A 57122-nucleotide genomic window follows, 5' to 3' on the forward strand; every position below is an offset into this window, starting at 1 on the left:
ACGTCAAAAGGTACAATCCAAGGCTACAACGGGATAGCGATAAATGACGATAAACATCAAGTTATACTGCAAGCACAGGCATGGAGCTCGGTGGGCGAGCAACAAACCCTTCAGCATTGATGGCTTATTTGGTCATAAAAATTGGGATTATATTGTTATTCCTAAAGGAACGCTTGTTCCAAAGGAGTTAATTATTACCAAAGATCATTATATTGCTAAAAAGAAATCTTGGCATTATTCAATATCTCCTAATTTTGATATGCCTGTATCTGAATTCTTAGCGGCATTAGATACGTTGGCCTTTAATGCAAAAATTAAAATCAAGGTAAAATCTTATGGTTAATATAGATATACGTACTATTTCTATATGTATTCAGTCTTTAGATGATTCTATTCGGTATTATGATTTATTATCTCAATCAGATACTGTTGATAGCGACGATTTTGAAGAGTGTAAATATATGTACGAAGTTGAACTTAGTCGTTTATGCGAATTATATGCGCAAGAAGAAAAGAAAGGTAATGTACCTATTCCATTATCAAAATTACTAAAGTCATAAAAGTAGCACTAATCGGGTAGCCGGAGGTCTCTAACCTCCAGCGCCCACACCACCCATCATGCGCTTTTCATTAACAGGAAGTGCTATGGGCGGTTCACCTCCCGTAATGAATATTGATCCAAATTACACACCTGACTTTTTACTTACCCATACAGACGGCACGCAAAAATTTATTGAAGTAAAACCGCAAAGCAAAATTGCTGACGAAGACTTTCGTGCACGTTTTATTGAAAAGTAAGCTATCGCTAAGCAAGATGGGCGTGACTTATACTGGTGACAGATAGACCTGTGTATGCCTAACATTCTCCCACTTCCTAGGTGATAAAAAGTGGGGGAACGGCCCTTAGAACGTAAACTGTGAACCTACACTAAAGGCGTTATACTCGCCTTGTCCGCCGTTTGTGCCTAGGATGGTGTACTCGGCCAACAGGGTTAGAGCATCTGTTGCAGCGTAACGGGCGAAGATCATGGTCAGATCAGTGTCGTTTGCACTCGAATTGATATCGTCCTCACCCTCACCATAGCTGACACCTAGGGTAGTTTGATTGATCGTGTAAGTGCTCTCAATATACCACTGGCTTGCATCCTCTTCATTGGGATCCAGTCGCGCAGCAAAGACGCTATTACCGGTACCAGACGTTATAGAGTAGTTAGCACGAACATTCAGGTTATCCCAAGATACCGAGCCACCAAAATCGATGCCAGACATCGTGAAGTCGTTAAATGTTCCGGTTTTTGAATCCACAAGCTGGATAAAGGCACTAGCCCACAGAGAGTACATATAACTAGAATAAACAACATTACCTTCAATGCGCGGAGTGGAATACTCTGCATCTGATGCGCCGTCAACCTTCGACGGGCTGAACACACCTACTTTAAACTGAAAACCACTCAGATCGTTGGACGTATACATAACACGAGGCGTGAAGTTTGCATAGAAGTAGCCGTTCCCGATACGGCCAGCCGTAGCTGCGATCTGGTCCGGCCCGCCGATCAGGCCAACACCCAGAGCGCTACCGTTGTCACCGATGGCAGGAACGCCAAAGATACCAAAGCCTTTACCAATATTTACCTGACCAAAATCACCAGCAACTACAATTTCCGATACCCGACTGCGGAAGTTCACATCGGCATCGCCTGGTGCGATGTCTGCGTTCATCTGAAAATGCCCTGATACTTCAAGTCCATTCTGAGTAGGTGCATAGATGTTGGTTTGCAGTGTGGCAGGGTTAAAACCTGTCGTGACAGTGAACGAATCTTCTTCTGTTGGTTCATCATAGCTACCCATTACCGCAAAAATTGGAATGTGACCATTAAACCCTGCTTTCCAGCCACTTTCAGATTCAAATGTCATATCAGCATTAGCCTGAGCAGCAAATGTGCCAGCAATCATTGTAACAGCGACTGCTAAAGCAGGCTGTTTGAAGGGATAAATGTTCCAGCGGTTGTTGTATTTAATCATATAAGCTTCCTGTTTTTGTTCGATATGTCCAAGCCTGTTAGCGACTTTTCTTGTTGGTACTTAGCCGACCATAGCTTGAACAAGCCGATAGTCGATCCTGCGCCGATAGGCACAGTCATCCCGAACCTTGATTACGGCTAAAGACCAACTTTGTTTTCAAGACAACACAATCAATCTAGCCTGAGAGGGGAAAAAAAGAAAGTTTTAGAACATAATTTCTTTGATTTTCTTCACATTTTAGGCCTTAAAAATGTTGCTCTCTGTTGAGATTCACTAATGACACGTAAGGAGTATTCAACTAAAACTGAAAGGATTAATTTAGGTAGCATAGTGTTACTAAGTAAAGCTCGTAAAGCTACATTTGTAAATCTAGATAGTAAGAAAGAGGGCACGGCTTGGGTTATAGGTGACTTGGTTAAATGAATAGCTGAAGATTATCAAAACAAGTTTGAATGGGTTATAAGTGCTCTCTACTACAAGCTGTGATTTTATCGGCCTTGTTTTAATCAGTTTGTTATAAACTCAGCCGTGGTTGTATAAAGTCTAAACATGCTGTTATTGATCACACGGTGATACAACCCCAGCATAACTGAGGTTTTTTAGCATTTAACCGCGATTATGTTCGCGTGAGTAATCAATACAGGGCCCTTTAGGAACGATTTTTGTTGGGTTTATCATGGTATGACTAAAATAGTAGTGCCGTTTAATATGATAAAAATCAACAGTTTCTTTTGCCCCGTCAACTTGATAAAGCTCGCGTAAATACTCACTCAGCGCAGGATAGCATTCGATGGTGCGCAGGTTACATTTAAAATGCCCAACATACACGCTATCAAAACGGATCAAGGTGGTAAACAGTCGCCAATCTGCTTCAGTTAATGTGTCACCCACTAAATAACGCTGCTTGAGTAAAATACTTTCTACTTTATCCAGCGCGCTGAACAAGTCATTAAATGCCTCTTCATAGGCTTTTTGTGTGGTTGCAAACCCTGTACGGTATACACCGTTATTAATGTTGTTATATACCAGCTCATTTATTTCATCAATTTGAGCCTGCAAGTGAGCGGGGTAAAAGTCGAGCTCATTGCCTGTTAAATGATTAAACGCGCTATTAAACATGCGAATGATTTCTGCGGATTCATTGCTCACAATTTTATTTTGCTGCTTATCCCACAAAACGGGTACGGTCACTCGGCCTGAATAATCTGCTTTATTTTGTGTGTAAATTTGATGCATAAATTGTTTATCAAATAACGCATCCCCAGTACTGTGATTGCTTTTATCAAATGTCCACCCGTTATCAAGCATATCTGGGCTTACCACTGATACATCAATATAGTCTTCAAGGCCTTTTAATTTTCTAAAAATCAAAGTGCGATGCGCCCAAGGGCAAGCTAATGAAACATATAAGTGATAACGGCCTTTTTCAGCCTTAAAACCTACTTTTCCTGATGGACCAGCGCTGCCATCTTCGGTTACCCAGTTACGTAATTGTGCAGACTCGCGTTTAAACTCACCGTCGCTTTTGTCGGTGTCGTACCATTTGTCTTGCCATTTACCGTCGACTAGTAATCCCATAATTGACTCCTGTATTTTGTTTTAAAAGGTACCAAATTTACCGCTTTGATAATCACTAATTGCTTCTTTGAGTTGCGCTTGTGTATTCATAACAAATGGTCCCATGTGGGCAATCGATTCATTAAGCGGGTTACCGGCTAAAATAAGTACCCCAGCGCCGCTTTGGGAATTAAATTTAATATCACTGCCAGGCTCTAAAATCAGTAAGCTGCCTACCATTACAGGGCCATCTTGCTCAGTGTTGATTGAGCCGCTGTGAATATAAATCATCACCTTGGTTTGGCTAAGCGGCGGGTGTGTAAACTCAGCCCCTGCAGGCACAGTTACATCCGCTAACATGCTATTTGCTGCCAGCTCTTGCAGGCTTGAAACTTGCTCATGCTGGTCAAATTGCCAGCTGCCAGCTAGCGCTTTTAGTTGAGTACCTTGGCTATTTTTATGTGCTGGCGCTGGGTGCTGGGTAGTATCTTGATATCTCGGTGCTCTGAGCTTTTCAGTGCTTGGCATATTGAGCCAAATTTGGAAACCGTGCATGCCCTCAATTGCATCTGCCAGGGGCATTTCGCTGTGAATAACACCAAAGCCGGTGCTCATCCATTGTACATCACCGGCGCGAATGGCTTTTTTGTTGCCCATTTGATCTTGGTGCTCAAAGCCACCTTTAATAATATAGGTAAACGTTTCTATTCCTCGATGTGGATGCGCCGGAAAGCCGCCCATAAAATCACTGTGGTCGTCGGATTTTAATTCGTCGATCATTAAAAAAGGATCTAAATGGTTGCCATCAAAGCCTGGAATACGGCTGATGTTTACGCCATCACCATCTTGGGTTGCATGGCTATTGAGTTGTTTAATTACTTTCATTATTGTGCTCCGGATCATGTATATGCTCATTTAATCACATTAAAATTAAACAACCATGGGTAAAAATAGCATTATTCATTCGATTTAGAAGAATGCTCGCGTTGTTGTTTAGTTAAGTGATCGGCCACAAAGGCACCACGCTCGCCAGATTCACGGGCAGGGCCAATGGTGCTATCGAGCATAGTTTGTTGTTCCGTGCTGGCATTGATGGCTGCGCCAAAAATAATAATATAGGCGCTGATATACAGCCACATCAGCATGATCACCACGCCACCAAGAGAGCCATATGTTTCATTGTATGAAGCAAATTGTGACACGTAATATGAAAACCCTAATGATGCGATGATCCAAAGCCCTGTTGCCATGATTGAGCCCGTTGTAACCCAGCGCCACTTGGCTGGTTTTCTATGTGGCGCATAACGATAAACAAATGCCAATGCAAAATGAAAGGTTGCAGCCAGTAATGGCCAAGTGAGTAGCTTGATTACGGTATCAATACTGTCTTTGAGGCCAACGATATTGATCACAATAGGTAAAATACCAATGATCAGCAGTGCGACTACAGCAACAAAGATAGCGCCAAGTGAGAATAAAAAGCGTATTAACAGCGCTTTGAAAAACTGCCTTTTGGTATGCTCATGATAAGTAATGTTGCAAGCCGTGATCAACGCCTGACAGCCTTTACTGCTACTCCATACCGTTAGTAAAAGCGTACCAACGGCACTAATACTCAACACTTTCTGTGATTGTTGAGTGACCTCTGATACTTGCTGCATAAGGATTTCATGGCTGCTTGGTGGTAATAAGGTAATGAATTTACTAATGTGTTCACTGATATCCGCAGGAGAAGTGAAATAAGCATACACTGATACGCAGGCAGCCAGAGCAGGGAAAATAGCCAATAACGCATAATACCAATCGACTTAAATATTTAACCATTCTAGCGAGCTAAATAAAGCGCTAACTGCGTTATAATTTTTTCAAGTAGAACAACTACATGTCAAAATTTACGCCTTGTTATCACTCCATTTATCTGTCGCTATAAATGGTCAGTAACTTAACACGATTGGTATAAAAGGCAACGCCTGCGGCAACAAATGATAAGTTATCTTGCGACAGGCTGTGGTAAACCCGTTTACATATGTCCCACCAGCCAAGCAGTGGAATGTCTGTTGGTTTATTAGCCGTAAAGCCTCGTTGTTTCTGTGTCATATTCTTTCCTTGCTTAGATTTTTTAGTCACTATTTATTAGAGGTTATTTATTAAGATCATTAGACATTAGACATTAGTGCAAAGTAGTGCAAAGTGCTTGCCAGCTTAAACTGGCGTTTTATTTGCAATAATTTTTACTATTAGAGTTAATATTTATAGCTGATCAGCAATTAGGTATGTATATGGAAATCATCAATATCATTAAAAATCAATTGTTTATTTTATTACCTTCACTCAAGGTTAATGCAGAACCCGTTGCTATCGATCCTGTATCTTGGCAAGCAATTAATGTACAGATCGCGCATTTTTTACAAAGTACTTGGCAAATGTTACCTGCGCTTACGTTGGGAATTGTAGCGATTATAGTGTGTTATTTGCTTGCGAGGCCGCTGTCTTATTTATTTGTTAAGCCCATCAGTTATGTGAGTGAAAGCCGATTACTGCATGTTGTCACTCGTCGCTTCATCAGCATTGTAATTATTTTGTTTGGTGTTTATTTATTTTTACGATTAGCAGGCTTAAGTGAATTTGCTGTAGCGGTGATGAGTGGCACTGGCTTAGTGGGTCTGATTTTAGGCTTTGCATTTAGAGATATTGCTGAGAATTTTATATCAAGCATGCTGTTGAGCGTACAGCGGCCTTTTCGTATTGATGATGTGATTGAAGTTGATGGTCGTTTAGGCGTAGTTAAAAAAGTAACTGCACGTGCGACTACCTTAGTTGATTTTGATGGCAACCATATTCAAATTCCTAATGCGACAGTGTATAAAAATGTGATTAAAAATCTCACTGCAAACCCGAAAATGCGCGGCCATTTTAAGTTGGGTATAGGCTACGATAACGACATACGTGCGACGCAACAACTTGCCGTAAGTTTAATGAGTCAACAAGAGGCGGTGCTAAACGATCCAGCCCCGCAAGTGTTACTGGGTGAACTGGGTTCATCGACCATCAATTTAACCATTTATTTTTGGGTCAACAGTGAGCAACACAGTCCTGTTAAAGTGGCATCACAGTTAATGCGAGAAATGGTCAATAATTTTACTGAACGCGGTATCAGTATGCCTGATGATGCACGAGAACGTATTATCTTAAATGCTCCAAGTGCCGAGCAACCACAAGAGCAGCAACCTCAGCCAGCCTCTGCTGAGAAAAAAACCAAGCTAGCAGCCACTCACACCGATATTGATGATGTCAGCAGTGATGCTGATGAAATTCGAGGGCAAGCCGATAGCTCACGTGACCCAGAGCAAGGCGATAATATTATTTAGCAGTTGCGTTGAACCGTTTTTTGCAAAAAACGCAGTGCTGTTTTGTGACAGCAGCGCAGATAGCGTATACTGCTGTGCTTGTAATTTAGACTGACCCAGAGTGCTTGCACTGAGCTGTTTACATTACGCCGTCTTCTTACTCCTTTTCTAAAAATGACACTAAATATATGAATGATTTAACAGTAGTAACCCACAATGGTAATTTTCATGCAGATGATGTGTTTAGTATCGCAGCACTTAGGCATGTTCTTCCTGAATTTAAGCTTGTGCGTACTCGTGATGCGCAGTTGATAGCACAAGCTGATATTGTGATTGATGTGGGTGGTGAATATGACCCAGCAGCAGGGCGCTTTGACCACCATCAACGTGGTGGCGCGGGTGAACGTGAAAACGGTATTCCATACTCGTCATTCGGTTTAATTTGGCAAAAATATGGCTTACAACTGTGCCACGACGATGAAAATATCGTTAAAGCTGTTGATTCATCCTTAGTATCTACAATTGATGCCATTGATTGTGGTCATGTTGAAGGTGTGTCGCAAGGGATCAGCCTCAGCCAAACTATTTCTATGTTTAATCCAACCTGGCAAGAAGAAAGTGAGTTTGATCGTTGTTTTGATGAAGCGGTTGAGTTTGCAATGCGTATTTTATCACGCTTTATAGCCTCGGCCAGTGGCAGTATCAGTGCCAAAGCAATTGTTGCAAAAGCGATTGAAAGCGCAGATGATCCCCGCGTTATTGTGCTAGAGCAATATACACCGTGGAAAAAGACAGTGCATGCGTTATCACAACAAGCGCTGTACATGGTTTATCCATCACACTCAGGTAAATGGATTTTACAAACTGTGCCAGTGGAGCCAGGCTCATTTGAAGACAGAAAATCATTGCCAAAAGCATGGGCGGGTTTATCGGATGTTGAATTTCAAACTGAAACGGGTATTGATGATGCAATGTTTTGCCATAATGGTTTGTTTATCGCTGGGGCTGAGTCATTTACCAGTATTATGAAACTGGCATCGATGGCGTTACAAGACGAATAAAACGGTTTTGAAAAAGGGGAAGCATTGGCAGGCTTCCCCGTTTTAGTATTAATGCCTAAAGTTTTCTAGCAGAGTAGGAATGCCTAGCAGCATACCTACCATGGCCATAACACTGGTCAATAACACAAATATGATTAATGGAATGATCCAGCGGCTCATATGAGTGAGCTCTGAGCTGCGCTCTTTACAACCAATCAAACCTAGTGGTGCTGTAAATGTGGCGGCAATTGCACCCACCATTACGACTTTGCCTATAGTGCCTGCGATCGCTGGGATTGTGTCTTCAAATTAGAAACGGTAATCGCGAAAAGGTAAGTTAGGGCGCCAGAGCTTGGGTTGCATAATTTGTAGTTCATGCTCAAGGTCGTCATCTTTTTGCGTTGTTGTCATTACTTCTCCTGCAACATAAAATGCTTACTCAAAATAAAAAAACAGCTTTATACCCAAACCAGCTCAAGATGCGAGTTTGAGGTCGTTTGGGTATATAAGCTATGAATATAGAGTTGGTACAGAAATGCAGGTACGTCACAATTACGATTAGGCAAAGGTCGAGCGTGGTGTTTAGCACGACAGACTAGCAAATCATTATGAGTAAATAGAAATTGTCATTTAAAATTAGTGGTTTATTTGTTTTGTATGCGTGCTGAGTTGGAGTTAATGGGCTTCTGGCGCAGATAAAAGCGAATTAATTGGCTCTAAACCTTTAGTCTAATAAGCGCAATAAAGTGTTAATAATCAATAACCAGCAGGGCGGCTGTCTTGCATTATTAAATCTAACTTGGTTTGTGCTTTTTTGTAGTTTTCTAAATCAATGACTTCGATCATTTCACATTCGTCCCTTACCATTTCGCTGATCAGGCTAGGGTAGTGACGACAATCCTCTGGTCTATCTAAGTAAATACTGCAGGTGTATTTATTTGCTTCATGGGGTGCTGCTTTGGGGGCAAGTTCAAGAAAAGGGCATCGACTTAGTTTTTCACCTGTATTTGGGTCGTGCCATATTTGCTCATTTTTAACAAATGCGAAAATGTCAGGGTTAAAAATTTCCCAAAGATCAATTTCTTCTTGCGTAGCACTGAGATCGCCATCGCCGTATTTAATACAGCACTTACCACACTGATTACATTCTTTCATAATTAACATTTCTACAAGCTTGTGTGCTCACTATACAGCAATTGTTACTCAAGGCAGATAAACCAGCCGATTATTATTGCAAGAGGTCAATTTTGTTCAATACGGCACATCGATGAAAATTATTACTCCCCTGTAAATTAATTACTTACCGATTTGCTGGCTATCGCTTGCCCTTTTTTCAGTGCCTGTTGAGAGCGAGTAAAGTGGGCTCTACTGTGCGTGAATTGCTATCTAGGTGGTTAAATAATTCAATAAAATACTGATGTAATTGACGACGCTTAGCATTAACAGGAGTGTTTGATAGTAGTAACTTGCAGAGACTGACAGACCTTGATATAGCAATGGTATGTTTAGGTGGCTAGACGGCTATCTTACCCGTATGGCTCGACTCTGACTTGGGATTCAAATAATAACTGTTAACCACTGTTTATCGACGTGCACCATATAATACGCCCACGCAGAGTTTTGCTGCGGATTACAAGCATGCACTTTATCAGGATTCATTTCAGCGCAGAGTGTATTATAATAGCGCATTATTGGCCTTAAATAGATTGCTTGTTTCGAATTACGTTAAACAATCTATTGAACTGGCGGTTATTTATAACAAAAGGTAATGAAAGAATGATGAATACAAAACTGTATAAGACAGTGTTGGGGCTCGCAGGTGAGCTAATGAATGCAGCGCAACAGCAAGATCAAACGAGTTTTGATTCACTCTACGAGCGATTAAAAGCACTGTGTATTGAACACGAAAATACTGAGAAAGATCATCCTGTTCAGTGGGAAACACTGGCTGATTTTACCGATGAATTTTCTGGTGCTTTGTTGATCTATGAAAAGGCGTTAGCCAAAGCAACAGTTATTAATGCTAAAGATTATATGTCGTCTATAGGTTACGCTATGGCAACCATGCATGTTGAACTTGGCCAAACTGATGCGGCTCTTGCCTGTTTACAAGCCGCGCAAGTTAGTGCCAATAAAATCCCAGACAAAGCATTAAAAGCTGAAATAGCTGAGTTATTAAACACTTTACAGTATGGTGTGTAACAGATTCTCTGTCAGAGCTCATAACAAAAGGCGATTAAGATACTAATGCGCGATGAATTAAGGGTTAAAATCACGAAAGTGTGTGATAAAAAAATAGCAGCCAAAGGCGACAATGTGGGGTTGTCATTTTATGCTTTTTTTGCAAATAAAAATGATGATCCAGAGTTATTAATGGAAGCCGCAACATGGTGGATACAAACTCATCAATTAGATCACTTTGTTAAAGCACAAACGATTAAAATGATGATTAAAAATAATTTGTAATATCGTGTATGTGTTGTTAAATCCTCCTAGATTGACCTTTCAGTATTAAAATTTGTTCAATCTAGGAGGATTTAATCGCTTCTAGATTGATAACTTTGGGTAGTGATTTTTTTAATTTATTATTATTTATAAAATATTTACGGTAAAACTACACCCTCAAGCGGTGTTACACGTTGTGGCATTTTTTATATTTTTTACCGCTACCGCATGGGCACTCATCGTTACGTTTAATTTTTATATCTGCAATAGGGAAGATCTCGCCATCGAGATAACGCCACTGCCCATCTTCTTTGATGAAGCTTGATTTTTCATGCAGTTGGCAAAACAAGTTTTGATAAAAATAGCTAACACAAAATTCAACACAGCCAGTGTGCTCTTGCTGATCTGCACTGAACACGGTTAACTTTATAAAGCGGCAACTATTAGCAAAATCAGCAATTTCTTTGATTGGGTTTTCTGCTTGTTTTTCTTGCGCATAAGTTTGGTAAATATACTTAGCATTTTTTAAAGCATAAGCAACAAAGCGAGAGCGCATTAGTTGCTCTGGGCTTGTTGCTTGTCTATTGCCTAAGTGCAATTTTTCACAGCAATCGCTATAGCTTTGTTCGCTGCCACATAAGCAAAGACTGTCAGTGAGTGAGGTCATAATTAAAGTACACTTTATTAAAAAACGGCATTTTAACAGTTTATTGTGCTAATGCTATCTCTGTAGCTTGTTGGGTTTTAGTAAAACAGTATAGTTTTGCACTTGCTTGATCTAACTTTAATGATAGATTAGCTATTTGATTGTCTTTCACAATGTCTGTCCAGGTGATCACCGCTGCAAAGTTACCGTTATGTAGTGCTGAATTTAGTACATACTCTAAATTAACCAGATGCTTTTGCCTGATCACTAATAGTTTACTGGTATCAATAGAACATGAATCGAGTAAAGCTTTACTTGGTACGTGATCCGGTGCAATCAGTAATGTCCATGCGTTTTTATTATTGTAATGGTGTAGCACCTTTAGAAGTTCAAAAGTTGCAGAAATTTCATCTTCTATCTGAATCAAATTTACTGAAGCGCTTAAATTATCTTGTTGATAGCTTTTAACTGTTCTGACGGTAATTGGCTGTAACATAAGTTTCACTCACTGGTTGTTTATACAGTATTTATATACAGTAGTTTATACAGTGTTCGTGTGCAAGTTTTTTTTGCTATCTTTTTGAACGATTTTTATCTCTTTTGTCCTTTTGCACGTTGTTCTGGAATTGTTTATCACAGATCTGGAATAGAGAGTCATGTGTGGCAAGGGCTGTAGAGGTGGTGTTTTGATTCCCTATTTGGGTTTTTCTCATAAGGGTTGGAATTCGCTTGTTAAATTACAAGCAGGCTGAAACATGAAATTGCTAAAGTCAGAAGCTCTGAATCGATAATATATCTGTTTTTGTATTTAATACAGCATGAAAAGTCCTCTACATTTATGCGGGATGTTGCGAATGCAGTACTCAGAGTTTTAAAATTTGTAAGGCAAGTTTGAGCGATAACCAGACACTGAAAAAAGTTAAATTTATTCCTACTTCTTTGAGTTGGGGCCTAATTTTGTCCGATAACATTATCAACCGCCGCTTTAGTGCAAAATAACAAGCTTAATTCCTAGCTATTTAAATTACTTGTTTACAAACGTAATTATTGGTGAAATTATCTTAGTATGTAATATATGCCGTTTTGGTCGTTTATAAACCACCAAAACGGTGCTCAATAAGCGTTAGAACTACTCAAATAAATTGCGAGGTAAGGAAACATGGCGAGATGTACTGCACCATCAAGAGGGCATCGTTCGGCTGCGGCAGCAGAAAATTGCCCCGCATGTGGTGGGCGCTACGGTCGATATGGAGGTGGTGGTTATAGCTCATACTCAACCCCATCTTACTCCCCGTCGAGTAGCAGTGGCGGTAGTCGGAGTATCGCCGGAGGATCAAGCCGTAGCGCGAAGCCGCGCTGGTCTAAATCTGGCTCGCTTGTATCGTATACACTTTCTCAAATTCAGTCACTTGAACCAATTCGAGAAACGGTTGAGGCGAGAGCAGCACAGCAGCCTGATCTTCGTGATGTATTTCTATGTCATGCTTGGGGCGATCGCAAAGAAGCAGCTAAAGAACTGCATGATTTACTTGTAGCTGCTGGTGTCAAAGTTTGGTTCAGCGAAAACGACCTTGGGCTTGGGGTGCCGATGATGCGAGCTATTGACAAGGGGTTAGCTAATTCCAGAATTGGACTTGTATTGGTTACCCCAGCAATGTTGGAACGTTTGCCCCAAGAAAGTGTGGCAGACAAAGAACTTTCTACTCTATTAGCAGGTAACCAACTTATCCCTATAGTACATAACACAACATATGAAGCTCTTCGAAATGTCAGTCCTATGCTTGCCTCCAGAACTGGTTTGGATACTTCAGAGGATTCAATGACAGTTGTAGCAGAAAAAATAGCCGAGCTAGTGGAGATCTAGTTCTGTGCCCATAAGTTCTAATAAATCAAGAAGAATAAAGGGGTCAAGAATAAAGGGGTCAGGTTCGTTGCTTCACAACACTACTCATATGCCAATACCTGAACAATCATGACAAAGTATTATGAAGCAAGTGAACTGACCCCTTTTTCGACTTTAATACCTGAACAATCATGACAAAGTATTATGAAGCAAGTGATCTGACCCCTTTTTCTACTTTCAATACGACATATATTTTTGTTCATTCATTTCGACAACCACTCAAGAGCGTTAATCTTCTTTTTTGAAACTCCATAAATATTAAAGATGCACATATGACAAGCAAAACAGCAGCCACACTCGTGGTCACTAACATACCTGTTATCATTCCTTCCTTTGCGGTGGATAAAATAAGCTCAGACCATTGCGGCCAATTTAACGCTGCCTTAAATGCAGCTCCAGCAGACTCTGACAAGCTCAATTGAGCGTCTAACGGCAATACTTCCAGTGGCGGTATTGATGCACGATACATAAACAACATCATTGTTCCTAGTACTGCAATCCCTAATGTTTCTCCTATGGTTCCGGTCGTTTCACTGACACCAGCTACTGATGCCGCCTTATTCTCTGGGGCGCTGGAAAGTAAAAGTTCTGTAGAGGTCGCATAGGTTGCAGCCATTCCTATACCAGCAAAAAAAGTGCCGCACATCATAAAAATAAGATGTTCACCCCTCACAGCCATCGCCACGATCAATAATCCACATGCTGCCACTAACAATCCGCCAAGCACGACTTTTTCAGCTTCAAACCGTTTACGGATCAAATTTAATCCTCCAGAACAAAGCATGGAAGAATAAAGGGGTCAAAGAATAAAGGGGTCAGGTTCGTTGCTTCACAACACTACTCATATGCCAAAGAAGAATAAAGGGGTCAGGTTCGTTGCTTCACAACACTACTCATAAGAAGAATAAAGGAAGAATAAAGGGGTCAGGTTCGTTGCTTCACAACACTACTCATAAGAAGAATAAAGGAAGAATAAAGGGGTCAGGTTCGTTGCTTCACAACACTACTCATATGCCAATACCTGAACAATCATGACAAAGTATTATGAAGCAAGTGATCTGACCCCTTTTTCTCTGACCTATGCCAATACCTGAACAATCATGACAAAGTATTATGAAGCAAGTGAACTGACCCCTTTTTCGACTTTAATACCTGAACAATCATGACAAAGTATTATGAAGCAAGTGATCTGACCCCTTTTTCTACTTTCAATACGACATATATTTTTGTTCATTCATTTCGACAACCACTCAAGAGCGTTAATCTTCTTTTTTGAAACTCCATAAATATTAAAGATGCACATATGACAAGCAAAACAGCAGCCACACTCGTGGTCACTAACATACCTGTTATCATTCCTTCCTTTGCGGTGGATAAAATAAGCTCAGACCATTGCGGCCAATTTAACGCTGCCTTAAATGCAGCTCCAGCAGACTCTGACAAGCTCAATTGAGCGCCTAACGGCAATACTTCCAGTGGCGGTATCGATGCACGATACATAAACAACATCATTGTTCCTAGTACTGCAATCCCTAATGTTTCTCCTATGGTTCCGGTCGTTTCACTGACACCAGCTACTGATGCCGCCTTATTCTCTGGGGCGCTGGAAAGTAAAAGTTCTGTAGAGGTCGCATAGGTTGCAGCCATTCCTATACCAGCAAAAAAAGTGCCGCACATCATAAAAATAAGATGTTCACCCCTCACAGCCATCGCCACGATCAATAATCCACATGCTGCCACTAACAATCCGCCAAGCACGACTTTTTCAGCTTCAAACCGTTTACGGATCAAATTTAATCCTCCAGAACAAAGCATGTATCCAACAACCAAGGGCAATTCACATAGACCAGCGTAAAATGGCTTCAATCCAATGACCCATTGAAAATAAAGTGATAAAAAGAACAGCGATCCCGTTAACGCGAATAACGCCATGCTATGCGCTAGCAGTAATGGACCTCTTTGTTGCCAAGAGAATATGGACAAATCCAACATGGGTTTAGTCAGCCAAGACTGTCGACGATAGAAGTTGGTGATACATGCCAAACCTAAACTTAGACAAATAAGGGATAGCAGAAAATGGTCAGACAGAATAAGTTGTTTGAATCCTAACAAGGTTAATACTAGTCCGAAGAAAATAAGCCCGACACTCTGTCCATCAATACTTGTACTGATACATCCTTTGCTTGAAGGCAACAGAGGTGAAAGTATCACATACATTGGTACTAATAGCAGATTGATCAAAAATATGGTTTGCCAACCAAATAGTTCAATCACCCCTCCGCCTATGATTGGCCCGATTGCTGAGCCTATTGCCGCTGACATACTCCACAAGGCAATAGCCATGCCTAACGTCCGTTTATCATTAAACAATTGATGGATCATGGACAGTGAGGCAGGTGTGAACATAGCAGCAAACATTCCCATTAATATGCGAGCGAAAATAAGTTGTATTCCTGTTGTCGCTAATGCACCTAGAGCCGATGAAATACCAAATCCAACCACACCGACAATTAATGTTTTTTTAGCACCATACCTATCTGCCACCACAGCCATTGGGATCATCAAGCCTGCCATAGCCAATGAATAACTGTCACTTACCCACAGCTGCTCTATCGCCGACAAAGACAATTCTAAACTCAGTGAAGGTAATGCAAGCGCTAGCACTGTTACGTCTATACCAAGTAATAGGGTCGCAAGACTAATTATACCTAGCGCACTCCACTTACCTAACTCTCTAACTTTGTTTATCACCATCATATTCCTAACACTATAAAGTGGGTCATCACTGTTCCATATTGTAGCGTCAAGTTTAAATAAGTACAATAATGTACTTATTAATGATAAAATGAGTCTAATCATTATGGGAATATCAAAAATGAAATCACCAAGAGCAGATGCGCAACGCAAGCGGGATTATATTTTACAATCGTCTATGCATTGGCTCGCGCAACACCCTAATGGTGCTTTAGAAGATCTCAGGAAAGCCATTAATGTTGGTAGAACAACCCTATATCGGCATTTTAATAATAGAGAAACCTTTATCGCTAGCGTCTATGCCTATACCTTTAAACATGCGGTATTGCAACTCCAAGAAGGTAATTTTGTACATTGTAAAATCCCAGAGCTTGCTGAGCATTTAGTCGACAATACAATAAGGTTAGTTCGTAATTTTCCTTTATTAATCAATGGGCCAGGTGTTGATATAACGCAAAATGGCTCCATGGAGGAAGGCTATGAACAGGTTCTATTGACCATAGAACTCGGCATTCAACGTGCCCAAGCGAACCAACTGCTCAATCCCAGATTACCAAGTAAATGGCTAGCAAGTACTTTACTCGACCAATGTGCGGGCGCCGTTTTTTACCAAGATATGCTCACCGAATATGGGCAAGTACCGAATAAACTGATTAAACATAGTTTTTTTAGGGCATGGCAAGCTGAAGATGTATAAAGTATTAAATTAAATTAAAGTGATTAACCTCAGATCTGCTTAAGCGTTTTTGGTTGAAAGTTCGGATCTCGGAACAGGCATTTAGTTCAATTTATTAAACGAGATTCAGGTTGATTAACACTTATTTAGAATAAAAAATAACGAGGCGCTTCAATGAAGACATTAAAAACAGGGTTAGCAATCGCTCTCCTAGTGACAATCATATCTCTGCCCGCATTAGCAGAAACAAGGTTACGGATCTCTTTACAGTTACCCCTTAAACATCATTTAGGACAAAACTTATTACAATTTAAACAGCAAGTTGAAACAGCCAGTCACGGAGATTTAAAAATTGAAATTTACCCTTCTGCGCAATTATACAAAGATAAGGAAGTGCCTAGTGCCGTTGCATCAGGCGCGATAGAAATGGGGGTTACGTCCCTGGCTATATTTGCAGGTACAGTACCCGCTGTTGATTTGTTTTACGTCCCGTTCATGTTGCCATCTGCAGACTTAGTACGAAAAGCAACAGCACCGGGCAGCACTGTACGCCAACCGCTTGATGATGCGATCCTTAAAACAGGTGCTCGAGTACTTTGGTGGCAAGCATATGGGGGAGTTGCATTACTTTCAAAAGGAGATGCTATCGTCAATCCAGAAGACATGAAAGGTAAAAAGATACGCGTATTTGGCAAAACAGTAGGTCAGTTTGCTAAATCCGTCGGGGCTTCTCCCGTCGTCATGTCAGGTTCTGAGCAATTCTTAGCCTATCAACGCGGTACGGTAGATGCCGGTATGACAGGAATATCTACCGTCATGCCCCGAAAACTCTATCAAGTGATGGATAATCTCACTATCACTAAGCATGCCGACATTGAGTTTCTAGTACTTATTAACGATAAAGTGTGGCATAAGTTAAGTGAAAATCAACGTGTCATTATTACCAATGCAAGTCGCAATGTTGAAGCGGAACTGCGTAAAAGCATAGTCAAAATAGAAGCAGATGCTATCGCTGATTCGAAGAAAAAAATGCAAGTATTTGAATTAAGTCAAGAACAAATCGCGGCGTGGAAAGTTGCAACGAGTTCAGTTGTTGACACGTATATTCAAAACTCAGGCGAGCTTGGGAGACAGCTTGTTGATGCGGTTAAGTCATTGTAATAACTAAAATGTAATGCGTTCATTAACTGTGGATAAAAAATGAACTATGGATAAAAAATGATAAGTTGGATTAGTCGATTAAGTGCACTTATTGCCGCCTATTTATTTTTTGCTATAGGCATCATTATTGCCTATGAGGTCATAGCGAGATATGTTTTCAATACGCCAACAATATGGGTCGAAGAAGTCTCACGACTTATGCAGTTATGGGGGTGCTACCTTTCAATGGGATTCATGCTAAAAAATCGTAAAATGATCCGCATAACCCTTTTATTAAAGCTACTATCTGGAAACTATGCCAAATTAGCCGAACTGACCTCGATCACTATTATGGCATTATTTAGTTTAATCACAATCTACTATGCCAGTTTAATTACATTAGACTCCCTAGCATTAGATCGACATACCCCCAGTATGCTAGGGCTTCCTGCTTGGTTATTTGAATCCTCTATCGTATTCGGCTTCATACTCTTGTTTATGCAGTGCTTGGTTGAATTTGCCTGTGTGTGCCAACAAAAGAAAATCGACTTTGAAATGGATCACGACATATGATTATGCTAAGCGTCCTTTTGATAATGTTAGCATTAATGTTAATCGGTGTTCCCATTGCTTTTACGTTAGGTGGAATGGGATTATCCATGCTTATTCTAGCTGATTTTTCACCCCTTATTGGCTCACAAGCCTTAGTAAGTAGTATCGATAGCTTTATTTTATTATCCGTCCCCTTGTTTCTATTAATGTCTAATGTGCTGCTTAAGGGGGGAGTCGGTACCGATTTGTTTAATGCTGTACAAACCTGGGTAGGGCATTTACCCGGCGGCTTAGGCATTGCAACTATACTCTCTTGTGGGTTTTTCGCCGCCATATCTGGCTCTTCTATTGCTACCGCTGCCACTATCGGCACCGTGGCAATTCCGGAGATGATCAAACGGGGTTATCCCCGTCATTTTGTTTTTGGTTTATTAGCCGCAGGGGGCACCTTGGGAATACTCATCCCCCCCTCGATCCCCATGATTATTTATGGCGTTATTACTGAAGAATCGATCGTAGATTTATTTATGGCAGGTATTGGCCCTGGTATTTTCCTAGTCTTGCTATTTACTTGCTATTGCATTTTTTTCTCCATTAGGCACAAAAAGCAACAGCGCCCAGCTAAGGCGAGCATGCAAGTAAGATTGGCAGCCAGCATAAAAGCAAGTCCAATATTTATGTTAGCCGCTGTGATCCTCGGTGGAATTTATGGTGGCGTGTTTACGCCAACTGAAAGTGCCGCGATTGGTTTAATCTGCGCCTTAATTATTGTTTTTTTACGTCAATCGCTCAGCATAGGAGAATTACATAAGGCCATTATAGAGTCACTTCAGACCACAGTTGCCATTTTTATGATTATCGCCGGGGCTAAAATATTTTCCAAAGCGATAACCTTATATCGCATTCCACAGGATATAACCACACTGATCACGACCAATATTGATCAAGTAGGTTTGTTTATTTTACTCGTCTGCTCCGTGTTACTATTACTGGGTTTCTTTTTAGAGTCTATCTCTATGTTACTCATCATGGTTCCCGTGTTATTGCCATCACTTGGTGCATTAGGGATTGATCCCATTTGGTTCGGCATTATCTTTGTGATTATGATTGAATGTGCACTCATCACTCCGCCGGTAGGATTAAACTTATTTGTCATTCAGGCTGTAGGTAAAGCAGATATTACCGAGGTCATAACGGGAGTTTACCCATTTATCTTCTTAATGTTAGCGGCGGTGATCGCGATTTACTTTATACCTAGCATCACCACTTATCTTCCCTATGCACTCTGAATATATTGTTGAGTAAAGCGATTGCCTCAATCATCGTTTAGTGCCAATGTCTGTCCAGTTTTTGGCAGCGCATACGCACTGCGCTATAACAAGTCTGTGGTTTATGCCTACACATATCATGGGCATTTGTTGGGCTGAGATACTTCAAAAAACAGTCCTTTAAACTGCGGCGACGAGATTATTTAGAAGGATTCGCCTACTCCGTACAGGTGGTAGTGAAACTCAATTGGAAAAATATGAATGTGAGCGGTGTAATTGAAATTTAATAATTATTTTTGGTATCCCTTAGGTAAATTAGTTACCTTTCTCAAGGTGAGTTGGGGATCAGGTGAGCAAACTGCTGTTGATGTATTTGTTCATACAGTGTTGCAGCATAACATTGAGCATCTTTAAAACGGCGGGTAGTGAGATGTTTACGTAAATCAGTTAAGGCGGTTGTTGCAGGTTCGTAGCCTTGGCTACTGGCTAGACTTAGCCATACCGCGCCATGAAAAACACTTGCGGGTACACCTTGGCCTTTGATAAAAAATAATCCCAGATAAAATTGGGCTCGCTGATCACCAGACATTGCAGCTAAGCGCATCCATTTAGCTGCTAGAGGAGGTTGATCATTTTTTAAATAATACAGGGCTTTATGAACGGTGTTATCAGGAGTATCTGCTTTAACCGCACTGTGAGTAGCACTGCTTGGTTGGGTGATAAACGATAAAACGTTTTCTAGCTGTTGTTCTAAATCTAAGCCAATTGGCGATGTATCTGTCATAGTGCCACACATATTATTGTTGTCATTTACCTGCTCAGTTTAGTCTAATATCAGGTTAATTGTCCTGTTATTCTTGAAATATATGATAAAATCACTCAATTATTGTCATCTAAAATGAAACTTACTTATGCTCGACGCGTTATTTAAAATTAGCGACCACAACTCGACTGTGCGTCGCGAATGTATTGCTGGCCTCACTACCTTTATTACTATGGTGTATATTGTGTTTGTCAACCCTGCTATGTTGGCTGAAGCTGGTATGGATCAAGGGGCTGCGTTTGTAGCAACTTGTATAGCTGCGGCCATTGGCTGTTTTATAATGGGTTTTTGGGCAAATTACCCGTTAGCTTTAGCACCTGGTATGGGGCTAAATGCCTTTTTTACTTATGGTGTAGTGTTAGGGATGGGATACACTTGGCAAGCAGCATTGGGGGCTGTGTTTATGTCGGGCTGTATCTTCTTGTTCTTAAGTTTGTTTAAAGTAAGGGAGTGGATCATTAATGCTATTCCATTGGTGTTAAAGCAAGCCATTGCAACAGGGATTGGGGCGTTCTTAGCGTTAATCGCGCTTAAAAATGCCGGCATTATTGTGGCCAGTCCTGCAACATTAGTTCAGCTAGGTGATATTACGGCTGCCGGTCCATTGTTGGCTATTTTTAGCTTTTTTGTTATTGCAGCACTACTTTATCGTGATTTTAAAAGCGGTGTTTTGATCAGTATTTTATCAGTCACAGTGATCGCGCTAAGTTTAGGATTGGTAGAATATCAAGGTGTGGTATCTATGCCTCCTTCAATTGCGCCTACCTTTATGCAGCTTGATTTTGCTGCAGCGTTTGAACTTTCGATGTTGAGTGTTATTTTTGCTTTTTTGTTTGTTGATTTGTTTGATACTTCAGGCACCTTAGTTGCGGTAACACAAAAAGCGGGCTTGGCAGATGAAAAGGGCAATATGCCACGTTTAGGACGAGCATTAAGTGCTGACAGCACCGCAACTATTGCTGGTTCAGTACTGGGTACGTCAACTACAACCTCATACATAGAGTCAGTTGCAGGGGTATCTGTAGGAGGTAGAACAGGGCTTACAGCAGTGGTTGTAGGTTTGTGCTTTTTATTGATGATGTTTTTTGCACCTTTGGCGAAAATGGTACCAGCTTATGCAACTGCGGGTGCTATTTTATATGTGGCGGTGCTAATGCTGCAAAATCTCAAGTTTGTAAATTGGGATGATATGACAGATGCCATACCAGTGAGTGTAGTATTACTGATGACGCCGCTAACATTTTCTATTGCACATGGTATTGCACTGGGCTTTATTTCTTATACAGCCGTTAAAGTGTTATGTGGTAAACGTGAACAAGTAAGTATCAGCGTCTGGATATTGACAGTGATGTTTGTGATAAAATTTGTGTTTTTATCTTAGCGAGTTATTAAGTTAATCCAAAGGAAAAGTGGTTTACCACTTTTTCTTTGGTGCAAAAAGTACGTCTAAATCATCTTGTTCTTGTTCTACTTTTTTCTTAAGTGCTGTTGCATTAGATGCTTTAAGCTCAGTACTTATTGTTTCTAAATAACCTTCGAGCTCTTGGCGTTTAGTCGTGATATAGTCATCGCTATAAGCGACGGCAGATACCGTTGCGTACGCTTTTTCAAAGTATTGACGCGCAGAACCGACCATGTTCGCAGAGCGTGCGGATAAACCTCGTTTAATCTGGCTTTCAATATTAATTCGTAATTGAAGTTTCTCTAAACGTTTGTCTTCAGCTGTAAAAATTTGGCTGTCAACTTTTCCTTTACTATGCTCTGAACGAAGTACGGCACGCACTTTCTTAATACCTTGGATAAGTGCTATTAATTGCTTGTCGTTATCGGGTAATACTAAATTCTCTAAATTCGCGGTGTTAATTGAATCCCCTAAACGATCTTTCGCTTCTTTTAAGCGATTCTTTAACTCTTTTGAATTGGGTGATAGCTGCACCATTGCCGCTAACGCATCATAAATACGCCGTTGCAGAATACGCACAATATGTTCTGACATAGGGATGTTGGCGTTATTTACTAGAACGTCTTCTGATTCTTCAATGATTTTTTTTTGTTTGGTGAGGTCTTTGCGTCGTTCTGTTTCTTGTTTCTCTTTATGCTGTTGTACCGCACTGACCCAAAGGGCAATGACAATCAGTGCAACAATCAACATAATAATAATAGAAACGATCATGGTTTAGTTCTCAAATTTCACAAGCTAATAATTTTAATCTTACCTTAAATATATGCTAACAGGATAGTTTTGCGCAGTTTATGTAAAAAAGAATTCACTTTCTCATGATTTATTACTATCTGCGTTATGATATTTTTTCATTTTGAGCCTCAGCTCAAAAGATGGCTACCTCAAAACGAGGGATTATGCTAGCCTAGGCAAATGTCCTTATAAATACGATCCTGACAGCCATTTTCTATTGTTAACCAGAAAAAACTTGGCTTGACGCGATGTAGCATTTATAAATAAGCAGTATAACAACACTAAAAATGCAGCCATGAAATTACAACAACTCAGATACATCGTCGAAGTCCAAAATCATAAACTTAATGTTTCAGCAACGGCTGAAAGTTTATTTACCTCACAACCAGGTATTTCTAAACAAGTGCGTATGTTGGAAGATGAGTTGGGCGTGCAGATTTTTGGACGAAGTGGAAAACACTTAACCCACGTTACCAGCGCGGGCACTGAAATAATTAATATTTCCCGTGAGATCCTTTCTAAAGTAGAGGGGATTAAAGCGGTTGCAAATGAGCATACTTTACCTGATCAAGGTAAGCTGAATATTGCTACTACACATACCCAAGCGCGTTATGCACTGCCAAGTGTGATCCAAGGGTTTATGAAAAAGTACCCAGCGGTGTCATTGCATATGCACCAAGGTACGCCGCAGCAAATTTCTGATGCCGCCGCCCGTGGCGATGCTGACTTTGCAATTGCCACCGAAGCATTGCATTTATACTCAGATTTGGTGATGTTACCTTGCTATCACTGGAATCGCAGTATTGTAGTGGCAAAAGATCATCCTCTAGCTAAAAAAGCAGAGTCGCTGACCGTTGCCGATATTGCTCAGTATCCACTTATTACTTATGTATTTGGTTTTACTGGCCGTTCAGAACTTGATAAAGCATTTAATGCGCAAGGACTTGAACCACATATTGTATTTACAGCAACTGACGCCGATGTTATTAAAACTTATGTACGTTTAGGTTTAGGAGTGGGTGTTGTTGCATCAATGGCGATTGATCAAATTACAGATACAGATTTAGTGTGCATTGATGCCAGCCATTTGTTCGAAGCCAGCACCACTAAAATTGGTTTTAGAAAAGGCAGCTTTTTACGCACTTATATGTATGACTTTATAGAGCGTTTTGCACCACACTTGACCAAGGAACGAGTTGAAAAAGCGAGTTTACTGCGAAATCAAGATGACGTAGATAGATTGTTTGAAGATATAGAGTTACCAGTTAAGTGATGACCTAATGCGCAGAAAATAAAAAAGCCGCTTAATTGCTTGCACAAATGCATTAAGAAATCATCGTGCTTACAGAACCGTTTTTATATGCTACTTGCTATCAGTTGGTGTAATAACATTGGGTCTTGCAAAAGTGTATTACTGGAGTGTGTCACTCTAGCCTGACAGATCATACCTTCTTGTAAAGTCATTAATAATTGTGCTAACTGTTTGCTTTTTTCTAACTGGCCTTTAAGTTGCTCTGTGTGCGAGAGTTTATCGAACAATAACTGTAAAACCGATTCTTTGTGTGCTTTGCAAAGCAAAGCAATAGGGTGATCGCTTTGTGGAAACTCCGCTGCGGCATTAATAAAAAAACAGCCATTAAAAGGTCCAAGCTCTGATACTTCATTGTCTATCCAAGCTGAGAGCGCGCCAAAAAGTGCATTAGCGACTTCGAAGGGGGTATTGCAGTTTTCTAACTGTTCATACAACCACTGATTAAAACGCTGATCTCTGAGCTCTAAACACGCACAGATCAACTCATCTTTACTGACGAAATGATTATAAAGCGTTTTCTTTGCAACACCTGATCCTTTAAGTATTTCATTAATACCTACCGCATGGACCCCTTTTTGATAGAACGCACTGAGTGCGGTATTAATTATCTGGGTACGTTTATCCATGGTTGCTCCTTGTTAAAAAGTAAGCTTGACATAAGTAGACCGATTTGTCTATTATCTAGAGGTAGACAGGTCGGTCTACTTCAGGAGGTAGTAATAGTAATGAATGATATATTTTACAAAGCCGTTATCGCGGGTCTTTTTTCAGCTCTGACACTTTCAGTGTTAGCGTATTTAGAAAGCTTAGGGAATTATGGTGTATGGCTTATGGCTCCATTTGGCGCAACTGCGGTATTGGTGTTTGGTGTGCCAAACAGTCCTTTAGCAAAAGCAAAAAATGTTATAGTAGGGCATTTCATCACCGCCGTGATAGGTTTGGCTTTTATTAGTTTTATAGGCGTAGATCCGCTTAGCATTGCAATTGCGACTGGATTAGCGGTGACCGCAATGATGTTGACTAACACAATACACCCTGCAGCAGGGGCCAACCCTATTTTAATTATGGTCAGTGGTCAAAGTTGGGACTTTTTGATAATGCCAGTTCTTGTTGGTACTGTGTTTATTGTTATCTGTGGGTATCTTTCAGGGTGGTTGAATACAAAACTCAATGTTGTTGGCCATAAAAAAACCGCTTAAAAGCGGTTTTTTTATGCTACGAGTCTAAAGTTATTACACAACACCGCGAGGTAAGCGGCAATCGTGATCTTTTTTAGCTAGGTACACAATCCAAAACTCTTCGGCAGTGTAACCTTTTTCATTAGCTGTTGTTATAGTAAATGGTGCTTTTTTAACAGCTGCTTTAGCTGGCACTGCTGATTTAGTTTTAGTTTTCTTAGCCGGTGCTGTTGCTGCAGGTTGTGCAGACGAATCGCCTGAAGTTAGCTGCTCTGTTAATTCAGCAACTTCTGCTAGGCGCAAGTTTTTGCCGCCGTCGATGCTGTACCAACCAGGTTTGGTGGTGATTTCAGGTTTCTTACCATTGGCTGCTTGGTATGCTGCTTCAAAGGCATTTAATACTTCTGTTTTGTCTAGTTTGCTCATCAGAGACCCTATACGTTGTAAACACAGATTGAGAATATTTATTTATACCTATTTTTGACTTACTTTTCAATTTTTTGCGATTTTCCTTCCATTTTAGCCCTATAAACGCCAAAATTTGCACAAAATTTAACGCTAATCTGGAATAAAAAAATGCAGCGCAGAGAATTTAACCAATTACTAAACACCATTTTAAGACCTGATTCTATTCAAGACTTTTGCCCAAATGGGATACAAGTCGAAGGATGTGAACAGATTAAAAAAATTGTGACAGGTGTCACTGCCTGTCAAGCATTAATCGATGCTGCAATTGCGCATGGCGCAGATACAATATTAGTTCATCATGGTTATTTCTGGAAAGGTGAAGCGCAACCTATTACCGGTATGAAAAAGCGTCGCATAGCTGCGTTACTTAATCATGATATCAATTTATTTGCTTATCATTTACCTCTTGATGTGCATCCAGCAATCGGTAATAACGCGCAACTGGCACAATTGCTTGATTTAGAAATACTCGATGGTTTGGAGCCTGTTGCAAATAGTGTCGCAGTCAAAGGGCGTTTAAAAACCCCAATGAGTGGTGAGCAATTTGCACAAAAAATATCAACAGTGCTCGCTCGTGAACCTTTAGTGAGTCTAGTACGTGATGAGCTAATTGAGACCATCGCTTGGTGTACTGGAGGTGGCCAAGGTTATATTGATTTGGCTGCCAGCCAAGGGATTGATGCCTATTTAACCGGCGAGGCTTCAGAGCAGACCATTCACAGTTCGCGTGAGCAAAAGATCGACTTTTTTGCCGCAGGCCATCACGCCACCGAACGCTATGGCATCAAAGCGCTCGGTGAGTTATTGGCTGAGCAACATGGCTTTGATGTAACCTTTATTGATATAGACAACCCAGTTTGAGTTGCCAGCTAATTCACTTTAAGTGAGTGAGATGTTAAAGCGCTTCTGGAGCAATCCAGCGGCGCCCACTTATCCACGCACTACCGATTACTTCATGCCAGTAACTTGTGACTGCCTTTAATACTTTAGATGAGGCCACGCTGAGAAATCGTAAAAGTCAGTGGCGGCTGGAATAACATCAACGCCTTGGCTATTAAATAAATCTTTTGCACATGCCATGTGACCTGCCAGTGCAACTTTAAAATCAACTAGAGTAGGTGCTAAAAGCTGTGCTTTATCGGCGGTATTCATAGCCGCAGGATTTTGTTTAATACGCTGCGGTTAAACCTATTTTATCGACCGTTATTTAACTTACAGGTATTTAAAAAGTGGCGATACACTGGGTTATCTTTCATATTCTTTTTCATGGCTAAATACATTGGACGGGTTAATCCCAGCGCGCCTAATGGAATCGACTTAATGAGCCCTTGGCTTTCATATGGTGTTACTAACCAATCCGGTAATGCTGCAACCCCCATTCCGGCACTGACAAGCTGAAAAATGAGCAGGCCTTGATCTACGGTTTTCAAGGTGCCATCAAAACGTGCATTTTGAATAAAATGTTTGAAGATATCCTGACGCTCTCGTGGAATAGGGTACGAAATAATCGTCTCGTTTTTCAAATCAAGCGCCGTTACATAGGCTTTTTTCGCTAGTTCATGATCTGGGGCAACAATTAATTTAAGTTTAAAATCAAATAAATGTGCGTATTCAAGTTTATCTGGTTCACGAATGTCTGAAGTGAGTACTAAATCTAATTCATCACTGAGCAGATCAGGAATAGCGTCATAACTAAAGCCGCGCTCATAATCAACTTTGATATCAGGCCAAAAGTTATTGAATTCTTTAATTGTTGGTAATAACCAATGAAAACAAGCATGGCATTCAACACTAAGTCGTAATTGTGAAATTGGTTGATTAAGACTTTCTTTTAAACGGCATTTGGTTGCTTCAACACGCGGGAGTACTTCACTGGCAAGTTCAAGTAATAGCATACCTTGAGGAGTAAAGCGCACCGGTTGAGTTTTACGTTCAAATAGTTGGCAATCAAGCTTGTTTTCTAAGTCTTTGATTTGATGTGATAAAGCGGATTGAGTCAAAAATAATTCGCGCGCAGTATTTACCAAAGAACCGGTTTCTTTCAAGGTTGCTATGGTTTTTAAGTGTTTTACATCAATCATCTTTAATAATTCTCATGGGAAAGGTGAGCTTAACTCAGATTACGGCCATACTACGCTTTTATTTAAGCATCATCAACGTCTAGATGGCTATGGCGTCTATTTTTTTACGGGAAATTTACAAGTTGACGATATGTCTTTATCTGGCAGCGCTGTCATTGTGTTTTTTTATTTTTTATAAATTATTACCATGAATTTACCTCAAGTTTGAACTGAGAAAGCATCAGTTATTTGATATAGGGGATAGGTTTGTGATTTTAGCCATCTAAATAGCTAGAAGTGAATTTAAAAATGGCACAATTACATAACTTAGGCTTTCCTCGTGTAGGTAAAAAGCGTGAACTTAAATTTGCAGTAGAATCGTACTGGGCTGGTAAAATTAACCAAGCGCAGCAAGGGGGGGAATGGGTAAACCCAGACTATGGTTTGAAAACCCGTGGTTGGGAAGAAACGCGACAAACACTTGATAATATGGTTAAAGCAACCAAAGAGTTGCGTGAGGAGCTGCAATAAAGAACATCCCCCTACGATGTAAAGCCCTAACCAAACTTAGTTAGGGCTTTTTTTGTTGATCTGATTTGGGTTCATCTTCAGTGGTTGGTTTTTTAAAATCCATTTTTGCTGAGTGTTTGATCAGCAAAATATTACCGATAATGATTGCTAACACTAAGATGATAATGAGTATATGCCAAATTTGCATGGTGATCTCTAATGAGCCATTTATAAGTATTTAGTGTAGCAAAGATTAACAAGGTTAAAAACGTACCGTAGCAATATGAAATAGAATGATTAAATTTTTTGGTGCTAAATAGGCACTAATAAGGTGCTGGTTAGGGGCTTTTTAATCTCTTATGAACAGCGTAAATTACGCTACAAGATTTACTTAGGACTTATCAACAATGATTTCACTTGGTCGTTATTTATTATTAATCGCGCTAGTTTTTAGTGCTTCCTTGTTTGCGCAAACACAACAGTCACCTAATCAGTTATTAACTCAGGTAGGCGATCAGCTGTTTAGTGAAATTGGCAAAATAAACAGCCAAGGCACAGCGAGCAAAAGTGACATGGCACACATTGTTGATCAGTATTTAATGCCTAATATAGATGTTAAATTTGTTTCCTATAAATTATTAGGTAAGCACATTAAAGGTATCGATCGCCAACAAGCGACTGCATTTATAAGTGCAGTGGAGCATTACTTGACCACTACCTACGCTGCTGCATTAATGAAATATACTGGGCAAGAAATAAAATTCGAAGAAAGTAACGATGCTGCAGAGAGCGAGTTTGCCACGGTTAAGACGCAAATTATTGCAGATAATGCGCCAACGATTGACTTACACTTTAAGCTTCGCCAAGGTAAAGATGGTAGCTGGAAAGTATATGATATTGTCGCTGAAGGTATTTCGTTACTCAGTGCAAAGCAAAAAGAAGTTATTCAACGAATTTCAGAAGTTGGCCTTGACCAAGTGACAGCTGAGCTTAACAGTAAGTAATCATTTCCAAGTAAGTCTCCAACCTAAAGCACCGTGCAGTGTTAACTGCATGGTGCTTTGTTATTTTCTTTTAAAATCACACGGTTTGGCTATAGCGTGTGGTTTTGGGTATGCTAGAATAAGCGCTTACATACCCACTGGTATCACTAATTTACTGGGGTACTTAAAATTATATTAAGCGCAGTGTCAGTTTGTAGTTGTTAAACTCTTTTACTGACCTTTGTACCGAGCAAGATAGACACTGGAGTTGTGTTTTTTTAATGGAAAATGTACTTATTTGGCCTAAAGAATACCCGTTATTAGTCAAAGGACTTATTGAGCAAAACGGTGCATTTATTTTAGACGCTTTAGAAGCATGGCCAGCTTGTCGCTCGACTGAAGAAGACGATGGCGTGTGTACTACTATACTACCGCCTATCTATTATTTAACTTGGTTAACTCCCCTTGAGCCATTCGAAGAGTGTTTTTTCCAACACATTTGCGAATATGATGAAGCCGCTCAACAGTATATTTCGGCAGCTAAAGATTACTATTTTGATAACGAATATAGCCCAGAGAGTTTGGTGTTATTACTTTGTCAACGCCTCGAAAAATATGCAGCTGTTGCATCACAAACGACGATACAAACACCCGTCACGTTATTATCTCAGTTATTCTCAAAACGTTATTTTACCATCATCGAGTTTGCGCTCAATGCAGGCAGTAAAATGAGTGCTGGAGATGCTTTGGCACTGTGGAAAGAAGTTGATTTTCGTGAACGTTTTAGCACCTTTATACCTGACTCAATCGATGACGTTAATGCGTTAAGTGAATTAGCGGCGAAAAAAGTTGCGGGCGGTAAGGATTATTTCACCTTATTGACCCAAGTATCACCAGATGTTGACTCAGTGGTGCTATTAGAACAAGCACTGTTGGCGCATTTGCGTTTTGATACAGCTAAACAAACGATGGCGATGCGTTTTATAGAGCAAGGCGCAACAGGGACGTTGGCGGATGAAAATGGTAAAACGGCCTTTATGTGGGCTGTTGAAAAAGGGTTTGTTAATTTAGTACAAACCTTATTAGATAAACAAGATAAAAAACAACGTGATGCCCTTGGTAACAGTGCTTTACATTATGCGGTACTAGCAAAAAATGAACCTTTGATGGTGCTATTATTGAAGTCTGGCTATGACTTTCGTGTTCGTAACTGTGATGGCTTAAGCTGTTATCGTTTAGCAGTGAGTGTTAAAGCCAGTCAGTTAGTAAAATGCTTAGAGCGTGATTTTGGTATTAAAGAATTATCGCCTGATGGACAATTTTCGCGGATCAAAAAAGTCCATGGCCTACATGCGATAGTGACTTTGTTATTGCCGCTACAATTGTTTTTCTTTTTTGACGATACACTTGTGATTAAAAGCGAGTTGACGCTTTGCTTTACTATGTTGGCTATAGTGTGTTTCTTTTTTGCAATGAGTTTAAAGCGCTGCGCTTTATACCCGCATATTAAACACCCATGGGGGTTATTTGTACTGCGTTGTTGCTCATTGATCAGTTTAGTCGGGCAGCTAGGTTTAGCAAGTATTGTGGCATTGGCGACGTTAAGTGAAGTTGTTTAAGCTTTTTGCATGTATTGTAGACAAAAAACGCGCTAATTAAGCGCGTTTTTTAGTTGTTAACTTTAGTCTTTATTATCAAATTCATGAGCCGCTTTTTCTGTTGCTAGCTCATCTTTTAGCTTTTGAATTTTTAGCCCTAACTCTTGACCACGGCGACGTGCATAATAAGTGCAACCAATAAACATCATACTGGCGAAGAGCAGCTCTAAAACGACCCATATTAGTTGTTCTTGTGCGACCCATAGCAGGGTAAAACCGTGAATGAAATAGAACATAACGATAAAGTTTGCCCATGCATACGTATAAGGTTTATCTTGAATGATACCTTTTAGCGGCAGTAAAAGCGGCAAAATATACACAACAAAAATAAATCCATTGCTATGACCTTCTCTGGGCTCTAATAAAAACAACCAAAGTGGCATCAGCAGTAATAAGCCAATATAGCCAATTATTGCAATACGTTGAAAACGGATAGTGATAGCCTTTTTCGGCGTGAGTTGTGGGTTTAAACCGCTGTGCGATGTCATTGTAATTTTCTCGTGATTTTAACTAAGCGTTGTCCAACGCTTTGGCAAATTTTAATTTCGTCTTTACTTAATTGCGCGCTATTTTGTGCACCAGCAACATGGCTTGCGCCATAGGGAGTGCCGCCGGTTTGCGTTGCCAGTAATTCTGGTACTTCATACGGTACACCCATTAACAGCATACCGTGGTGCAATAACGGCAATGACAAATTAAGCAGCGTTGCTTCATTACCACCATGCATGCTACTTGATGATGAAAATACACAGGCAGGTTTATCTATTAATTGCCCTTTTAACCATAGGTCGCTGGTGGTTTCCCAAAAAGCTTTGGCTTGTGAGGCCATCATACCAAAGCGAGTTGGAGTACCAAATGCTAACCCATCACACAGGATTAAGTCGTCTTTGCTGATCACAATATCGTGAGGTTCTCTAGCTACAAAAGTTCTTAACAGTGCAGTACCACCTTGGCATTCAATCGACTCTGCAATTTCATGAGCCATAGCAGCAACAGAGCCATGACTTGAATGATACAACACAACAAGAGTAACACTCATTAAAGTACGCTTAATACGTTTTCTGGTGGGCGACCCAGAGCGGCTTTATGGTCATTTACGACAATAGGGCGCTCAATTAATTTTGGATTGGTCACCATGGCTGCAATGAGCACGTTTTCATCATGCTCATTTTTAAGGTCTAACTCTTTGTAAATATCTTCGTTAGTACGCATTAGTTCACGTACCGAAGAAAATCCCAGCTGTTTAACTAAGATGCTGATCTGCGCATGATTCAGTGGGGTTTTTAAGTATTCGATTATCTCTGGCTGAATCGATTTTTGCTCAAGTAGGGCTAATGTTTCACGCGATTTTGAACAACGTGGATTATGAAAAATAGTAACAGACATAGTAACAATCCAATTTGATAAAGTAAGGCTATTTTAGGCCAAGCGACACGAGACTTAAAGCCTTGCGAGCTCTTTTTGCATTTGTCGGTATTGCGTTAGCAATGCTTTGAGACGTTGTTGTTTAATTAGCTCCTGCGGCTTGACAAAGTTGAGTGCTTTTTGTACTTCATCAGCGGCTTTTAAGTAGGCACCGTATTGTGCGAGCACGTCGGCATTCGCTTCATGATAAGCGGCTAAGTTATCTTGTTTTTTATAGGCATCTGCAAGGAGTTGCATGCCTAAATTATGTTCAGGTTTTTCTAGTAAAAATAATTTTAATACTTGCACTGCAACATCGTATTGCTCAGCTTCAAGTGCTGCATTGGCATAGTTTAAGGTAATAACTTGATTGTTTGGACGATTTTCATGCAATGCGGCTAAAAACTTGACTGCCTCTGCGGCTTTTTTCTGAGCTATTAATAGATCAGTATGCGTATCAATATAGAATAAATTTTTAGGATCAGACTTTAAAAGTTCGTCTAAAATTGGCGTCGCCTCATCGAGCTTTTTTTGATCCAATAAACTAATACCCAAACCATAATTAAGCGCTGTTTTATTATAAAAGCTGTTTTCACGTATGAGCTTTCTAAAGAAATTCTCAGCTGCTTCTGGTGTTTGGTGGTAGCGAGCAATCACGCGGCTTTTGGCAAGATTAAATTCTAAGCTATCTGGAAGTTGACGTTTTTCAAATTGCTGTGCACGTAAGCGCACGTCAGACACGCGGCTCTCTGGTAATGGGTGAGTCAGTAAAAAAGCTGGCGGCTTGTATTTATAACGAATTTGCGCAGCGAGTTTGGTTAAGAATTCACTGGATGCGTAAGGATCAAACCCTGCATTATTGAGCGTTTGCATACCAATTCGGTCGGCTTCTTGCTCCGCTGAACGACTATGGGTGAGTTGGCTAAATGCACTTTGTGTTTGACTCGCTGAGATAATTGCTATGCCAGCATCAGGAGACACAACGGTTGCTAAAATACCGGCAATCATACCGGCAATAGTCAGTGCACTGTTATCTTGTTGTTGTTGCATGCGACGTGCAAGGTGGCGCTGGGTTACGTGGGCAATTTCATGGCCAAGCACAGAGGCAAACTGACTTTCGTTATCGGATTGCGCAATTAAACCGGTGTGCACCCCAACATGGCCACCATAAAAAGCAAATGCGTTGATTTCAGGGTTGTTTATCCAAAAAAATGAAAATGGAAAGCGTACATCATTGGCATTGGCAACCAGTTTGCGGCCAATTGTCGTTAAGTATTCATCAAGTACGGGATCATTAACAACGGGGGATGAGCCGCGAATTTGCATCATCATTACTTTCCCGATCGCTTGTTCTTTTTCAAGAGGCATAGCTTGCAATGCTGACGTACCAAGATCTGGTAATGTAAAATTAGTTTGTGCCTTTAATGGCTCACTGAGCAGTACACTAAACGTTAAAAGTGTACTGCATAATGTAATAAAGGCTGATTTAAGCTGCATTTTATTCCTTGTTATGGTCTTCACCTAGCATAAGTTTAGCAATGTCAATTTCATCACTGCATGCTCTGCTATCTCGTTCGCACAATTGATACAATTCTTTGATTGTGACACCATCTAGCTTTACAACGTTCAATTCTCGTTGCAAAAAATTAATGATTTTATGAACTACTTTGTGTGCATGAAGAATTATCGCTTTATCTGCTTTGTCACCACGTTCAAAGTAAAAACCAATAAATTTATGTAATTGGTTTATTCGGATCAAACTTTTCATTGATACCGGATCCCATTCATTAAACTCTATAAAGCGGTTATCTTTAACGTATTTATCTATTGTAATGTCTTTTGCATAGGGTAATGCCCATAATTCAAAGCCTCGGTCGGTAAATACTTGGTGTAACGCAATTCTTGGCTTGTTTTCACAGTGGATCTCTCCAAGAGCGTCTTCATGACCTCCTAGTAAATCGAGATTCCAATTGCGCCTATCTATTATTCTTTTAACGGCATTGTCAAAACCGTGTTCTAATATCCCTTCTGACTCACTCACCGAAGAGGCGACAAGGTGATAGAAGGGCGGGAGTTCGCCCCAATTTATTTGTTTTTTATACCAGTTAATTTCTTTGAGAGTTGGATTACTGGGTAGTTGCGCTTTATTATGCGTGCCAGACATTAACTTATCCTTACTACTAACTATGCTATAAGGATAAACTATTGCGATGCGTGTTTTAAGAAAAAGTTACATTTGTTATTAATAGTACTGATAAGGACCGTATTATTATTTATTTTTATAGGGTAGATACTTGGTTATGCTAGAGCAAGATTTGCGCGGATTTAAATGCCCGCAGCAATTTATCCAGTTTAAATTGGCTTTACGCCAAGCTGCAACTGCGAAAACCATAAAGTTTACACTTTTAGTAGATCAATCTACTCAAGATATGGAGCGCTTTTTGCAAAAAAATCATTATCAATACAAATTAGAACAACAGCGTGGGTTGTTAATCGTGGAGCTAAATAGTGTTTGAATATGTAAAAATGTGGTACGAAAGAAAGTTTTCAGATCCACATTCAGTGACTTTATTGTTTTTATTACTCGCTTTAATGGCGATGTTTTATTTTTTTGGTGCACTTATTGTACCCGTGTTAATTGCATTAGTGATTGCTTATCTGCTTGATTGGCCTGTTGCGCATTTAGAACATTTTGGCTTACACCGTTTTACTGCCACTATTATTGTCATGTTGATTTTTTCAGGACTGATGTTGGCCTTATTGATTGGCATGGGACCTATCTTGTGGCAGCAAGCCAGTAATTTGGTGCAAGAAAGCCCACACATGATAGAACAGGGAAAATCATTTTTACTGCACTTACCTGAGCAATACCCGAGCTTAATTAGCGCCGAACAAGTGCAATCCATGGTAATGAGCGTTGAAACGAAAGCAATTGAGTTTGGTCAAGTGTTGTTATCTGTCTCGCTAACATCATTAAAAGATGTCGTGGCATGGTTGATCTACCTTATTTTAGTACCATTGCTGGTGTTTTTTATGCTTAAAGATAAGCTTGAGTTGATCAGAAGCGCAGAAAAACTTGTTCCTAAGCAAAGACGCTTAATTCTACAGGTGTGGCATGAAATGAACCAACAAATCATGAATTATATTCGTGGTAAAGTGTTTGAAATTTTGATTGTAGGCTCTGTATCGTTTATCGCGTTCACTATTTTTGATTTACGTTATGCAGCGCTATTGGGCGTACTAGTGGGGTTATCGGTGTTGATCCCTTTTGTCGGCGCTGCCCTAGTAACAATTCCAGTTGCAGCCGTAGCATTATTTCAATTTGGTTTAGAAACTCAGTTTTGGACTATCTTGATTATCTACGGTGTTATTCAAGCGCTGGACGGTAATGTGTTAGTGCCGTTACTATTCTCTGAAGCGGTTGATTTAAATCCGGTATTTATTATTGTCGCGGTGCTATTCTTTGGGGGGTTATGGGGGTTTTGGGGCGTGTTTTTTGCAATCCCTTTGGCTTCCTTAGTTAAAGCATTACTTAATGCATGGTCGACTAAACATGAAGAACAAGCGAGCGAGCAAAAACAGCGTTAGTCATAAATAGTATAGATAACGCACTTGAGAGACTAATTGATTATTACGCAGCTCATGAATTTTATGTAGAATGGGTTATAAGATATATCTTTTAGTAATATGGTGCGTTTTCTAATGTCTGATTTATTATTTCCAACTGACACTTGTTCACAAATTTACCTTGATGCAAACGCAACAACCCCTGTGTTACCGTGCATTGCTGAGGTTGTCTCGCATACGATGCAAATTTGTTTTGGTAATCCTTCTTCTTCTCATATTACCGGTATTCAAGCTAAACACTTATTAGAGCAAACGCGTCAAAAAGCGCGTAATGTGATAGGTGCACAGCAGGGCGATATTTTATTTACTTCAGGAGCTACTGAAGGCATTCAAACCGCTGTAGTGTCAACATTAATCGCGGCTAAGAATCACACCATTAAAAACCCAGTGCTATTATACGGTGCGACTGAGCATAAAGCGGTACCTAATACCTTAATACATTGGAATAGCGTATTGGGTATAAACGCAACCGTGCTTGCGATCCCAGTATCGAGTGATGGCCTTTTAGATTTAGATTTTATTGCTCAACACGCCAATGATGCACTGATGATTTGTACCATGGCGGTTAACAATGAAACCGGTGTTTATCAAGATTTAAAAGCGATTGAAAAGGTAATACGAACACATAACACGGAAGTTGCGTGGATGGTGGACTGCGTACAAGCGCTAGGGAAAACCGCATTAGCCCTTAGCGATACAACGATTGACTACGCGCCATTTTCAGGCCATAAACTTTACGCACCGAAAGGTATTGGCGTGTTATATATTCGTCAAGGCAGTGCTTATACACCATTTATTGCTGGTGGTGGCCAAGAAAGTGGCATGCGCTCCGGTACTGAAAACTTGCCCGGTATTGCAGGTCTTAACAAGCTGTTTTGTTTATTGCTTGATAAAACGGACGACACTTTTAAATCACTCGATGTGCTAAATAGCTACCGTGAGCAATTACACCATGCGTTAGTGGATACCTTTGGTAATATAACCTTTAATCATACTTTTGCATTATCAGTACCAACAACGTTAAATTTTGCTGTTGATGAACTCAGTAGTAAAGAAGTGATGGATTTGTTCGATGCGGCAGGCATTCGTATCAGTGGTGGCTCGGCTTGTAGCTCGGGCGCAAATCGTAGTTTTGTGTTAGATGCTATGGGAGTGAGTGATTGGTGTAGTGAAAATGCAATACGTTTATCATTTGGACCGGCAACAACTCAAGCTGAAATAACCTCTGCCTGTAAGCGTATTCGTTCACTTAAATCAATATTACAAGCTAATTGTTTGGTGGTTTCAGATTCGTCATCACCACAGCAAGAAGCGTGCGCATTAGGGTTAACACAATTTAGACATCAAGGTGCGTGCTGTTGGCTGTATGTCAGTCAAGATAAACAAGCGGTGGTTATTGACCCTATTATTGAGCTTATACCGCGTCTTGAAAAAATAGTACACACACAAAATTTAACAGTAGCAGCTATTTTAGACACTCATGCCCATCAAGAACGATGCTGTGCGACTACATTGTTGGCACAAGCCTTAAAGTTCAGCTTGCAAGACGAGCATGAATTAGGTTGGCCAGTGCAGCAAACGAGTATTGCATTACCTGAATGCACCATTGAGCGCTTAGCTACTCCCGGGCACAGCAAAGACAGTGTTAGCTACTTATTGAAATGTAACAGCTCTCAACAAGTGCTATTTTGTTTTTGCGGTGATTTGCTGCTGCCAGCAGGGCTTGGTAATACAGCAATTGACGGTGGGGACGCGTTAGTTATGGCACACTCGTTACGTCAACTATCAGCATACTTAGTTGAATCGACGGTTATTTGTTCTGGTCATGATTACCAGCAATGTTTTGCTATTAATTGGCAAGTTCAACAACAGCAAACGCCGTTATTGCAAGCATTATTGAGCAATGAATTAAGTGATACTGAATTTGCTAATAACAAACAACGCAGCGATGAGGACAATTTATGTAAATTTGCAACTTTGTGTGGTTATGCTGACAGTTTACAATTCAGTACGGCTTATGAACTAAGTGCCGTGCAAGCAAAAGATATGTTAACTATAAGCGATGTCTATTTAATTGATACCCGTGAACCCTATGAGCATGGGGCAAATAATATTTCTCAGTTATTTGCAGTCAGCTCTGCAAGAGTGATGAATATTCCGCTAAGTAGAATGGCCAACGCCTTAGTCGCAGGACAATTAAGCACTCAAGGGAAATATATTTTACTTTGTCGCAGCGGTAATCGTTCAAAACAAGCGGCAACTAACTTATCTCAGCTTGGCTTTACTGACGTGTATAATCTTAGCGGTGGAATGGCATTGCTTTAATGTAGAAATTAAAGACAAAAACAATAAAGGCGCTTGTAAGCGCCTTTATTGTTTTTAATAGCATTGTAACGTTATTGTTTTGGCCCTGAACTTTCACGGATCACAATTGAGGGGGTAAATGATGTGATGATGTCTTTATCTTGGTTACGAGCACCGCGAGTTTTGGTAAATAATAACCTTGCAGCATGTTGAGAGATAACATCGTTTGCTTGATGAGCGGTGGTTAACTTTGGCCATGTCTGACGGGAGAAAGGAGAATCCTCAAAGCCCGTTATAGATAACTGTCGAGGAATGTCAATACCCATTAAGCGTGACGCAAATAAAGCACCTGCGGCCATTTCATCGTTGCCACCTAAGATTGCAGTGATCGCTAGTTTGTTGTCATCGCCTAACAATGCTTTTGCACCTTCAACACCTGACTCAAAGGAGTACTTGCCATCATAGACCAATTCACTGTTAAAGTGAGTTTTATGATCTGCCAGTGCTGCTTTATACCCTTCAAGACGCTCTGATGTTGATTTATGCTCTTTATCACCACAAATAAAACCTATATTTTCATGACCATGTGTTAATAAATGGGTAGTGATCTCATATGCTGCTTTATAATCGTTTACATAAATGCAGGTATCTTGATCTTCATCAGTTGGGCGCCCGGATAACACTCTAACGTAGTGAATATTCAACTCATCAAGTAAATTGGTAATACTACTTTGTTCTGACAATGGCGGTGTAAGCACAAGCCCCGCTAAACGAGATCGCTTGATCATGGTAATAAATTCATCTTTCATATTTGTATCTGTGTAAGTGCAAGGATGGATCACCAATTCATAACCTTCGTCTTTACAGCGAGAGAGCACACCATTTTGCATATCAATTACGTAATACGCATTAGGATTGTCATAAACCAAACCAACCGTAAATGATGACGTGCCAGCGAGGTTTCGCGCTGCAAGATTTGGCTGATAGTTCAGCTCTTTTACAGCATCCATGACTATATCGTAAGTTTTTTTACGAACAGATGGTTCTTTATTGATCACCCGCGAAACCGTTTTCATCGAAACCCCAGCGAGCCTCGCTACATCATTTATAGTTACTTTCATAGAGTTACTTTTAGGTTATTGTTTTAGCGTTGTCATATTCTTGATAAGAATACATTTAAGTAGACTTAACAAACGTGTTATTCATTAATTCTTCATCAAGACCAGTTAGTGTATCTAATGTTCAGTAAAATTAGCAGTAAAATAATTGAGATAATTTTTATGATACCGGTGTCAAATGAGTGAAAGTACGTTATTATCTCGATTATAAAATATGAAACTAGCTTATTGACAGCGCTGTCATTCTAACTTATTGTTAACTTTGTTTGTAAATCAATACGCTATCATTTCACTTTATTCATATAAAGATAGTTATAAATCAGTTTGTTGCAAGTTTAAGGGGATGTTAAAAATGAGTTGTCGTTCACAATTAGCTAGTTGGCAAGCATTACAAGAAAGTGCGAATAAGATGAAGAAAGTTCATCTTAAAGATTTATTTGCCAATGACAGCACGCGATTTGCGCAATTTTCGACTCAGATCCCTGGCGTTTTATTTGATTATTCAAAACAATTGATTGATAACAGCGTAATGACACAGTTACTGTCTTTAGCACAAGAGTGTGATATCGCTCATTGGCGAGATAAAATGTTTAGCGGCGAAAAAATTAATACCACCGAAGATAGAGCCGTGCTTCATACTGCACTTCGTAACCGTAGTGCATCATCATTAGTTGTAGATGGCGAGAATGTAAGTTCGGTGGTTAACGCTGAATTACAAAAGGTTAAACTGTTTGTTGAAAAAGTACGTAGCGGGCAATGGTTAGGTTATACCGGTAAAGCCGTGAAAGATGTTGTGAGCATTGGTGTTGGTGGTTCAAACTTAGGCCCACAAATGGCCACGGAAGCACTGAAAAGCTATGCAGATGACTCATTAAAAGTACATTACGTTTCAAATGTTGATGGCGTACAAATTGCGTCAGTATTGAAAGACATCGATCCTGAAACAACTTTGTTTGTGATTTCTTCAAAAACATTTACAACATCTGAAACCATGACCAACGCAAAAACCGCCGTTAAATGGTTTTTAGAGTCAGCCGATGACAAGCAAGCCATTGCTAAACACTTTGTAGCAGTAAGTACTAATTTAGAAAAAACGGCAGCGTTTGGTATTGCAGATGAAAACGTATTCACAATGTGGGATTGGGTAGGTGGTCGCTTTTCATTATGGAGTGCGATAGGCTTACCAATTGCACTGTACTTAGGCTTTGAGACATTTGAAGCAGTGCTTGAAGGTGCATTTGAAGTTGATGAACACTTTAAAACGGCCGAATTAGCAGAAAATGTGCCATTATTAATGGCTTTGTTGAGTGTATGGAATACCAGCTTTTTAGGTTTCGATTCACAAGCAATTTTACCTTATGACCAAGCTCTACATATGTTGCCTGCCTATTTGCAGCAAGGTGAAATGGAAAGTAATGGTAAGCATGTAAATTTTGCAGGCAACACTGTACCGTATACCACAGTGCCAATTATTTGGGGTATGACCGGCATTAATGGCCAACATGCCTTTTATCAGTGTTTGCACCAAGGCAATGTAATTGTGCCGGCTGATTTTATTGCCTCTATTAAACCTCAGGTTAATATTGGTCAGCATCACGACATTTTATTATCGAACTTTTTTGCACAAACCGAAGCGATGATGATGGGAGTTGATGCCGAGCAAGTTCGTGCTGATTTAACAGCCAAAGGTAAATCTGAAACTGAAATTACAGAATTGTTGAATCATAAAATTCATCAGGGTAATCGCCCTACCACATCAATGCTGTTAGATACGGTGGATGCAAAAACGGTTGGTCGATTAATCGCTTTGTATGAACATAAGATTTTTTGCCAAGGTATCATCTTAGAGATCTGTTCGTTTGATCAATGGGGTGTTGAACTTGGTAAAGGCTTAGCCTCAAAAATTGAAGCTGAGTTATTGGATGACAATATAAGTCATCCACATGATAGTTCGACAAATGGCTTAATGAGCTATTATAAACAACGTCGAGCGGATTAAAAATTCGCACTGTACAATCCAATTGTGCCGTGCAACCAAATACCTTTGAACGGGTAACGCTGGAGTTCTTAGGGCCCGTATATTTGTGAGAGGATATACAGAGCCCCTAAGACTCATTTAATACCAGTTTGAAATGAATACAGCTGAATCAATATTCAGTGATAAAAACAAGCGAATTCAACAGGCTTTTTCTCGAGTACGATGCCAAAAAGCTGACATCAACTAAACAACAAGAATATATGCCTGCACTATCAATAGTGGATAGTTGACAACGGGGCATAGCAAACGTAGAGAGTAAATTATGTTAAATCCTTTTGATATTGTAATTTTTGGGGGCGGTGGTGATCTTGCATTACGCAAATTATTACCTGCAATGTATCGCGCATATCAAGAAGGCAACCTTCCACAAGGTTCTCGTATTTTACCGACGGTTCGTGAAGAAAGTAAACGTGCTGAATACATAGAAACAGCCCATCAGGCATTAAAAGAATTTTTAGGTAAAGGTGAGTTTAATGCTAAAGATTGGAAAGCTTTTTCCGCGTGTTTAGTGCCAGTTGTAACCAATGTTACCGAAGCGGACGATGATTGGGATAAACTAAAAACAATACTTGATGAGCACGATGCAGACAAATCTCGCGTGTTCTATTTATCACTTCCTCCTGCGGTATATGGCAGCTGCTGTGAAATACTGTCTAGCAAAGGCCTTATCACTGCAACATCACGTGTCGTTGTTGAAAAACCAATTGGTTATTGTGGTAATTCAGCAGAAGAGATCAATGCAAAAATTGCAGAGTTTTTTAGCGAAGAGCAAATTTTCCGTATCGACCACTACTTAGGTAAAGAGACAGTACAAAACTTAATGGCACTGCGTTTTTCAAACTCATTGTTTGAAAACATGTGGGATGCTAAATCAATTGATAATATTCAAATCAGTTTATCGGAAACCGTTGGCCTTGAAAGCCGTGCTGGGTTTTACGATAAAGCCGGTGCTTTACGTGACATGGTGCAAAACCATTTATTACAATTGTTATGCTTAGTGGCAATGGAATCACCAAATAAACTTAATGCAAACAGCATCCGCACTGAAAAGTTAAAAGTATTGGAATCACTACGCCCACTTGTTGCAACGGATGTAGATAACAACATTATTCGTGGTCAATATGTACCGGGTGATTTGGATGGCAAAATTGTCCCAGGTTATCTTGAAGAATTAAATGAAGGCTCAAGTAAAACAGAAACATTCGTTGCAATTCGTGCTCATATAGATAACTGGCGTTGGGCTGGTGTGCCATTTTACCTACGTACAGGTAAACGTATGGCAAAACGCTGCGCTGAAATTGTGGTTGAATACAAAAAAGTATCACACAATGTGTACGGTGATAATGTTGGCAATATTGAACCAAACCGTTTGGTTATCCGCCTCCAGCCAGAAGAGACAATTCAATTAACCTTGATGTCAAAGCGCCTTGATAATTTAGAGATGCAATTAGAGCCGGTAACCATGAACATTGAGCTGTCGCAAGCTTATAGTAATGGTTTCCACTCAGATGCATACAAACGCTTGATGTTAGATGCGACTGCAAATAATCCATCTCTGTTTATTCACCGTGATGAAGTACGTCAAGCTTGGAAATGGATTGACCCAATTATCGAGCGCTGGCAAGAAAAAGGTAAGCCTGCTTTATACCGTGCCGGTAGCTGGGGACCTGATGATGCAGATGAGCTATTAGCTGAAAATAATCATGTTTGGTTTAACACTGGCGATAAGGCATAACAATGGCAACCATAGTTGAGAAATTTTTTGATTCAAAAGATGCATTAACCGCAGAGCTATCTACAACACTTGAACAAAGGTTAGTCAGCGGTATTGAAGCTGATGGCCGTGCCGTACTGATGGTATCAGGTGGTTCATCACCCGCACCCGCTTATAAGCACTTATCTAATCTAGCATTAGATTGGGAAAAGATAGATGTTGCTATGGTTGATGAACGTTGGGTTGATGTAGCACATGAAAAAAGTAATGAAGCGTTTATTAAAAGCACGTTATTACAAAATCATGGTGCGGCAGCTAACTTCATTACTATGAAAAACAATGCCGAGACTGCCCAACAGGGTAGTGCAGAATGTGAAGCTGCGTACCAACAACTGAAACGTCCATTTGATGTGACTATATTAGGCATGGGACCGGATGGTCATACCGCTTCATTATTTCCACATGCGGGCGGTTTACAGCAAGGGCTTGAAACATCACAATTGGTATGTGCAATTAATGCTATAGAAAGTGAAGTAACAGGGAATATTACCGAACGTATGACGTTAACTTTAGCAGCGATTGCGCAGTCTAAAGTGGTTAAGTTACTGATCAGTGGAGAAGAAAAGCTTGCTGTATATAAAGCAGCAAAAGCCGGTGGAGATGTAAACGACATGCCACTACGTGCAGTTTTAAATCACCCAACAATAAATATTGAAGTTTATTGGGCTCCGTAACGACTTAATCGACCCAAACTTTAAAATGCAGGCTATAAAGCCTGCATTTCTTTCTCTTTTACCAACACGAAAATAAGCTCGAAATAACAAGCCCCATAAATTCTTTGAGTTAACTAAGTTATGTTTTATAGTGACAGCGCTATCATTGTAATGTGAAGAGATGCGTTTTTGTTCATCCAGCTAAAGTTATATTCTTATCAGCAAATAAGCGAAATGTCCTTTCTGTATAGAATAAGTGGAAGGTTTTTTACACTAAGACTTATCTAAAATAATAAAATTACCTCCTAAAAAAGTGCATGTGGTTTTCTGTTTTTGAACTTAACCATGCTATTTTCCCGCCGTAAAACTGTAACAATTTATAAACTCAATTTTTTAATGTATTAAGATTCAATTGGTTAGTATTTTTATAGCTATTTTTTTGCACAAAATGGCTAAAAAGATGTAGCAAATATGTAATTTAGAGTGTATGGTTTGTTACTAGATGACAACGCTGTCATCATCACTGGGCAGAAGTGATAAATAAAACCAACAAAATGATTCAAGGGGAATTCTGTGTTAGCTAAAAATTTTAAAAAAAGCTTATTAGCAGTAAATATCGGTCTTGTAATGAGTGCCGGATTCGCTGGTGCTGCTTATGCAGCTGATGAAACAAAAGTTCAAGAAGACGTTGAAGTAATCGAAGTACGCGGTATTCGCGCTTCAGCTAAAGCTGATATTAACAATAAGCGTTTTGCAAATGCTGTTGTCGACTCCATTACTGCAGAAGATATTGGTAAATTCCCAGATAAAAACGTTGCTGAATCACTTTCACGTATTACAGGTGTTGGTGTTAGCCGTGAGTTTGGTGAAGGTGAAAAAATTACTGTTCGTGGTTCTGATCCGACTAAAAACCGTACTTTATTGAATGGTCAAAACGTAGGTACAGCTGATTGGTTTATACTTGATAATCCATCACGTAGTTTTAACTTCACTATGCTACCTTCTTCACTAGTAAGTAGCCTTGAAGTATACAAATCACCAGAAGCTCGTTTAGATGAAGGTTCAATTGGTGGTACTGTTATTTTAAGAACGCGTAAACCACTCGATTTAGATTCTGGCACGACTCATATCACGTTACAGAGTCAGTATTCAGAATCATCAGAAGAACATGATCCATTAGTTGAAGGTTTTTATTCTTGGAAAAACGAAGACGAAAAGTTTGGTATTTTGATCTCAGGTTCAAAATCTGACCGTACAGTTCGTCGTGAAGGTTTTGAAGTACTAGGTTGGGATGCAAATTCAGCTGACGGTACTTACGCGCCGCGTACTATGGGCGTTCCTGTTTTCCGTCAAGATCGTGAAAGAACAACTTTCTTCAGTTCAATTCAGTTCGCACCTTCTGATGATTTTAGTGCAACATTAAACATCTTAGATTCGAAAATGGATGTTAATAACACTAACTCTAATTTCTTACTAATGAATCCTGGCGCAGGAGCTGATTTAACATACGTAGGCAGTAATGCAGTTAAAGGCACTGGTGGTACCGATGTTCGTTGGAATCACATCAACCGTATTTCAAAAACAGATACAAACTCAATTCACTTAGATGTTGATTTTGCAACTGATTCTTTCTCTATGAATGTTGAGTTAGGTACTACTGCAGCTGAAGGGGGTACTTTAAATGAAACATCGTGGGAATATGGTGGACAAGGTGACTATAACTTCGATTTAACAGGCTCTACACCTACAGTAAATGCTGGGGTTGATGGTACTGATCCTTCTAAATTTAATGGTGGTTGGATTTGGGGTGGTAATAAACCAACAACTGATGATGAGTCATATGGGCAAGTTGACTTTGATGTACCTGTAGAATTAGGTGCATTCACAGCTGTTAAATTTGGTGTGAAATATCGCGATCAAAAACGTACACAAGACAGAAATGCATATAGCTGGCATTGGGGTGTTGCAACGGATGGTACAAGCCCTAATTACATGACTCAGATCTTGTCTTCGCAATGTAAGACCTTAGCGAAGTGTGATCTTGCTGTCGGTAGTGATAGCGTAGGTGCGGATGTTGTTAATGGTGATATTACGCAACAATTAACGCATAACAGCGCTCAAATGATAGAACTTGGTTTAGGTCCAAATGCCTCTTATGCTGTACATAAAAACTTAGGTGAGATCTTTGAAGTAGTTGAAAAGAAAACATCTTATTATGTACAAGGTGATTTTTCTGGCGATGATTACCGCGGTAATATTGGTATTCGTGTAGCTAGAACAGATCAAGACTCTTCAGGTTACTTATTCTCTTCTGATTCAGAGGGTCTATTAACAGTTAAAAATCCAGGTGAAAATGCAAATTCAACACCAACAACACTTGAATGGGTTACTGAATCTCGCAGCTATACAGAGATTTTACCTAATTTTAACTTGTCATATGACTTAGCAGAAGACCAAATTGTCCGCCTTTCTGCAGCTAGAACAATGGCTCGTCCTAACTTCTTTGATATATCGCCAATTACAGCGCCTGGTGATTTAGGAGAAACGAACCCTACAGCACAAGCCGGTAACCCTAACCTAGCTCCACAAATAGCAAACCAGTTTGATGCCGCTTGGGAATACTATTTTGATGATGCGTCATTATTCGCTGTAACGTTATTCTATAAAGATATTGAAAGTTATCAAACTACAGCTACATCTACGCAAGATTTTTATGATCAGCAAAATTCTAGCTGGGTTACAGCAACAGTTTCTCGTCCTGCAAATGGTGAAGGTGGTACTACAACTGGTTTAGAAGCATCACTTCAGTATGATTTAGGTAATGGTTTTGGTGTGTCTGCTAACTATACATACACAGATGCAAATAATGATGGCGAACGTGATGTAGCAAACCCTGGTTCAGGTTTAGTTATGGGCGCATCAGAAAATATGTTAAACGCTTCTGCATTTTATGAAAATGATATGTTTTCTGTTCGTGCAATGTATAACTATCGTACTAAATGGTACAAAGGACTTCATTCATCAGGTACAGAATTGTGGAATGATGACTACGGTCAGTTAGATTTTAGTACTACTTATAATGTAACTGAAAATATTTCGGTTGTATTAGAAGCTATAAACTTAACTGATGAAAAAGTTGTTGAGTTCAACACTAGTGAAGATCGTGTACTATCAATTTATGAAAATGGTCGCCGATTTGTTCTTGGTGCTAACTTTCGCTTCTAAGATTCAACTCATATAAAAAATGCCGCAATTTAGCGGCATTTTTTTGCCCAACTTACAAAATCAATGTGATATTAAAAAATTTATCAGCATAGTGAATTAAATAAGTTGGCGGTTTAATGTGTTATTAATAAATTAGTGGTTATTGCTTTTTATTCTTGAGGTTAGTGCTTCATATGCCAGTTTAATTTTGTTTTTATTACCACTTAATATTCCATCATAACTTTTAGTTTTTTTATTGAAGGGGTCTGATTTATTGAAAACATAATAATCAAAAATTTTTTGCCATGATTTTCTCTGATGCTCAGGTAAATGTCTAATTGTTAAAATGCTATGTAATAAACTATCGGAAGCATTGTTGTTTATACTCTGGGTTGTGGTTTCATTTTTCCACCAATAATTAATTAATATATTTATTTTTTCAGTTGCTTTTACATTATGCCACCACAGCGGTGGAATAAATAAAGCTTCTCCTTCATTTAGTGATGCCTTTAATACTTGAGCTTTTACATTAGAGAACTTTGGAAACTTAGTAAGGTCAGGTTGCGAAAAATCGACTTGACTAACAGCGGGACCCGCTATGGAAAAATCCAGTGGTGCAACATATAAATTTGAAATAGCTTCGGCAGGTAGTAGATAAAAAGTTCTTTTTCCGCAAAGGTTAAAAGCAATATTATGCTCACAGTCATAGTGTCCTGGTACTGTAGTAGAGTTGCCTATCCAAATTCTAGGATCAACATTATCTAAAAAGTCAGGGGAAGGGTTATTTTTCAAGAATGAAGTTAAGCAATCTTTTATTAAGGCACTTTGTACTGCGATGACATCGGTATTGTTTGACTTTAAATTAAGAATAAGCTTTTTAAGTACCGAAGGAAAAGGAGCATCGTATTTCTTAAAAGTATATGACTCAAAAGTATCATCTGAAAAACCAATTAATCCATTGTGTTTTTCATCAATAACTAAAGTGTTAACAAGCTCTGGTTTCGCTTGGCTTATTAAGTGGCGTAATATTTTTTCTTCAGAGCGTTTCGCAATATTTAAAGCTGGCCAATTGTTAAATAAGTTGGTTAAGATTATTGGTGTGTTTTTGCTTTCAAGATAATGCTTTAAATTATCAATTTCTTTCGCGTCGATTCGTTGTATGTTCATGCTTTAACTTACCTTAAATACATGTTACTTTTAATAAAATAATAACATATAGATGAGTGATTTATGTCAGATAATTATGAAATATTCAGCTTGGAAAAACATAAAAAGTATTCTGTTCAAATTAGTGGTAAATATTCATACGCTAGCCACCTACATATGGTAAGCATTGTACCTAGTGAAATTGCAAAAGTAGCTTTAAACTTCCCAATTTCTTTCATTAAGTCAAAAAATGAAGGTTATCATATGGTCGCTATTTTAGGTTTGCAAGCTGGCTCGAATGTGTTTATCGATGATGATCATTTTGATACGGTTTATGTTCCACAGAATATATCTAAATACCCTTTTTCGTTAGCAAAAAATGCTGAAGGGGACATCGTAATTGCGATTAATTCAGATGAGTTAAATGATCTAGGTGAAGGGGTTGCTTTAGTTGCTGATGATGGACAACCATCTGCCTATATGCTTGAGAAGAAAAAGCAATTAAAACACTTAGCTGAGCAAGAAGTGATTGGCAATCAGTTTATCGAAAAGCTAAGTGAGTTAGGTTTGCTTGTCGAGCAAAACTTCAAGTTTGATTTAGGTGATGGTGATAAAAAGCAAATCTCAGGTTTATTTTCTGTGGATCGTGACTTATTAAACACATTAAGTGATGAAGAATTACTTGAATTACAGAAAAGTGGAATGCTTGAGGCTATTTATTCTCAGTTAATTTCTTTAGGTCAATTTCAGCGACTTATCGACAAATCTAGAATAGGATAAATGCATTAAACTGCTATACGTAAGTTTTGGGCTGAGGATGAACAACCGATGATTGACAGCAGTTCATTTTAAAAAAGTCCAACGTACAAATTGCAACAAACATTTCACTTCCATTTTTGTAGCAAAACCTTTAGCCTTAAGGTACTAACAGCAAAAATATAAACTTATTAATAACGGAGCAGTAACATGGCGGAGCAACAAGTACAGCCTTTACACAACGAAAAACATGCCAACACTAAAATTCAAAACGGCATCAATGTAGAATTTTTAAAAACTCAGCATCTAGTGCCTGTCGTTGCACATGAGTTCGCGCGTGTAGCAAATGAGTTTCCAATGTCTTTCGTAAAAAATAACGAGACTGGTCAATTTCAAGCTGTAGCTATGTTTGGTTTAGAGCCTGGCGAAAACCTTTTTGTACAAGATGGTAAGTGGACTGCAGCGTTTGCTCCTATGGCAACAACACGCTACCCACTAGGTCTAGTTAAACACCCACAAGAAGATCAATACGGTATTGTGATTGACGAAGCAAGCCCATTAGTGGGTGAAACTGAAGGTAATGCATTATTTGAAAACGGTGAAGAGACAGATTACTTAAAACGTCGTAAAGAAGCACTAGTATCATTTATTGAGTTTTCTCATGTAACTGAAGCATTCACAAAATATCTTGCTGATAAAGAGCTTTTAGTAGCGCAAACATTAACAGTTGATATTAAAGGCGAGAAAAAAGACATCAATGGTATTTACCTTATTGATGAGAAAAAGCTTAACGAGTTAAGCGACGAAGACTTTTTAGAGCTTCGTAAGCGTGGTTATTTAGCGCCTATTTTCTCTTTCTTAACGTCTACGCATCAAGTAGCACGTTTAGCTCGTTTGAAAGCGCAACAAGCGTAATTTAAACAAAATATTAAAAAGCGCCTTTGGGCGCTTTTTTTATGTCTTTTATCTGGTTAGGGTTGTAATTTGGCGCCAATTTATTCAGATTGGTTATACTTATTTCCAACACAAGCTACCTGTATGAACAAGTCACTTTTTAGCGCTTTAGTTAGTGCGTGCTGTATAACGTTAAGCCCATTAGCCATAAGCGCTAGTGCACCTTTCGCGATTGCTATTCACGGTGGGGCGGGCACGATTGAAAAAAGCCGTTTTACTCCAGAGCAACAACAAGCTTATCGCTCTAAACTCAAAGAGGCGGTCGAAACTGGCTATAAAGTACTTGAGCAAGGTGGCGAAAGCCTTGATGCAGTAACGGCTGCAATCAATGTATTAGAAAACTCGCCATACTTTAATGCCGGTCGAGGTGCGGTATATACCTATGACGGCAGCCATGAATTAGATGCGTCAATTATGGATGGTCGTGATCGTCAAGCGGGCGCTGTTGCGGGTGTTAAACATATTGAAAATCCGATTAATTTAGCGCGCCTGGTGATGGAAGAATCGGTTCATGTGATGCTCAGTGGTCAAGGTGCTGAAGAGTTTGCCAAAGAGCAGGGCGTTCCATTGGTCGAAAATAACTTATTCGATACGGATAACCGCTATAAAGCGTTATTAAAAGCAAAAGAAAAACTAGATAAAGCCAAAGCTACCAGTAAAGAGTATCAAGCTGCGCATCGGGCGTTACCCGTCAATTATAAAATGGGCACTGTGGGTGCTGTTGCACTTGATAAAAACGGTAACTTGGCGGCAGGTACTTCAACGGGCGGGATGACTGCAAAGCGTTTTGGTCGCATTGGTGATGCCCCTGTAATTGGTGCTGGTACATTTGCTGAAAATGCGTCATGTGCGGTATCTGCCACTGGCCACGGCGAGTATTTCATTCGCTATAATGTTGCGGCTGATATTTGTGCACGAGTTAAATATCAAAGTAAGACTATTGCACAAGCAGGTGATGAAGTGATTAATAGTGTGCTAAAGCCGATTGGTGGTACTGGAGGAGTGATCATCGTTGATAGCAAAGGTAATATAAGTTTACCGTTTAATACCAGTGGTATGTATCGGGCCAGCAAATCAAATACGCAAGCGACCTATGTGGCAATTTTTAAAGACGAATAATGAGGTTATGTCGATGTTCTACAGCCAGTAAGCTATGCTGGCTGTGTATTAGTAGTGAGGCGTTTTTTTTCATAATCGCTTTTGATTATCTCAAGTGCTTTGAGCACATCATCAGCTGCAACTTCATGTTGTTCAAGCAGCATAATTAAGTCAACGGCTAATTTTACGTGTGTAGGTGCTTTGGTTAACTCTTTACTCATGCTCGACCTTTTTTTTCGCTATTTGACTGATTGCAACATCAATAGCTGTATTTACTCGTTCTTCCATATGAATTCGTTCGGCCTGTGGTAAGTAAAACTCCATATCTACGTCATAGCGAATGTAACGAGCGGGTAGTTGGTTTAGTACTGTACAGCAAAAATCAGCCATTACGTCTTCACTATAGTGCTTTTCAAGTTGTCGTTTAATGATTTCTTCAATCATAACTTTTTCATAGTAGTTGTGTAGATCGTCATGTAATCGCACTGTGTTATTACCTTAGTGGTATTGAGCTGTTTTTAGTTTATACCAAGTGTGGGTATAAATCGACAATCGCTTGAAAAAGCAGTTTATGAACCTCAACTAATTTTTGTATATTTCGCTGATATCCGCCGAAGGAGCTTACCACCCGCTGCATTTTTATGCCGTATTTAACGGCTTGAATACTTGCCGCTATAAAAAAGAGTACTCCACCTGTTGATTTGAACGTGTGAAACTTATGTTCAGTAATCGCGCGTTTAAGTTACTTATACTGAACAATTGGAAAGCGATGGTATGCAGGTAATTCAAGTACAGAGTTTAGTGGATGATAAAAAACAGTCATGGCTAGCGTAATTGTTGTCTTTCAACTATTTGAATTTTTTCTTCGGTGGCAGATATTGCCTTACGGCAGCGACCTAGGCGGCCATGAAGAGTAAGGATCTCTAAGTTTATGGCTTTTGCTTTAACGGGGCCCACGTTTTGCATTCTTAGCTTACATTCTTCAACCATTAGCACTAAGCGACGCTCGAACTCATGATTTTGTTTGAGTTCGTCATATAGCTCATGGGCGGGTTGCATAATTTGTTTTACAGCTTGTTGGTAAGGTGCCGATTTATTATAGGTTTTACTACGGGGTTTGTAAGTGCTTTTGTTTTCTTTTTCCCAAATAGGGGTTGATTTAATGACGTTAAATACGGCTTGCACCTGATTACCGATACGCTCTAAAGCATAATTATGAGCATGGCGACGCTCCAGTGGTGGAAGACTATTAACTTCATCTTCAATTTCTAACACATAATCAACTAATTTCATGCTTTTAGTAGTAAACACACCACGGTCAAATAAACTGGGTTGTGCCTGCATATAACGGTTTTTAGCAAATAACTTGGCTTTATCAAATTGCTCAGCATGCTGCTTTAAGGTTGCAACTTGTTGGCAAAGCTTATCAAAAGAAGCTGTTCGCATTTTATAAATAAGCCTCGTAAATTAGTTTTAACGCTAAAATTATCACCACAGTATTAAAAACAGGACGAATAAACTTACTGCCAAACCGAATTGCTGAATGAGCTCCAAGCCAGGCTCCAAACATCAAAAAGAAGCCCATTGTGATGCCGAGTAAAAAGTTAACATGACCAAGCGCTACAAAAGTAATCAGTGAGACAAAATTTGACACAAAATTCATTGAACGGGCTAAACCACAGTTTAGCAGTAAACTCATTTTATACAGTAAGCTATTTGATGCAGTCCAAAAAGTGCCGGTGCCTGGGCCCGCTAAGCCATCAAAAAAGCCTAAGCCTAAACCTTGCAACCATTGTTTTATTTTAGTTGCTTTATTCAATGGTGGAAGGTTGTCGTGCTCTACCGTGCTTAAATTGCCAAACAAACTATAACAAGCGACTAGAATAATCACGATGGGTAATAGCTTGTTTAAAAATCCGATACTAAGGTAGTCAACAATAAGTGTACCTATTAACGCGCCAATGGCGGTTGCGATTATTGAAGCGGCCCAGAATTGAGGATTAAATAGTTGCTTACGAAAGTAAGTCACACTTGCAGTGAGAGAGCCAAAGCTTGCGGCTAATTTGTTAGTACCAAGTGTTAAATGGGGGGGTAATCCTGCAGTTAAAAGTGCTGGCACGGTTAACATGCCACCTCCGCCGGCTATTGCGTCTATAAAGCCTGCGGCAAGTGCCACTGCGCAAAGAAGTGCCCAAGTTGTTGGGTCTAGTGCAAGTTCAAACATTAATAATCTATTTGTCTTTTAAAGGGTGGTAATGTGTCAAGCATGGCTTTGCCATATCGCTTGGTCACTAAACGGCGATCTAGGATGGTAATGCGTCCTAGATCGTTCTCTTTACGCAGCAGTCTACCACAGCTTTGCACTAATTTCTTAGCCGCATCAGGCACTGTGATAGATAAAAATGGATTGCCGCCTTTACTTTGCACAAATTCAGCTTGCGCTTCTTCAATCGGCGATGTGGGCACCGCAAATGGAATTTTAGTGATCACTAAATTCTCAAGGTATTTACCCGGTAAGTCGAGTCCTTCGGATAAGCTTTGTGTGCCAAATAAAATACTGCCTTTGCCCGCATCTATATTCTTTGTATGGTGTTTTAACAGTGCTTCACGCGACATTTCACCTTGAACTAAAATGTTGAGGTTTTGAGTGCGCAAGGCTTTTACTACATGTTCCATTTGCCAATAAGAGGCAAATAACACTAAGTTGGCTTGCTGATTATTTAAGTGATCAGGTAATACTTTGGCTAAATGGTCGCTAAACTCTTTATCTGTGGGCTCGATGTGTGATGTTGGTATGTGTAATGTGGCTTGATTAGGATAATCAAACGGAGAAGGTACTTTTAAGTATTTTACACCTTCTTCTTTAGTAAGACCGCTTTCGTAAGCAAAATGATCGAATGAACCAAGTGCAGTCAGGGTCGCTGAGCATAAAACAGCGCCGGCGCATTGACGCCATAATTTATCTTTTAAATAGTAGCCAACTTCAATGGGGCAGTCGCTTAATAAATGATCGTGATGGTTTTTGTACTCTAAGCGCTTTATCCAACGGGCATGCGGCGTGCCTTCGCCTTTAGTGGCGTAGCTATACCATAATTTATTGAGTTGTTCTAAACGATTAATATAATGGCCGCTTTCGCCTAAAATAGGATCGGCAACATAGGGTTTAATATCACCATCACTGACATCTTGTACTAAGGTATCGTGCATTTTATTTAAGCAGCGCAGGGCATCGAGGGTGGCCTCGCTGATATCTTTGGCTTTAGTGTGTAACGATTCAGGTATTTCGCCATGTTCGAATCGGTATGTATCGTCTTTTGAATAGTTAAAATCGGCATTATCCAAAATATCGCGAACAACTTTTAAGTCTTTATTGGCATCATTAATACTGTCACAGAGCTTAAAATTTTGCCCAATGGCTTTTTGACCTACTAATACTTTGGCCATTTTACCACTGAACTTGGTGAGTTTATCAAGCCAATCAATGGTGCCTTTAATCGTCGCTGCGGCAGATGAAAAGTCACGCGTAATATGAGCAAGATGATGAGCTTCATCAATAACGTAAATACTATTATCTGGCTCGGGCAAAATTTTCCCGCCACCTAAATCAAGATCAGCTAATAATAATGAATGGTTAATCACTAATACATCCATTTGCATTAAACGTTGGCGGGCAAGTTGAAAAGGGCAGGTTTGATGTGCTTTCATTTGTCGTTGACAAGCATGTTTATCGCAAGCAATTAATCCCCACACGCGATCAGGAATAGTATCTGCCCAGCTGTCTCGATCGCCTTGCCACTTTTTATTGGTGTAAGCATCGTAGAGTTGCTGCAAACATTTAGTTTCCATCGCACTCAGTGGCGAGGAAAGCGTAGGCATAAAGTCCATTTGCGTTTGATTATCACCGTTGACTGCATTATGTAGTTTGTGAGCACATAAGTAGCGCTGGCGGCCTTTGACTAAATCAAACTTGAAATCAAGGCCTGAATGTTTTTTAAAAAAGGGTAGTTCTTTACTTATTAATTGCTCTTGAAGAGCTACTGTTGCAGTAGAAATAATTAACTTCTTTTTTTGTGCAAGCGCCAGCGGTAATGCACCTAAACAATAAGCCAGCGATTTACCCGTACCAGTTCCTGCTTCAATAACGCAGATCCGTTGTTTTTTGTGGTACTCGCCCGCCAGTGTTTTTGCAATTTCGGCTACTAAGTAATTTTGGCTACTACGAGGGCGATAATCACTAAGGTTATCGGCCACATGCTTGTGAATTTTTCTTATCGTCGTTTTTAATGCATCAGAAAGCATGGGTGAATAACCTAAAGTATGTATATAATTACAGTGCTGTATATTAATTGGGATCGAACGTTGACACAAGCAATCTATCAAGGCTTTATACTTTCTAGGCAACAATATGCTGCTGATAAGTATAGTCGCCATAGTGGGATCACACTGTGCTATTGGCTAAGCTCTGATCATGGTCCGATAAAAGTGTTAGTGCCAAATCAACAAGCGGTATTTTTTATTTTAATAAAACAACGTGCTTTAGCTGCTCAGTTGTTATCCAAGCACAATATAAATGTCGAATTTAAAGACGTTGCGATTAAACACTTTAGTGGCGAACAATGCATCGCTTGCTATTTTTCAAGCTCACAAGCGTTATATCAAGCAAGACAGCTTTTAGAAAACCAACCCCTAGAAAACCAGATCACAGTATATGAAGGTGATGTACGCCACAGCGATCGCTTTTTGATGGAGCGTTTCATTCGAGGTGGGGTGTGGGTAACAGGCGACGTTACTCAACAAGCTGGCTTTATCCAAATCGACAATGCCCAGCTAAAAGCAGCTGATTATTATACCCCACAGTTTAAAACGCTGTCACTGGATATTGAATGCAGTGGTGAAGGTGTATTGTTTTCAGTTGGTTTAGTAGGTGAGGGGGTTGATTGCGTTATTATGGTTGGCGAGCCACAACACAGTGAACAGACTATTTATTGGTGCCATGACGAAATCGGTTTATTAAATCAGTTACAAACCTTGCTACAGTACGTCGATCCAGACATTATTATTGGTTGGAACGTCATTGAATTTGATTTTAATGTACTGAATCGACGCGCGGATGCCCTTGGCGTTAAATTATTGTTTGGCCGAGGTAATGGACAACTACAGCTCAGAGATGGGCATTTTACCCGCTTAACCCTGCCCGGTCGCTGCGTTATAGATGGTATTGATACTTTAAAAAATGCCACTTATCATTTTGATAGTTTCTCATTGGCTAATGTAAGCCACAAAATACTGGGTGAAAAAAAATTAATTCAAAGCGATAACCGCCTCAGTGAAATTATTCGTCAATACAATGAAGATAAACTCTCACTCGCAGCCTATAACCGACAAGACTGCGTGCTCGTTAATCGTATCTTTGCAAAGTTAAAGCTTATTGAATTTTCCATTGTACGTACGCAACTAACAGGGCTTGAATTGGAGCGAATGGGCGGCTCTGTCGCTGCGTTTACTAACTTATATTTACCGTTATTGCATCGAAGCGGTTATGTTGCACCGAATCTAGGCGATCATGGCTTATCGTTTGAAAGCCCTGGCGGTTTTGTGATGGAGTCAATTCCTGGGCTATATAAAAATGTTATTGTGTTGGATTTTAAAAGCTTGTATCCATCGATTATGCAAACGTTTTGTATTGATCCGCTTGGGTTAATTCGCGGCTTAGAGGATCCTAATAACGCGATTGCAGGTTTTAAAGACGCTTTTTTTTCTCGCACTGAACATCACCTTCCTAATTTAATAAAAAAGTTAGCCTCATCACGGCAACACGCAAAAAATACTGCTCAGCCCATGCTGTCGCAAGCTATAAAAATCATCATGAACAGTTTATACGGCGTGTTAGGCTCAAAGGGGTGTCGTTTTTACGATCCACGCTTATCAAGCTCTATTACTTTGCGTGGTCATGAAATAATGCAAACCAGCAGATTGTGGATCGAAGAGCTTGGTTATACTGTTATTTATGGTGATACCGATTCAACATTTGTGAGCCTACCAGATGAACTTGATTCAGATAACTGCAAAGAAATTGGCAAGCAATTAGCTAATACTATTAATGAAAAATGGCAGCAAACAATAAAACAGCGCTTTGCGACACAAAGTTATTTAGAAATAGAATTCGAAACACTTTATAGCCCATTTTTTATGCCGACTATCCGTGGAAAAACCACCGGTTCAAAAAAACGTTATGTTGGCCAGGTACAAGAGGATGATAAAAAAGAATTAATTTTCAAAGGGATGGAAACCGTACGAAGTGACTGGACAGAATTAGCGCATGAGTTTCAAACCGAACTATTTGAAACTTTATTCAGCGACAGTTTTACTGTTGAAATGTTAACACCGATTATTGAAAGTTACATTACGCGTTTGTATGCTGGGGAATTTGATGACAAACTCGTATACAGAAAAAAACTCGGCCAACACTTGGCTGATTACCAAAAAAATATCCCTCCTCAAGTCCAAGCT

57 protein-coding genes and 5 pseudogenes (1 of these 62 running past the window's edge) are annotated in these 57122 nt (G+C 39.7%); 32 read left to right on the forward strand and 30 right to left on the reverse strand.

What is annotated here, in order from left to right:
• The 4 genes and pseudogenes from J7338_RS20850 to J7338_RS17250 form a co-directional block, all read left to right on the forward strand.
• A pseudogene (locus J7338_RS20850) lies at window positions 1-114 on the forward strand (transposase); the annotation flags it as partial.
• A gap of 43 nt (window positions 115-157) precedes the next feature.
• Window positions 158-343: a Tse2 family ADP-ribosyltransferase toxin gene (locus J7338_RS21145; RefSeq protein ID WP_420875345.1), complete on the forward strand. Its 186-nt coding sequence runs from the start codon at window positions 158-160 to the stop codon at window positions 341-343.
• Window positions 336-560 carry a hypothetical protein gene (locus J7338_RS17245; RefSeq protein ID WP_210798178.1) on the forward strand — a complete coding sequence of 75 codons (225 nt, stop codon included), beginning with the start codon at window positions 336-338 and terminating at the stop codon, window positions 558-560. Before J7338_RS21145 ends, J7338_RS17245 begins: the two co-directional genes overlap by 8 nt.
• 85 nt (window positions 561-645) lie before the next feature.
• The gene (locus tag J7338_RS17250; RefSeq protein ID WP_228733022.1) at window positions 646-798 is read left to right on the forward strand and encodes a Tn7 transposase TnsA N-terminal domain-containing protein; all 153 of its coding nucleotides are present in this window, start codon (window positions 646-648) and stop codon (window positions 796-798) included.
• A gap of 105 nt (window positions 799-903) precedes the next feature.
• Here the strand turns inward: J7338_RS17250 and J7338_RS17255 are convergent, their stop codons facing one another.
• The 5 genes and pseudogenes from J7338_RS17255 to J7338_RS17275 form a co-directional block, all read right to left on the reverse strand.
• On the reverse strand, window positions 904-2022 hold the full coding sequence (locus J7338_RS17255) for a porin (protein WP_210798179.1): 1119 nt from the start codon (window positions 2020-2022) through the stop codon (window positions 904-906).
• A gap of 606 nt (window positions 2023-2628) precedes the next feature.
• The gene (locus tag J7338_RS17260) at window positions 2629-3600 is read right to left on the reverse strand and encodes a glutathione S-transferase family protein (RefSeq protein WP_210798180.1); all 972 of its coding nucleotides are present in this window, start codon (window positions 3598-3600) and stop codon (window positions 2629-2631) included.
• Window positions 3601-3621: 21 nt separating this feature from the next.
• Window positions 3622-4464: a pirin family protein gene (locus J7338_RS17265; RefSeq protein ID WP_210798181.1), complete on the reverse strand. Its 843-nt coding sequence runs from the start codon at window positions 4462-4464 to the stop codon at window positions 3622-3624.
• 71 nt (window positions 4465-4535) lie between these two features.
• Window positions 4536-5378, reverse strand: a pseudogene (locus J7338_RS17270) (YihY/virulence factor BrkB family protein); the annotation flags it as partial.
• Window positions 5379-5493: 115 nt separating this feature from the next.
• Complete coding sequence (locus J7338_RS17275; RefSeq protein WP_210798259.1) at window positions 5494-5676, reverse strand: hypothetical protein; 183 nt, start codon at window positions 5674-5676, stop codon at window positions 5494-5496.
• Window positions 5677-5858: 182 nt separating this feature from the next.
• On the opposite strand from J7338_RS17275, the gene J7338_RS17280 reads away from it, so the two are divergent.
• Together J7338_RS17280 and J7338_RS17285 are read left to right on the forward strand one after the other, a co-directional pair.
• Window positions 5859-6947 carry a mechanosensitive ion channel family protein gene (locus J7338_RS17280; protein ID WP_210798183.1) on the forward strand — a complete coding sequence of 363 codons (1089 nt, stop codon included), beginning with the start codon at window positions 5859-5861 and terminating at the stop codon, window positions 6945-6947.
• 167 nt (window positions 6948-7114) lie between these two features.
• Entirely contained in the window at window positions 7115-7987 is an 873-nt protein-coding gene (locus J7338_RS17285; protein WP_210798184.1) for an MYG1 family protein, read from the forward strand.
• 195 nt (window positions 7988-8182) lie between these two features.
• Here the strand turns inward: J7338_RS17285 and J7338_RS17290 are convergent.
• A pseudogene (locus tag J7338_RS17290) lies at window positions 8183-8377 on the reverse strand (DUF3360 family protein); the annotation flags it as partial.
• Between the two features lie 345 nt (window positions 8378-8722).
• A complete protein-coding gene (locus J7338_RS17295; RefSeq protein ID WP_210798185.1) occupies window positions 8723-9121 on the reverse strand; it encodes a YkgJ family cysteine cluster protein in 399 nt (132 codons plus the stop codon).
• Window positions 9122-9742: 621 nt separating this feature from the next.
• Here J7338_RS17295 and J7338_RS17300 point away from each other — a divergent pair.
• Window positions 9743-10168: a tetratricopeptide repeat protein gene (locus J7338_RS17300; RefSeq protein WP_210798186.1), complete on the forward strand. Its 426-nt coding sequence runs from the start codon at window positions 9743-9745 to the stop codon at window positions 10166-10168.
• Between the two features lie 45 nt (window positions 10169-10213).
• Complete coding sequence (locus J7338_RS17305) at window positions 10214-10432, forward strand: DUF6500 family protein (RefSeq protein WP_210798187.1); 219 nt, start codon at window positions 10214-10216, stop codon at window positions 10430-10432.
• 166 nt (window positions 10433-10598) lie between these two features.
• Here the strand turns inward: J7338_RS17305 and J7338_RS17310 are convergent, their stop codons facing one another.
• The gene (locus tag J7338_RS17310) at window positions 10599-11078 is read right to left on the reverse strand and encodes a YchJ family protein (protein WP_210798188.1); all 480 of its coding nucleotides are present in this window, start codon (window positions 11076-11078) and stop codon (window positions 10599-10601) included.
• Window positions 11079-11118: 40 nt separating this feature from the next.
• Window positions 11119-11553, reverse strand: a complete 435-nt coding sequence (locus J7338_RS17315; protein ID WP_210798189.1) for a SulA-like leucine-rich domain-containing protein — start codon at window positions 11551-11553, stop codon at window positions 11119-11121.
• A gap of 663 nt (window positions 11554-12216) precedes the next feature.
• Between J7338_RS17315 and J7338_RS17320 the strand changes: the two genes are divergently transcribed.
• A complete protein-coding gene (locus tag J7338_RS17320) occupies window positions 12217-12921 on the forward strand; it encodes a toll/interleukin-1 receptor domain-containing protein (RefSeq protein WP_210798190.1) in 705 nt (234 codons plus the stop codon).
• Window positions 12922-13159: 238 nt separating this feature from the next.
• On the opposite strand, the gene J7338_RS17325 is transcribed toward J7338_RS17320, so the two are convergent.
• Both J7338_RS17325 and J7338_RS17330 read right to left on the reverse strand, forming a co-directional pair.
• Window positions 13160-13720: an MFS transporter gene (locus tag J7338_RS17325; RefSeq protein ID WP_210798191.1), complete on the reverse strand. Its 561-nt coding sequence runs from the start codon at window positions 13718-13720 to the stop codon at window positions 13160-13162.
• A 470-nt stretch (window positions 13721-14190) separates the two neighbouring features.
• Window positions 14191-15783 carry an MFS transporter gene (locus J7338_RS17330; protein WP_210798192.1) on the reverse strand — a complete coding sequence of 531 codons (1593 nt, stop codon included), beginning with the start codon at window positions 15781-15783 and terminating at the stop codon, window positions 14191-14193.
• Window positions 15784-15835: 52 nt separating this feature from the next.
• On the opposite strand from J7338_RS17330, the gene J7338_RS17335 reads away from it, so the two are divergent.
• From J7338_RS17335 to J7338_RS17350, 4 genes are all read left to right on the forward strand, one after another.
• Window positions 15836-16411, forward strand: coding sequence for a TetR/AcrR family transcriptional regulator (locus J7338_RS17335; protein ID WP_210798193.1), 576 nt, complete (start codon window positions 15836-15838; stop codon window positions 16409-16411).
• A gap of 153 nt (window positions 16412-16564) precedes the next feature.
• The gene (locus J7338_RS17340) at window positions 16565-17551 is read left to right on the forward strand and encodes a TRAP transporter substrate-binding protein (RefSeq protein ID WP_210798194.1); all 987 of its coding nucleotides are present in this window, start codon (window positions 16565-16567) and stop codon (window positions 17549-17551) included.
• Window positions 17552-17608: 57 nt separating this feature from the next.
• Window positions 17609-18103 carry a TRAP transporter small permease gene (locus tag J7338_RS17345; protein WP_210798195.1) on the forward strand — a complete coding sequence of 165 codons (495 nt, stop codon included), beginning with the start codon at window positions 17609-17611 and terminating at the stop codon, window positions 18101-18103.
• A gap of 23 nt (window positions 18104-18126) precedes the next feature.
• Complete coding sequence (locus tag J7338_RS17350) at window positions 18127-19371, forward strand: TRAP transporter large permease (RefSeq protein WP_210798196.1); 1245 nt, start codon at window positions 18127-18129, stop codon at window positions 19369-19371.
• Window positions 19372-19678: 307 nt separating this feature from the next.
• Here the strand turns inward: J7338_RS17350 and J7338_RS17355 are convergent, their stop codons facing one another.
• Window positions 19679-20134, reverse strand: coding sequence for an SEL1-like repeat protein (locus tag J7338_RS17355; RefSeq protein ID WP_210798197.1), 456 nt, complete (start codon window positions 20132-20134; stop codon window positions 19679-19681).
• A gap of 127 nt (window positions 20135-20261) precedes the next feature.
• Here J7338_RS17355 and J7338_RS17360 point away from each other — a divergent pair, with 127 nt between their 5' ends.
• A complete protein-coding gene (locus J7338_RS17360) occupies window positions 20262-21554 on the forward strand; it encodes an NCS2 family permease (protein WP_210798198.1) in 1293 nt (430 codons plus the stop codon).
• A gap of 33 nt (window positions 21555-21587) precedes the next feature.
• Here J7338_RS17360 and J7338_RS17365 read toward each other — a convergent pair whose 3' ends face one another.
• Window positions 21588-22346, reverse strand: a complete 759-nt coding sequence (locus J7338_RS17365) for a hypothetical protein (RefSeq protein ID WP_210798199.1) — start codon at window positions 22344-22346, stop codon at window positions 21588-21590.
• 316 nt (window positions 22347-22662) lie between these two features.
• Here J7338_RS17365 and cysB point away from each other — a divergent pair, with 316 nt between their 5' ends.
• Complete coding sequence (gene cysB, locus J7338_RS17370) at window positions 22663-23640, forward strand: HTH-type transcriptional regulator CysB (protein WP_210798200.1); 978 nt, start codon at window positions 22663-22665, stop codon at window positions 23638-23640.
• Between the two features lie 83 nt (window positions 23641-23723).
• On the opposite strand, the gene J7338_RS17375 is transcribed toward cysB, so the two are convergent.
• Window positions 23724-24305 (reverse strand): TetR/AcrR family transcriptional regulator, encoded by a 582-nt coding sequence (locus J7338_RS17375; RefSeq protein WP_210798201.1) that lies wholly within the window; start codon window positions 24303-24305, stop codon window positions 23724-23726.
• 99 nt (window positions 24306-24404) lie between these two features.
• Between J7338_RS17375 and J7338_RS17380 the strand changes: the two genes are divergently transcribed.
• The gene (locus J7338_RS17380) at window positions 24405-24878 is read left to right on the forward strand and encodes an HPP family protein (RefSeq protein ID WP_210798202.1); all 474 of its coding nucleotides are present in this window, start codon (window positions 24405-24407) and stop codon (window positions 24876-24878) included.
• A gap of 33 nt (window positions 24879-24911) precedes the next feature.
• On the opposite strand, the gene J7338_RS17385 is transcribed toward J7338_RS17380, so the two are convergent.
• On the reverse strand, window positions 24912-25283 hold the full coding sequence (locus tag J7338_RS17385; protein ID WP_210798203.1) for a hypothetical protein: 372 nt from the start codon (window positions 25281-25283) through the stop codon (window positions 24912-24914).
• A gap of 150 nt (window positions 25284-25433) precedes the next feature.
• Here J7338_RS17385 and J7338_RS17390 point away from each other — a divergent pair, with 150 nt between their 5' ends.
• Window positions 25434-26186, forward strand: a complete 753-nt coding sequence (locus tag J7338_RS17390; RefSeq protein WP_210798204.1) for a Nif3-like dinuclear metal center hexameric protein — start codon at window positions 25434-25436, stop codon at window positions 26184-26186.
• A gap of 117 nt (window positions 26187-26303) precedes the next feature.
• Here J7338_RS17390 and J7338_RS21150 read toward each other — a convergent pair whose 3' ends face one another.
• Window positions 26304-26477, reverse strand: a complete 174-nt coding sequence (locus J7338_RS21150) for a hypothetical protein (RefSeq protein ID WP_210798209.1) — start codon at window positions 26475-26477, stop codon at window positions 26304-26306.
• Between the two features lie 41 nt (window positions 26478-26518).
• The gene (locus J7338_RS17400) at window positions 26519-27406 is read right to left on the reverse strand and encodes a LysR family transcriptional regulator (protein WP_145241014.1); all 888 of its coding nucleotides are present in this window, start codon (window positions 27404-27406) and stop codon (window positions 26519-26521) included.
• Between the two features lie 288 nt (window positions 27407-27694).
• On the opposite strand from J7338_RS17400, the pseudogene J7338_RS21155 reads away from it, so the two are divergent.
• Both J7338_RS21155 and J7338_RS21160 read left to right on the forward strand, forming a co-directional pair.
• Window positions 27695-27793: pseudogene (locus J7338_RS21155) on the forward strand (hypothetical protein); the annotation flags it as partial.
• Between the two features lie 9 nt (window positions 27794-27802).
• Window positions 27803-27916, forward strand: a pseudogene (locus J7338_RS21160) (hypothetical protein); the annotation flags it as partial.
• 40 nt (window positions 27917-27956) lie between these two features.
• Here J7338_RS21160 and J7338_RS17410 read toward each other — a convergent pair.
• Window positions 27957-28103: a DUF2897 family protein gene (locus J7338_RS17410; protein ID WP_210798213.1), complete on the reverse strand. Its 147-nt coding sequence runs from the start codon at window positions 28101-28103 to the stop codon at window positions 27957-27959.
• A gap of 199 nt (window positions 28104-28302) precedes the next feature.
• On the opposite strand from J7338_RS17410, the gene J7338_RS17415 reads away from it, so the two are divergent.
• Window positions 28303-28899: an MlaC/ttg2D family ABC transporter substrate-binding protein gene (locus J7338_RS17415; RefSeq protein ID WP_210798214.1), complete on the forward strand. Its 597-nt coding sequence runs from the start codon at window positions 28303-28305 to the stop codon at window positions 28897-28899.
• Between the two features lie 260 nt (window positions 28900-29159).
• The gene (locus J7338_RS17420) at window positions 29160-30497 is read left to right on the forward strand and encodes an ankyrin repeat domain-containing protein (RefSeq protein ID WP_210798215.1); all 1338 of its coding nucleotides are present in this window, start codon (window positions 29160-29162) and stop codon (window positions 30495-30497) included.
• A 62-nt stretch (window positions 30498-30559) separates the two neighbouring features.
• Here J7338_RS17420 and J7338_RS17425 read toward each other — a convergent pair whose 3' ends face one another.
• Genes J7338_RS17425 through J7338_RS17445 form a run of 5 tightly spaced genes read right to left on the reverse strand, consistent with a single transcriptional unit; the run spans window position 30560 to window position 34104 of the window.
• Window positions 30560-31024 (reverse strand): DUF2069 domain-containing protein, encoded by a 465-nt coding sequence (locus J7338_RS17425; protein WP_210798217.1) that lies wholly within the window; start codon window positions 31022-31024, stop codon window positions 30560-30562.
• The gene (gene wrbA / locus J7338_RS17430) at window positions 31021-31575 is read right to left on the reverse strand and encodes an NAD(P)H:quinone oxidoreductase (RefSeq protein WP_210798219.1); all 555 of its coding nucleotides are present in this window, start codon (window positions 31573-31575) and stop codon (window positions 31021-31023) included. The genes J7338_RS17425 and wrbA overlap by 4 nt, the downstream gene beginning before the upstream one ends.
• Window positions 31575-31922 (reverse strand): arsenate reductase (glutaredoxin), encoded by a 348-nt coding sequence (gene arsC, locus J7338_RS17435; protein ID WP_210798220.1) that lies wholly within the window; start codon window positions 31920-31922, stop codon window positions 31575-31577. Before arsC ends, wrbA begins: the two co-directional genes overlap by 1 nt.
• Window positions 31923-31976: 54 nt before the next feature.
• On the reverse strand, window positions 31977-33437 hold the full coding sequence (gene bepA, locus J7338_RS17440) for a beta-barrel assembly-enhancing protease (protein ID WP_210798224.1): 1461 nt from the start codon (window positions 33435-33437) through the stop codon (window positions 31977-31979).
• 1 nt (window position 33438) lies between these two features.
• The gene (locus tag J7338_RS17445) at window positions 33439-34104 is read right to left on the reverse strand and encodes a hypothetical protein (protein WP_210798227.1); all 666 of its coding nucleotides are present in this window, start codon (window positions 34102-34104) and stop codon (window positions 33439-33441) included.
• Between the two features lie 136 nt (window positions 34105-34240).
• Between J7338_RS17445 and J7338_RS17450 the strand changes: the two genes are divergently transcribed.
• From J7338_RS17450 to J7338_RS17460, 3 genes are all read left to right on the forward strand, one after another.
• Entirely contained in the window at window positions 34241-34456 is a 216-nt protein-coding gene (locus J7338_RS17450) for a sulfurtransferase TusA family protein (RefSeq protein WP_210798229.1), read from the forward strand.
• A complete protein-coding gene (locus tag J7338_RS17455) occupies window positions 34449-35528 on the forward strand; it encodes an AI-2E family transporter (RefSeq protein WP_210798231.1) in 1080 nt (359 codons plus the stop codon). The genes J7338_RS17450 and J7338_RS17455 overlap by 8 nt, the downstream gene beginning before the upstream one ends.
• A gap of 114 nt (window positions 35529-35642) precedes the next feature.
• Window positions 35643-37892 (forward strand): aminotransferase class V-fold PLP-dependent enzyme, encoded by a 2250-nt coding sequence (locus J7338_RS17460; protein ID WP_210798237.1) that lies wholly within the window; start codon window positions 35643-35645, stop codon window positions 37890-37892.
• 71 nt (window positions 37893-37963) lie between these two features.
• On the opposite strand, the gene J7338_RS17465 is transcribed toward J7338_RS17460, so the two are convergent.
• Window positions 37964-38992 (reverse strand): LacI family DNA-binding transcriptional regulator, encoded by a 1029-nt coding sequence (locus J7338_RS17465; RefSeq protein WP_210798238.1) that lies wholly within the window; start codon window positions 38990-38992, stop codon window positions 37964-37966.
• Window positions 38993-39341: 349 nt separating this feature from the next.
• Between J7338_RS17465 and pgi the strand changes: the two genes are divergently transcribed.
• The 4 genes from pgi (at window position 39342) to J7338_RS17485 (ending at window position 46679) form a co-directional block, all read left to right on the forward strand.
• Window positions 39342-40988, forward strand: coding sequence for a glucose-6-phosphate isomerase (gene pgi / locus J7338_RS17470; protein WP_210798240.1), 1647 nt, complete (start codon window positions 39342-39344; stop codon window positions 40986-40988).
• Between the two features lie 301 nt (window positions 40989-41289).
• Complete coding sequence (gene zwf / locus J7338_RS17475; RefSeq protein WP_210798241.1) at window positions 41290-42762, forward strand: glucose-6-phosphate dehydrogenase; 1473 nt, start codon at window positions 41290-41292, stop codon at window positions 42760-42762.
• A gap of 2 nt (window positions 42763-42764) precedes the next feature.
• Window positions 42765-43475, forward strand: coding sequence for a 6-phosphogluconolactonase (gene pgl / locus J7338_RS17480; RefSeq protein WP_210798245.1), 711 nt, complete (start codon window positions 42765-42767; stop codon window positions 43473-43475).
• A 552-nt stretch (window positions 43476-44027) separates the two neighbouring features.
• Window positions 44028-46679, forward strand: a complete 2652-nt coding sequence (locus tag J7338_RS17485) for a TonB-dependent receptor (RefSeq protein ID WP_210798246.1) — start codon at window positions 44028-44030, stop codon at window positions 46677-46679.
• A gap of 132 nt (window positions 46680-46811) precedes the next feature.
• Here the strand turns inward: J7338_RS17485 and J7338_RS17490 are convergent, their stop codons facing one another.
• Entirely contained in the window at window positions 46812-47825 is a 1014-nt protein-coding gene (locus J7338_RS17490) for a cupin-like domain-containing protein (protein WP_210798247.1), read from the reverse strand.
• Window positions 47826-47888: 63 nt separating this feature from the next.
• On the opposite strand from J7338_RS17490, the gene J7338_RS17495 reads away from it, so the two are divergent.
• The 3 genes from J7338_RS17495 to J7338_RS17505 all read left to right on the forward strand — a co-directional run bounded on the left by J7338_RS17495 (window position 47889) and on the right by J7338_RS17505 (window position 50633).
• Window positions 47889-48584, forward strand: a complete 696-nt coding sequence (locus tag J7338_RS17495; protein WP_210798248.1) for a SapC family protein — start codon at window positions 47889-47891, stop codon at window positions 48582-48584.
• A 186-nt stretch (window positions 48585-48770) separates the two neighbouring features.
• On the forward strand, window positions 48771-49475 hold the full coding sequence (locus tag J7338_RS17500; protein ID WP_210798249.1) for a SapC family protein: 705 nt from the start codon (window positions 48771-48773) through the stop codon (window positions 49473-49475).
• 123 nt (window positions 49476-49598) lie between these two features.
• A complete protein-coding gene (locus J7338_RS17505; RefSeq protein WP_210798250.1) occupies window positions 49599-50633 on the forward strand; it encodes an isoaspartyl peptidase/L-asparaginase family protein in 1035 nt (344 codons plus the stop codon).
• Window positions 50634-50665: 32 nt separating this feature from the next.
• Here the strand turns inward: J7338_RS17505 and J7338_RS17510 are convergent, their stop codons facing one another.
• The 5 genes from J7338_RS17510 to dinG form a co-directional block, all read right to left on the reverse strand.
• Window positions 50666-50833 (reverse strand): YbaM family protein, encoded by a 168-nt coding sequence (locus J7338_RS17510; protein WP_210798251.1) that lies wholly within the window; start codon window positions 50831-50833, stop codon window positions 50666-50668.
• Complete coding sequence (locus J7338_RS17515) at window positions 50826-51098, reverse strand: late competence development ComFB family protein (protein ID WP_210798252.1); 273 nt, start codon at window positions 51096-51098, stop codon at window positions 50826-50828. Before J7338_RS17515 ends, J7338_RS17510 begins: the two co-directional genes overlap by 8 nt.
• A gap of 339 nt (window positions 51099-51437) precedes the next feature.
• Window positions 51438-52058: a primosomal replication protein gene (locus J7338_RS17520; RefSeq protein ID WP_210798253.1), complete on the reverse strand. Its 621-nt coding sequence runs from the start codon at window positions 52056-52058 to the stop codon at window positions 51438-51440.
• 1 nt (window position 52059) lies between these two features.
• Window positions 52060-52836: a sulfite exporter TauE/SafE family protein gene (locus tag J7338_RS17525; protein WP_210798254.1), complete on the reverse strand. Its 777-nt coding sequence runs from the start codon at window positions 52834-52836 to the stop codon at window positions 52060-52062.
• The gene (gene dinG, locus J7338_RS17530) at window positions 52836-54911 is read right to left on the reverse strand and encodes an ATP-dependent DNA helicase DinG (protein WP_210798255.1); all 2076 of its coding nucleotides are present in this window, start codon (window positions 54909-54911) and stop codon (window positions 52836-52838) included. The genes J7338_RS17525 and dinG overlap by 1 nt, the downstream gene beginning before the upstream one ends.
• 60 nt (window positions 54912-54971) lie before the next feature.
• On the opposite strand from dinG, the gene J7338_RS17535 reads away from it, so the two are divergent.
• Window positions 54972-57122, forward strand: partial view of a DNA polymerase II gene (locus tag J7338_RS17535; RefSeq protein WP_210798256.1) — the 5' portion only. It continues 240 nt past the right edge of the window; the window shows 2151 of its 2391 coding nt (coding positions 1-2151); it begins with the start codon at window positions 54972-54974; the stop codon falls past the right edge of the window.

The organism is Pseudoalteromonas ostreae (genome assembly GCF_018069805.1).
Classification (GTDB): domain Bacteria; phylum Pseudomonadota; class Gammaproteobacteria; order Enterobacterales; family Alteromonadaceae; genus Pseudoalteromonas; species Pseudoalteromonas ostreae.

What these genes read in the sequence shown, in the direction of transcription:
- J7338_RS17315 (WP_210798189.1), bottom strand. Translation starts at nt 11,553, where the DNA reads ATGTTACAGCCAATTACCGTCAGAACAGTTAAAAGCTATCAACAAGAT.
- J7338_RS17360 (WP_210798198.1), top strand. Translation starts at nt 20,262, where the DNA reads ATGCTCGACGCGTTATTTAAAATTAGCGACCACAACTCGACTGTGCGT.
- J7338_RS17250 (WP_228733022.1), top strand. Translation starts at nt 646, where the DNA reads ATGGGCGGTTCACCTCCCGTAATGAATATTGATCCAAATTACACACCT.
- J7338_RS17420 (WP_210798215.1), top strand. Translation starts at nt 29,160, where the DNA reads ATGGAAAATGTACTTATTTGGCCTAAAGAATACCCGTTATTAGTCAAA.
- J7338_RS17345 (WP_210798195.1), top strand. Translation starts at nt 17,609, where the DNA reads ATGATAAGTTGGATTAGTCGATTAAGTGCACTTATTGCCGCCTATTTA.
- pgi (WP_210798240.1), top strand. Translation starts at nt 39,342, where the DNA reads ATGAGTTGTCGTTCACAATTAGCTAGTTGGCAAGCATTACAAGAAAGT.
- J7338_RS17335 (WP_210798193.1), top strand. Translation starts at nt 15,836, where the DNA reads ATGAAATCACCAAGAGCAGATGCGCAACGCAAGCGGGATTATATTTTA.
- J7338_RS17355 (WP_210798197.1), bottom strand. Translation starts at nt 20,134, where the DNA reads ATGACAGATACATCGCCAATTGGCTTAGATTTAGAACAACAGCTAGAA.
- J7338_RS17400 (WP_145241014.1), bottom strand. Translation starts at nt 27,406, where the DNA reads ATGATTGATGTAAAACACTTAAAAACCATAGCAACCTTGAAAGAAACC.
- J7338_RS17295 (WP_210798185.1), bottom strand. Translation starts at nt 9,121, where the DNA reads ATGAAAGAATGTAATCAGTGTGGTAAGTGCTGTATTAAATACGGCGAT.
- J7338_RS17285 (WP_210798184.1), top strand. Translation starts at nt 7,115, where the DNA reads ATGAATGATTTAACAGTAGTAACCCACAATGGTAATTTTCATGCAGAT.
- J7338_RS17415 (WP_210798214.1), top strand. Translation starts at nt 28,303, where the DNA reads ATGATTTCACTTGGTCGTTATTTATTATTAATCGCGCTAGTTTTTAGT.
- J7338_RS17450 (WP_210798229.1), top strand. Translation starts at nt 34,241, where the DNA reads ATGCTAGAGCAAGATTTGCGCGGATTTAAATGCCCGCAGCAATTTATC.
- zwf (WP_210798241.1), top strand. Translation starts at nt 41,290, where the DNA reads ATGTTAAATCCTTTTGATATTGTAATTTTTGGGGGCGGTGGTGATCTT.
- J7338_RS17265 (WP_210798181.1), bottom strand. Translation starts at nt 4,464, where the DNA reads ATGAAAGTAATTAAACAACTCAATAGCCATGCAACCCAAGATGGTGAT.
- J7338_RS17255 (WP_210798179.1), bottom strand. Translation starts at nt 2,022, where the DNA reads ATGATTAAATACAACAACCGCTGGAACATTTATCCCTTCAAACAGCCT.
- J7338_RS17310 (WP_210798188.1), bottom strand. Translation starts at nt 11,078, where the DNA reads ATGACCTCACTCACTGACAGTCTTTGCTTATGTGGCAGCGAACAAAGC.
- J7338_RS17505 (WP_210798250.1), top strand. Translation starts at nt 49,599, where the DNA reads ATGAACAAGTCACTTTTTAGCGCTTTAGTTAGTGCGTGCTGTATAACG.
- J7338_RS17500 (WP_210798249.1), top strand. Translation starts at nt 48,771, where the DNA reads ATGGCGGAGCAACAAGTACAGCCTTTACACAACGAAAAACATGCCAAC.
- J7338_RS17465 (WP_210798238.1), bottom strand. Translation starts at nt 38,992, where the DNA reads ATGAAAGTAACTATAAATGATGTAGCGAGGCTCGCTGGGGTTTCGATG.
- J7338_RS17280 (WP_210798183.1), top strand. Translation starts at nt 5,859, where the DNA reads ATGGAAATCATCAATATCATTAAAAATCAATTGTTTATTTTATTACCT.
- J7338_RS17525 (WP_210798254.1), bottom strand. Translation starts at nt 52,836, where the DNA reads ATGTTTGAACTTGCACTAGACCCAACAACTTGGGCACTTCTTTGCGCA.
- J7338_RS17520 (WP_210798253.1), bottom strand. Translation starts at nt 52,058, where the DNA reads ATGCGAACAGCTTCTTTTGATAAGCTTTGCCAACAAGTTGCAACCTTA.
- J7338_RS17340 (WP_210798194.1), top strand. Translation starts at nt 16,565, where the DNA reads ATGAAGACATTAAAAACAGGGTTAGCAATCGCTCTCCTAGTGACAATC.
- cysB (WP_210798200.1), top strand. Translation starts at nt 22,663, where the DNA reads ATGAAATTACAACAACTCAGATACATCGTCGAAGTCCAAAATCATAAA.
- J7338_RS17385 (WP_210798203.1), bottom strand. Translation starts at nt 25,283, where the DNA reads ATGAGCAAACTAGACAAAACAGAAGTATTAAATGCCTTTGAAGCAGCA.
- dinG (WP_210798255.1), bottom strand. Translation starts at nt 54,911, where the DNA reads ATGCTTTCTGATGCATTAAAAACGACGATAAGAAAAATTCACAAGCAT.
- J7338_RS17365 (WP_210798199.1), bottom strand. Translation starts at nt 22,346, where the DNA reads ATGATCGTTTCTATTATTATTATGTTGATTGTTGCACTGATTGTCATT.
- J7338_RS17460 (WP_210798237.1), top strand. Translation starts at nt 35,643, where the DNA reads ATGTCTGATTTATTATTTCCAACTGACACTTGTTCACAAATTTACCTT.
- pgl (WP_210798245.1), top strand. Translation starts at nt 42,765, where the DNA reads ATGGCAACCATAGTTGAGAAATTTTTTGATTCAAAAGATGCATTAACC.
- J7338_RS17490 (WP_210798247.1), bottom strand. Translation starts at nt 47,825, where the DNA reads ATGAACATACAACGAATCGACGCGAAAGAAATTGATAATTTAAAGCAT.
- J7338_RS17300 (WP_210798186.1), top strand. Translation starts at nt 9,743, where the DNA reads ATGATGAATACAAAACTGTATAAGACAGTGTTGGGGCTCGCAGGTGAG.
- J7338_RS17510 (WP_210798251.1), bottom strand. Translation starts at nt 50,833, where the DNA reads ATGAGTAAAGAGTTAACCAAAGCACCTACACACGTAAAATTAGCCGTT.
- J7338_RS17305 (WP_210798187.1), top strand. Translation starts at nt 10,214, where the DNA reads ATGCGCGATGAATTAAGGGTTAAAATCACGAAAGTGTGTGATAAAAAA.
- J7338_RS17245 (WP_210798178.1), top strand. Translation starts at nt 336, where the DNA reads ATGGTTAATATAGATATACGTACTATTTCTATATGTATTCAGTCTTTA.
- J7338_RS17350 (WP_210798196.1), top strand. Translation starts at nt 18,127, where the DNA reads ATGTTAGCATTAATGTTAATCGGTGTTCCCATTGCTTTTACGTTAGGT.
- J7338_RS17495 (WP_210798248.1), top strand. Translation starts at nt 47,889, where the DNA reads ATGTCAGATAATTATGAAATATTCAGCTTGGAAAAACATAAAAAGTAT.
- J7338_RS17390 (WP_210798204.1), top strand. Translation starts at nt 25,434, where the DNA reads ATGCAGCGCAGAGAATTTAACCAATTACTAAACACCATTTTAAGACCT.
- J7338_RS21150 (WP_210798209.1), bottom strand. Translation starts at nt 26,477, where the DNA reads ATGAATACCGCCGATAAAGCACAGCTTTTAGCACCTACTCTAGTTGAT.
- wrbA (WP_210798219.1), bottom strand. Translation starts at nt 31,575, where the DNA reads ATGAGTGTTACTCTTGTTGTGTTGTATCATTCAAGTCATGGCTCTGTT.
- J7338_RS17260 (WP_210798180.1), bottom strand. Translation starts at nt 3,600, where the DNA reads ATGGGATTACTAGTCGACGGTAAATGGCAAGACAAATGGTACGACACC.
- arsC (WP_210798220.1), bottom strand. Translation starts at nt 31,922, where the DNA reads ATGTCTGTTACTATTTTTCATAATCCACGTTGTTCAAAATCGCGTGAA.
- J7338_RS17425 (WP_210798217.1), bottom strand. Translation starts at nt 31,024, where the DNA reads ATGACATCGCACAGCGGTTTAAACCCACAACTCACGCCGAAAAAGGCT.
- J7338_RS17375 (WP_210798201.1), bottom strand. Translation starts at nt 24,305, where the DNA reads ATGGATAAACGTACCCAGATAATTAATACCGCACTCAGTGCGTTCTAT.
- bepA (WP_210798224.1), bottom strand. Translation starts at nt 33,437, where the DNA reads ATGCAGCTTAAATCAGCCTTTATTACATTATGCAGTACACTTTTAACG.
- J7338_RS17445 (WP_210798227.1), bottom strand. Translation starts at nt 34,104, where the DNA reads ATGTCTGGCACGCATAATAAAGCGCAACTACCCAGTAATCCAACTCTC.
- J7338_RS17380 (WP_210798202.1), top strand. Translation starts at nt 24,405, where the DNA reads ATGAATGATATATTTTACAAAGCCGTTATCGCGGGTCTTTTTTCAGCT.
- J7338_RS17275 (WP_210798259.1), bottom strand. Translation starts at nt 5,676, where the DNA reads ATGACACAGAAACAACGAGGCTTTACGGCTAATAAACCAACAGACATT.
- J7338_RS17410 (WP_210798213.1), bottom strand. Translation starts at nt 28,103, where the DNA reads ATGCAAATTTGGCATATACTCATTATCATCTTAGTGTTAGCAATCATT.
- J7338_RS17320 (WP_210798190.1), top strand. Translation starts at nt 12,217, where the DNA reads ATGGCGAGATGTACTGCACCATCAAGAGGGCATCGTTCGGCTGCGGCA.